The following is a 57,671-nucleotide window of genomic DNA, read 5'->3' on the forward strand; positions in this document are numbered from 1 at the left end:
CTCGACGCCGAGTACTGGTACACGAACCTGCGGCGGACCGTACGGTTCGCGGAGACCACCCGGGCGCTGCTGGCCCGCGGCCGCCGGCTGTTCCTGGAGATGAGCCCCCATCCGATGCTCACTCCGGCGATCGAGGAGACCGCCGCCGCGGACGGCGTGGACGTGGCCGCGCTGGGCACGCTGCGCCGTGACGAGGGCGGCCGGTTCACCACGGCGCTGGCCGAGGCGTGGCTGCGCGGCGTGCCGGTGGACTGGCAGAAGGTCCTGCCGGCCGCGCGGCGGCGCGCCGAACTGCCCACCTACCCCTTCCAGCACGACAGGTACTGGAAGCCGGCCACCCCGGCAGGACCGGCCGGGCTGAGCGCCGCCGGCCTGGACTCCGCTGACCACCCGCTGCTCGCCGCGGTGCTGGACGAGCCGGACGGCGACGGGCTGGTCTTCTCCGGCCGGCTGTCCGTCGCGGGTCAGCCGTGGCTCGCCGACCACAAGGTCGCCGACCGGATCGTGGTGCCCGGCGCCGCGCTGGTGGAGATGGCGTTGCACGCCGCCGACCGGGCCGGCTGCGACCTGCTGGAGGAGCTGATCCTGGAACGCCCGCTGGTGCTGCCCGACGACGGCGCGACCAGGGTGCGCGTGGTGGTCGGCGCCGCAGAGAACGGACACCGGCAGATCTCCGTGTACGCCGCGCCGGCCTCGGCCGACCCGGCCGCCGCGGCGACCACCGCGTGGACCCGGCACGCCGCCGGCACCCTCGCGAAGACCGCCGACGCCGAGCCGCCCGCCACACAGCAGCCCGGCTCGGCCTGGCCGCCGGCGGACGCGCGGCAGCTGGACGTCGACGAGCTGTACGAGACCCTGGACGCCGGCGGGTACGGCTACGGGCCGGCGTTCCGCGGCCTGCGCCGTGCCTGGGGCCGTGGCGACGAGATCTTCGCCGAGGTCGCGCTGCCCGATGCGGTCGCCGCCGAGGCGGACCGGTTCGGGATCCACCCGGCGCTGCTCGACGCCGCGCTGCACACCGCCGGGCTCCTCGACGACGACGCCTCCGGCGCGCCCCGGCTGCCGTTCACCTGGCGCGGCGTACGGCTGCGCACCACAGGCGCCACGGCGGCACGGGTACGGCTGCGTGGCGTCGCCGACCGGCCCGGCTCCGACCCGGGGACGACGGACCGCTTCGCCATCGAGCTGGCCGACTCCGCAGGGGCCCCGATGGCCTCGGTGGACGCCATGGTGGTGCGCGCGGTGACCGACGGGGAGCTGGCGCACGCGGCGGCGGTGAACGTCGCGCTGCCCCGGCTCACCTGGACACCGCTGCCCTCGGCGGCGTCGGCGCCCGAGCCGCTCGTCAACGGCGCGGGCTCGGCCAACGGCGCGGGTCCGGCCAACGGCGCGGGTTCGGCCAACGGCGCGGGCTCGGCCAACGGAGCGGCCCTCCTGCGGGCCGACGGCGCCGTACCCCCGGATCTTGAGGTGTTCGACGTGCCCCGCGACAGGGGCGAGGACCCGGTGGCCGCCGCTCACGCGGCCACCGGGGCCACCCTGGCCGCGCTGCGCGGGTGGCTGTCCGGCGACCGGCCGGACGGCGCCCGGCTGGCCGTGGTCACCCAGCGTGCGGCGGCGGTCCTCCCCGGAGAGGACGCCGACCCCGCGCACGCGGCGGCCGCCGGCCTGGTGCGTGCCGCGCAGGCGGAGCACCCCGACCGGTTCGTCCTGCTCGACACCGACGGGCAGGAGCCGGCGTGGGCGGCGGTACGGGCGGCCATCGACGCGGGCGAGCCGGAGCTGGCGCTGCGCGCCGGCACGGTTCACGCGCCGCGGCTGGCCCGCGACGCCGACGCGCTCGTGCCCCCGGCCGGGCCGTGGCGGCTGGCCACCACCGGCAAGGGCACGCTGTCCAACCTCGCCCTGCTGCCGGCGCCGGAGGCGAACCGCCCGCTGGCCCCCACCGAGGTACGGCTGGCGCCCCGCGTCGCCGGGATCAACTTCCACGACCTGGTCGTCGCCCTCGACATGATCACCGAGGAGGACGACGGTCTGATCGGCGAGGCCGCCGGCGTCGTGCTCGAAGTCGGCTCCGCCGTCACCGACCTGCGCCCGGGCGACCGGGTCACCGGCCTGGTCGACGGCGGCGCCGGCACCGTGGCCATCAGCGACCGGCGACTGCTCGTCCCGATCCCGGACGACTGGTCGTTCACCACGGCCGCGGTGCTGCCGATCGTCAACCTCACCGCCTACTACGGCCTGGTCGACCTGGCCGGCGTGAGCCCGGGGGACCGGGTGCTGGTCCACGCGGGCGCGGGCGGAGTCGGCCTGGCCGCGATCCAGCTCGCCCAGCACCTGGGTGCGGAGGTCTACGCGACCGCGTCGCCCGCCAAGTGGCCCGTGCTGCGCGCGCTCGGCCTGGACGAGGCCCACCTGGCCTCCTCCAGAGACCTCGGCTTCCGCGAGAAGTTCCTGGCCGTCACCGGCGGCGCGGGGATGGACGTGGTGCTCAACTCGCTGGCCAGGGAGTTCGTCGACGCCTCGCTGGAGCTGCTGCCTCGCGGCGGCCACTTCCTGGAGATGGGCAAGACCGACATCAGGCAGGCGGACGAGGTGGCCGCCGCCCATCCGGGGGTCGTCTACCGGGCGTACGACATGGTGGCCCAGTCGCGCACCCAGCACCCGGAGGGCACCCCGGAGCGGGTCCAGGAGATCCTCGCCGAGGTCGTGCGGCTGTACGAGCACGAGGTGCTGCGGCCGTCCCCCGTCACCGTCTGGGACGCCCGGCGCGCCAAGGACGCCTTCCGTCACCTCCAGCAGGCACGCCACGTCGGCAAGCTCGCGCTGACCGTGCCTCGGGAGCTCGACCCGGACGGCACCGTACTGATCACCGGCGGCACCGGCGTCATCGCCGGCCACGTCGCCCGCCACCTGGTGACCCGGTACGGCGCGCGGCACCTCCTGCTGGTCACCCGGCGCGGCATCGACGCGCCCGGAGCCGCCGAGCTCCGCGACGAGCTGGCCGGGCTGGGCGCCTCGGCACGGGTCGAGTCCTGCGACGTGGCCGACCGGGACGCCCTCGCCGCGCTGCTCGCCGGCATCCCGGCGGAGCACCCGCTCACCGGGGTGGTGCACGCGGCCGGCGTGCTCGACGACGCCACGATCGCCTCGCTCACCCCTGACCGGCTCGCCGCGGTGCTGCGTCCCAAGGCCGACAGCGCCTGGCACCTCCACGACCTGACCCGGAGGCACGACGTCGCCCTGTTCGTCATGTTCTCCTCGGCCGCCGGGCTGCTCGGCTCTCCCGGGCAGGGCAACTACGCCGCGGGGAACGCCTTCCTGGACGCCCTCGCCCAGCACCGCCGCCACCTCGGCCTGCCCGGCCACTCGCTGGCCTGGGGGCTGTGGGCGGAACGCAGCGCGATGACCGCCCACGTGGGCACGGGCGACTCGGCGCGGCTGGCCGCGAGCGGGCTGCGTGAGCTCGACACCGAGACCGGACTGCGCCGCTTCGACGCCGCCGTCTCCGGGGACGCCCCCGTGGTGCTCGCCGCGGACGTGGACGCGGACGCGCTGTCCGGCCGGCCGGTGCCGCCGGTGCTGCGTGGCCTGGTGGCCGCGCCGGCCCGGCGACGGGCCGCGGCCGACGCGCCCACGGCCGAGGAGTCGCTGGCCGACAGGCTGGCGGGGCTGCTCCCGGCCGAACAGCGCCGCATCCTCCTCGACCTGGTCCGCTCGCACGTGGCCGCGGTGCTCGGGCACGCGAGCGTGGACGCGGTCGCGGCGGATCGGGCCTTCGCCGAGCTGGGCTTCGACTCGCTGACCGCGGTCGAGCTGCGGAACCGGCTGGCCGAGGCGGCAGGGCTGCGCCTCCCGGCGACGCTGGTCTTCGACCACCCCAACCCGGAGGCGCTGGTGACGTTCCTCCTGGAGGAACTCGACCCGGAGCACGCCGACCCGGCGCGCGCCGTGCTCGACGAACTCGAACGGCTGGAGGCCACCATGGCCGAACCGCTCGCCGAGGCCCCGGCCGCGCAGGCCGACGTGGAGGCGGTGGCGGCCCGGCTGGAGGCGCTGGCCCGCCGGTGGCGGGAGGCGCACCGCCGTACCGACGGCGACGGAGCTCCGCGCGACCAGGTGCGGGATCTCGCCGCGGCGACCGACGAGGAGCTGTTCGCGATGCTGGACAGCGAGCTGGGCGGCCCGGACGGGACGTCCTGAACACGGGGGAGATGACTCATGTCGGGCGATGACCGGCTGCGTGACTACCTGCGCAGGGCCACCGCGGATCTCCAGGAGACCCGGCGGCAGCTGCGCGAGGTGACGGAGCGGGCCCGGGAGCCGATCGCGATCGTCGGCATGGCCTGCCGGTACCCGGGCGGGGTGGCCACCCCGGAGGAGCTGTGGACCCTGGTGGCGGACGGTCGGGAGGGCTTCTCCGGCTTCCCGACCGACCGGGGCTGGGACGTGGACGCGCTCTACGACCCGGACCTGTCCCGCCCGGGAACCAGCTACGTGAACCGTGGCGGGTTCCTGGAGAGCTCCGGCCAGTTCGACGCCGACTTCTTCGGGATGAGCCCGCGCGAGGCCACCGCCACGGACCCGCAGCAGCGGCTCATCCTGGAGACCTCATGGGAGGCCCTGGAGCACGCCGGCGTCGACCCGTCCGGGCTGCGGCGCAGCCGTACCGGGGTCTACGTCGGGGTGATGGCCCCGGACTACGCGATCGGCTACGGCAGGGACGTGCCCGAGGCCGAGGGCCTGCTCAGCACCGGATCGCACGGGAGTGTGGTGTCGGGGCGGGTGGCGTACGCGTTCGGCCTGGAGGGGCCGGCGGTGTCGGTGGACACGGCGTGTTCGTCGTCGTTGGTGGCGTTGCACCTGGCGGCGCAGGCGCTGCGTTCGGGCGAGTGCGATCTGGCGCTGGTCGGCGGCGTGACCGTCATGTCCACGCCGGAGACGTTCACCGAGTTCGCCCGGCAGCGGGGGCTGGCCCCGGACGGCCGGGTGAAGGCGTTCGCCGACGCCGCGGACGGCACCGCCTGGGGCGAGGGCGTCGGGGTGCTGGTGGTGGAGCGGCTTTCCGACGCCCGCCGCAACGGGCACCGGGTGCTGGCGGTGGTACGCGGCAGCGCGGTCAACCAGGACGGGGCGTCGAACGGGCTGACCGCGCCGAACGGTCCTTCCCAGGAGCGGGTGATCGCTCAGGCGTTGGCCGCTGCCGGGTTGGTGTCCGCGGACGTGGACGTGGTCGAGGCGCACGGTACGGGGACCGCGCTGGGCGATCCGATCGAGGCGCAGGCGCTGCTGGCCACGTATGGGCGGGGGCGGCGGTCGCCGTTGTGGCTGGGGTCGGTGAAGTCGAACCTGGGTCACACGCAGGCGGCGGCCGGCGTGGCCGGTGTCATCAAGATGGTCATGGCGATGCGGCACGGGCTGTTGCCCAAGACGCTGCACGTCGATGCCCCGTCGTCCAAGGTGAACTGGTCCGGTGGCGCGGTGGAGCTGCTGACCGAGGCCCGGCAGTGGCCGCGGGTCGAGGGGCGGCCGCGTCGGGCCGGCGTGTCGTCGTTCGGGTTCAGCGGCACCAACGCTCATGTGATCTTGGAGGAGCCGCCGCCTGCCGAGGAGCCGTCGGTCCAGGAGGCGTCGTCAGGCCCGGCCGTGCCGGTGCCGGTGCCTGTGGTGGTGTCGGCCAAGAGCGAGGCGGCGTTGCGGGCGCAGGCCGGTCGGCTGGCCGGGTTCGTGGCCGAGCACGGTCAGGTCGATGTGCTGGATGTGGCCGTCGCGTTGACCCGGAGGGCCGGCCTGGAGCATCGAGCGGTGGTGCCGGTCGCGGCTGCGGACCGGGAGGGTCTGCTGGCCGGGTTGCGGGCGCTGGCTGCCGGTGAGCCGGCGGCTTCGGTGGTGCAGGGGCGGGTGCGGCCGGGCCGGGTGGCGGTGGTGTTCTCCGGTCAGGGTGCTCAGCGGGCTGGGATGGGGCGTGAGCTTTATGCAGCTTTCCCGGTGTTCGCCCGGGCTTTTGATGAGGCGTGTGCGCTCCTGGAGGCTGAGTTCTCCGCCGCCGATGTCGCAGGGGACCTGCGGGAGATCATCCTCGGCGAGCGTGGCGCCGATGGGGTGCTGGATCAGACGGTGTTCGCGCAGGCCGGGCTGTTCGCCTTCGAGACGGCGCTGTACCGGCTCCTGGAATCACTGGGAGTTCAGCCCGACTTCGTGGCCGGGCATTCGCTGGGTGAGATCACCGCCGCGCATGTGGCCGGGGTGCTGGATCTGGCGGACGCGTGCCGGTTGGTGGCGGCTCGTGGCCGGTTGATGCAGGCGTTGCCGGCTGGTGGCGCGATGGCGGCGATCGGCTGTGGCGAGGACGAGATCGCCCTCGTGCTGGCGGGGCTCGACCGGGTGGCTGTGGCGGCGGTGAACGCGCCGGGCGCGGTGGTGGTCTCGGGTGCGGCCGGTCAGGTGGATCAGGTCGTGGAGTGGGCGCGGGAGCGCGGGTATCGGACGCGGCCGTTGCGGGTGTCGCACGCGTTCCACTCGCCGTTGATGGAGCCGATGCTGGCCGAGTTCGCCGCGGTGGCGTCCTCGCTTGCGTTCCACCCGCCGACCGTGGCGCTGGTGTCAGGGGTGAGCGGGCAGCTGGCCGGGCCGCAGATCACCGAGCCCGGCTACTGGGTGGAGCATGTACAGCGGCCGGTGCGGTTCGCCGACGTCGTCACCACCCTGCGCGGGAACGGGGTCGGCTGTTTCCTGGAGGTCGGTCCGGACGCCCAGCTGACCCCCATGATCGAGCAGACCCTCGCCTATGAGGACGGCGAAGAGCCCTCCGTGGTGGCCCTGCTGCGCCGCGGCCGGGACGAGACCGCCCAGCTGGTCGCCGGGCTGGGCCAGGCGTGGACGTCTGGCACCGGTGTGGACTGGACCGCCTGGCCGGCCTGGGCCACCGGGGCCGGAAGGGGCGGCGCCCGCATCGGCGATCTGGACCTGCCCACCTATGCCTTCCAGCGGCGGCATTACTGGCTGCTCCCGCCGGGCCGTCCGCAATCGGGTGGAGCCGCCGGCACCGACCGGCCTTCCTTGTTCGAAGTGGCGTGGCGGCAGTTGGGAGCGGCATCGGCACCCCTCGGTGCGGCGGACGCCGGTGACACACTCGTCATCGACGCCACCGACGGAGCCCAGGACGCCGGCGATGTGATCGAACGGGTGCGTAGCGCTCTGCGTACTGTCCTGGGCGACTTGCAAGGCTGGTTCACCGAGGGGGACCCGCGGCCGGTGGCGGTGGTGACCCGGGGCGCGGTTGCCGTGGCCGGCGGGGAGACGCCGGACCCGGCGCAGGCGGCGGTCTGGGGTCTGGTGCGGTCCGCCCAGTCGGAGGAGCCCGGCCGGATCACCCTGATAGACCTCGACCCGGAGCCGGAAGGCGCGCAGGCCGCTCTCGGTGAGGAGGAGGCGTCGGCGCGTGCTGTGCCGGCCGCCATCGACGGTGGTGAGGACGGCCTTGCGGATGAGGTGCGGGCCGCGCTGGCTTCCGGTGAGCCGGAAGTGGCGCTGCGCGGCGGCGGGTTGTGGGTGCCGCGGTTGTCGCATGTGGAATCTGTCGATCCGGATGGTGGAGCTTCCTCGTCGCCCGTGGAGGGCGAGGAGGGCGTGGCGGCTTGGCCGGTCGATGGGACCACGCTGATCACTGGCGGCACCGGTGGGCTGGGTGCTCTGGTGGCGCGGCATCTGGTGGCTGAGCATGGTGTGCGGCGGCTGGTGCTGGTCTCCCGGCGTGGTCTGGATGCCCCTGGGGCTGCCGAGCTGCGTGAGGAGCTGGCCGGGCGGGGTGCCGAGGTCGCCGTCGCCGCCTGTGACGTGGCCGATCGGGATGCGCTCGCCGCGCTGCTGGAGGACATCGCCGACCTGCGTGCCGTGGTGCATGCGGCGGGGGTGGTCGATGACGGGGTGATCACGTCGTTGTCGGCTGAGCGGGTGGAGTCGGTGCTGCGGCCGAAGGTGGACGCGGCCTGGCATCTGCACGAGCTGACCCGTGATTCCGGTCTGGCTCGGTTCGTGGTGTTCTCCTCGCTGGCCGGGGTGGTGGATGGGGCCGGGCAGGGGAACTACGCGGCGGCCAACGCCTTCGTCGATGCTCTGGCGGTGGCGCGGGCTGCGGCCGGCCTGCCGGCGGTTTCGCTGGCGTGGGGGCCGTGGTCGGAGGAGCGGGGCATGGCCGGCCGGATCGACGCGCGGGATGAGGCGCGGATGCGGGCGGCGGGGCTGGTCTCGTTGACCGCGGGGCAGGGCCTGGCCCTGCTGGACGCCAGCCTGGAAGCCGGCCAGCCGTTTTTGGTGTCGGCGCGGTTCGATCCCGCCGCGCTGGGCCGGCGTGGCGATCTGCCGGCTCTGTTGCGTGAACTTGCGGGTCCTGCCGCGCGTCCCGCCGCCCCTTCCGGGGCCTCGGCCGATGACGCGGATGGTGGGGTGCGGCCGGTGGTGGCGGAGCTGGCGCATCTGTCGGCTCCGCAGCGGCAGCGGCGGTTGCTGGACGTGGTCTGCGGCGAGGCCGCGGCCACCCTCGGCCATGACAGTGCTCAGGCCATCGATGCCGATCGGCCTTTCCAGGAGTTCGGGTTCGATTCGCTGACCGCGGTGGAGCTGCGTAACCGGCTGCACGCGGTGACGGGGCTGCGGCTCACTCCCACGCTGGTGTTCGATCACCCCACTCCGCGTGCGCTGGCCACGCACCTGGACGCGGCTCTGTCGGGTACGGTTGCCCGCCGTCCGGTCCAGGCCGCCCCGTCCAATGGTCCTGCTGGTGATCCGATCGCCGTTGTCGGGATGGCTTGTCGGTTCCCTGGCCAGGTCACCAGCCCCGAAGACCTCTGGCAACTGCTGATCGACGACCGCGACGGCATCACGGGTTTCCCCACCGACCGAGGCTGGAACCTGGGATCGCTGTTCCATCCGGATCCCGACCATGCGGGAACGTCGTACGTACGCACTGGTGGGTTCCTGTCCGGTGCCGCCGACTTCGACCCGGAGTTCTTCGCGCTCAGCCCGCGCGAAGCGGTGGCGATGGATCCCCAGCAGCGGCTCATCCTGGAAACCTCGTGGGAGGCCCTGGAGCACGCCGGCATCGACCCAGCCGGACTGCGCGGCACCCCGACCGGGGTGTTCACCGGAGTCATGGCCAACGACTACGGTTCCGGCGCGGTCGCCACACCGGAGGCCGAGGGCCTGGTGGCCACCGGAACACAGGGGAGTGTGGTTTCCGGGCGGGTGTCGTACGCGTTCGGCCTGGAAGGGCCGGCGGTGTCGGTGGACACGGCATGTTCGTCGTCGCTGGTGGCGCTGCATTTGGCCGCGCAGGCGTTGCGTTCGGGTGAGTGTGATCTGGCGCTGGCCGGTGGCGTGACGGTGATGGCCACGCCGGATGCGTTCGTGGAGTTTTCGCGGCAGCGGGGTCTGGCTGCTGATGGGCGGTGTAAGTCGTTCGCCGAGGCGGCTGACGGGGTCGGCTGGGGCGAGGGTGTCGGTGTGCTGGTGGTGGAGCGGTTGTCGGACGCTCGCCGTCGTGGGCATCGGGTGCTGGCGGTGCTGGCCGGTAGCGCGGTCAACCAGGACGGTGCCTCCAACGGGCTGACCGCGCCGAACGGCCCCTCTCAGGAGCGGGTGATCGCTCAGGCGCTGGCGGCCGCTGGGCTCACGCCGGGCGATGTGGACGTGGTCGAAGCGCACGGTACGGGAACGGCGCTGGGCGACCCGATCGAGGCCCAGGCGCTCTTGGCCGCCTATGGCCAGGACCGGCAGTCGCCGTTGTGGCTAGGGTCGGTGAAGTCCAACCTGGGCCACACCCAGGCGGCGGCCGGCGTGGCCGGTGTGATCAAGATGATCCTGGCGATGCGGCACGGCCTGTTGCCCAAGACGCTGCACGTGGATGCGCCGTCGTCGAAGGTGGACTGGTCCGGCGGGGCGGTGGAGCTGCTGATCGAACCCCAGCCTTGGACGCGCGCTGCGGACCGGCCGCGCCGGGCGGGAGTGTCGTCGTTCGGCATCTCCGGCACCAACGCCCACGTCATCCTGGAAGAACCGCCAGTTGAAGAGCCGTCGGCCGTCGGCACTGTGCGGGACGATGAGGAGCCCACGCAAGAGCGAGCGGCCATCCCCGACGCAGTCTCCGAAGACACTGTCGCGCTTCCGGTGGTGGTGTCGGCCAAGAGCGAGGCGGCGTTGCGGGCGCAGGCCGGTCGGCTGGCCGGGTTCGTGGCCGAGCATGGCGAGGCCAGTCCGGTGGAGGTGGCGGCCGCGCTGACGCGCCGGGCGGCGCTTGAGTACCGGGCGATGCTGCCGGCAGCGGACCGGGAGGAGCTGCTGGCCGAGCTACGAGCGCTGGCCGCCGGTGAGCCTGCGGCTGCGGTCGTGGGCCGGGTGCGGCCGGGCCGGGTGGCGGTGCTGTTCTCCGGTCAGGGTGCCCAGCGGCCCGGGATGGGCCGCGGCCTGTATGCGGCTTTCCCGGTGTTCGCTCACGCCTTCGACGAAGCGTGTGCGCTCCTGGAGGCCGAACTCGATACCGCAGGGAACCTGCGGGAGATCATCCTCGGCGAGCGTGGCGCCGATGGGGTGCTCGATCAGACGGTGTTCGCGCAAGCCGGGCTGTTCGCCTTCGAGACGGCGCTGTACCGGCTCCTGGAATCACTAGGGGTCCAGCCCGACTTCGTGGCCGGGCATTCGCTGGGTGAGATCACCGCCGCGCATGTGGCCGGGGTGCTGGATCTGGCGGACGCCTGCCGGCTGGTGGCCGCTCGCGGCCGGTTGATGCAGGCACTGCCGGCCGGCGGTGCGATGGCCGCGATCGGCTGCGGCGAAGACGAGATCGCCCCCGTGCTGGCGGGGCTCGACCGGGTGGCTGTGGCTGCGGTGAACGCGCCGGGCGCGGTGGTGGTCTCGGGTGCGGCCGGTCAGGTGGATCAGGTCGTGGAGTGGGCGCGGGAGCGCGGGCATCGGACGCGGCCGTTGCGGGTGTCGCACGCGTTCCACTCGCCGTTGATGGAGCCGATGCTGGCCGAGTTCGAGCAGGTCGTGTCGGGGCTGACGCTGCGGCGGCCGGAGATGGCGCTGGTGTCGAACGTCTCGGGTGAGCTGGCCGGTGACGAAGTCATCGAGCCCGGCTACTGGGTGGAGCACGTACGACGCCCGGTCCGGTTCGCCGACACCATCACCACCCTGCGCGAGCACGGAGTCAGCTGCTTCATCGAGGCCGGCCCGGACGCCCAGCTCACCCCCATGATCGAACAAACCCTCATCGACGACGAGCCCTCGGTGGTGGCGCTGCTGCGCCGCGACCGCGACGAGACCACCCAACTGGTCACCGGGCTGGGCCAGGCATGGACCTGCGGCACCGCCGTGGACTGGACCGCCTGGCCGACTGGGCCGGCCAACGCCCGCACCGGCGACCTGGACCTGCCCACCTATCCCTTCCAGCACCGCCGCTACTGGCTGCAGTCGGCTCCATCCGGCGACCCGGCCGCGCTCGGCCAGACGGCCGCCGATCACCCGATCCTGGGTGCGGTGGTGGAGCAGCCCGACGGCGGCGCCATCCTGACCGGCCGGTTGTCGGTCGCCGCCCAGTCGTGGCTGGCCGATCATGCCATCAACGGCACCGCGATCCTGCCCGGCACCGCCTTCGTCGAGCTCGCCCTGCGCGCCGGCGACCAGGTCGGCTGCCCGGCCATCGACGAGCTCACCCTGCACACTCCGCTGCCCATCCCCGACACCACCAACGACACCAGCGGCGGCGTAGTCGTACAGATCACCGTGACCGGACCGGACGAAGACGGCCGTCGCCAGATCGGCATCCACTCCAAGGACGAGCACGGGAACTGGACCCGGCACGCCACCGGCACCCTCACTCCGACCCCCTTCATGCCCGCCGACCTGCGCCACGCCTGGCCACCGCCAGAAGCTCAGCCGCTGGAGGTCGCCGGCCTGTACGACCGCCTGGTCGATCACGGCTACGGCTACGGCCCCGCCTTCCACGGTCTCACCAACGCCTGGAGACACGGCGACGACCTCTACGCCGAAGTAACCCTCCCCGAAGCAGCCGGACAAACAGCCCGATACGGCCTGCACCCCGCCCTCTTCGACGCGACGACCCACGTGGTGCTGCTGGCCGGAGAGGACGCCGGGGAGGGCGTCCCGCTGATCCCGTTCAACTGGAACGGCGTCACCCTGCACGCCATCGGCGCCACCGCGCTGCGCGTACGGCTGCACCCGGAGCCGGATGGCGGGTTCCGGCTGGACCTGGCCGACCCCACCGGACGGCCGGTGGCCACCGTGGAGACGGTGGCGTCCCGGCCGGTGGCCGAGACGGATCCGTCGGCACCGACCGCGGCGTCGGTGGCGCGCTGGCTCACCGAGGTCGTGTGGCGACCGCTGACCGGAGCCTCCACCGGCGAAGGGGGAGAGCCGGCGCTGCGTGACGGCACCGTCGTCGTGGACGCCACCGGCGACGACGACGCCGGCGACCTGCCCGACAGGGTACGGCGCCGCGTCGCAGCGGTGCTGGCGGAGCTCCAGGACCGGCTCGCCGAGGAGGATGAGCGACCGGTGCTGGTGGCCACCCGGGGCGCGGTCGCCGTGGCCGAGGGAGAGACGCCGGACCCGGCGGGCGCGGCGGTCTGGGGATTGGTACGTGCGGCCCAGCAGGAACACCCCGGCCGGATCACGCTGGTCGACCTGGAGCCGGCGCGCACGGGAGGGCCCGCCGCACTGGAGAGCCTGGCGCTACCCGGCGACGAGCCGGAAGTGGCCATCCGCGATGACCGGACATGGGTACCCCGGCTGGAGCGCGCCCGCCTCGGCGAGGAGTCCGGAACGGCCTGGCCGGTCGATGGGACCACGCTGATCACTGGCGGCACTGGTGGGTTGGGTGCTCTGGTGGCGCGGCATCTGGTGGCTGAGCACGGCGTGCGGCACCTGGTGCTGGTCTCCCGCCGTGGTCTGGACGCTCCTGGCGCGGCCGAACTCCGCGACGAGCTGGCCGGACAGGGCGCCGAAGTGACGGTCGCCGCCTGTGATGTGGCTGATCGGGATGCTCTGGCCGTTCTGCTGGAGGACGTCGCCGACCTGCGCGTTGTGGTGCATGCGGCGGGGCTGGTGGATGACGGGGTGATTGGTTCGTTGTCGGCTGAGCGGGTGGAGGGGGTGTTGCGGCCGAAGGTGGATGCGGCCTGGCATCTGGATGAGTTGACGCGTAAGCGGGATGTGGCGCGGTTTGTGGTGTTCTCTTCGCTTGCGGGCACGTTGGGCGCGGCGGGGCAGGGCAATTACGCGGCGGCGAATGCTGCGTTGGATGCGTTGGCGGTGTCTCGGGTTGGGGCTGGTTTGCCGGCGGTTTCGCTGGCGTGGGGTGTGTGGGATGCCGAGGAGGGGATGGCCGGTCGGTTGTCCGATCGGGAGCGTGAGCGGATGGTGCGGGAGGGTTTGATCCCGCTGTCGGCTGGTGTGGGTCTGTCGGTGCTGGATCGGGTGGTGGCCGAGGGCCGTCGCGGTGTAGTGGTGGCGGCCGGTTGGTCGTTGGGGACGTTGCGTGCGGGGTCGGCGGAGCGGTTGCCGGCGTTGTTGCGTGATCTGGTGGGCGTGCGGCGCAGGGCCGCGGCGGATGCTCCGACCGGCGGTGGCTCGTTCGCCGAGCGGCTGGCCGAGTTGCCTGCCGCTGAGCGCCAGGCAGCGGTCATGGAACTCGTACGCGCACAGGCCGCCGCCGTGCTGGGGTACGGTGCGGCCGAGTCGGTCCCGGTGGACCGGGCCTTCCAGGAGCTGGGCGTCGACTCGCTCATGGCAGTGGACCTGCGGAACCGGCTGGGCCGGGCGGTCGGCCTCACCCTGCCGGCGACGCTGATCTTCGACCACCCGTCGGTGAAGGCGCTGACGGAGTTCGTACTGCGCCGGCTGGTGGGCGGGCAGGCCGACCAGCGGAGGACGCGGCGTCCGGCGGCGGTCACCGACGATCCCGTCGTGATCGTGGGGATGGCCTGTCGTTATCCGGGTGGGGTGGATGACCCGGAGCGGTTGTGGCGGTTGCTGGTCGATGGTGTCGATGCGGTGGGTGGCTTCCCGGGTGATCGTGGCTGGGATGTCGCCGGTCTTTATGATCCCGAGCCGGGGAAGCCGGGGCGTAGTTATGCGCGGGAGGGTGGGTTCCTGTACGGGGCGGCGGAGTTCGATCCGGCGTTCTTCGGTATCAGTCCGCGTGAGGCGGCGGAGATGGATCCGCAGGAGCGGCAGTTTCTGGAGGTGTGCTGGGCGGGGCTGGAGCGGGCCGGGATCGATCCGACGTCGCTGCGGGAGAGCAGTGCCGGGGTGTTCGCCGGGGTGATGTATCACGACTATGCGCCGTCGGGCACGGGCGGGGCCACGATCTCGGGCCGCGTGGCGTACACGTTGGGCCTGGAAGGGCCTGCGGTGTCGGTGGACACGGCCTGCTCGTCGTCGCTGGTGGCGCTGCATTTGGCCGCGCAGGCGTTGCGTTCGGGTGAGTGTGATCTGGCGCTGGCCGGTGGCGTGACAGTGATGGCGACCCCGGATGCGTTCGTGGAGTTTTCGCGGCAGCGGGGGTTGGCTGCTGATGGTCGGTGCAAGTCGTTCGCCGAGGCAGCTGACGGTGTCGGCTGGGGCGAAGGCGTCGGTGTGCTGGTGGTGGAGCGGTTGTCCGACGCCCGCCGCAACGGGCACCAGGTGCTGGCGGTGCTGGCCGGCAGTGCGGTCAACCAGGACGGGGCGTCGAACGGGCTGACCGCGCCGAACGGTCCTTCCCAGGAGCGGGTGATCGCTCAGGCGCTGGCTTCGGCGGGGATCGGTCCCGCGCAGGTGGACGTGGTCGAAGGACACGGCACCGGCACCGCGCTGGGCGACCCGATCGAGGCGCAGGCGCTGCTGGCCGCCTATGGCCAGGACCGGCAGTCCCCGTTGTGGCTGGGGTCGGTGAAGTCGAACCTCGGCCACACCCAGGCAGCGGCCGGCGTGGCCGGCATCATCAAGATGATCCTGGCGATGCGGCACGGCGTGCTGCCCAAGACACTGCACGTGGACGCGCCGTCGTCCAAGGTGGACTGGTCGGGCGGGGCGGTGGAGCTGCTGACCGAACCCCAGCCTTGGACGCGCGCCGCGGACCGGCCGCGTCGGGCGGGAGTGTCGTCGTTCGGCATCTCCGGCACCAACGCCCACATCATTCTCGAAGAGCCCCCGGCCGAGGACGAGCCGCTCTCGAGGGACCCGTCGGGCGAGCAGGACGGCCGCCCGGCCACAGCGGCCGAGGGCGACCCTGCGGTCTCGCCGGTGACGGTCCCTGTGGTGGTGTCGGCCAAGAGCGAGGCGGCGCTGCGGGCGGCGGCCGGCCAGCTGGCCGGGTTCGTGGCCGAGCACGACGAGGTCGCTCCGGTGGAGGTGGCGGCCGGGCTCACGCGCAGGGCCGCCCTGGAGTACCGGGCGGTATTGCCGGCGACGGACCGAGAGGGCCTGCTGGCCGGGCTGCAAGCGCTGGCCGCCGGTGAGCCTGCGGCTGCGGTCGAGGGCCGGGTGCGGCCGGGCCGGGTGGCGGTGCTGTTCTCCGGTCAGGGTGCTCAGCGGCCCGGGATGGGCCGCGAGCTGTATGCGGCTTTCCCGGTGTTCGCTCGCGCCTTTGACGAGGCGTGTGCGTTGCTGGAGGCCGAGTTCTCCGCCGCCGATGCCGCAGAGGTGGTGAGCGGCCTGGCCGGTGGTGTGCGCCTACGGGAGATCATCCTCGGCCAGACCGACGGGTCTGAGGCTGCCGCGTCTGGCACTGCTGCTGGTGGCGTGCTGGATCAGACGGTGTTCGCGCAGGCCGGGCTGTTCGCCTTCGAGACGGCGCTGTACCGGCTGCTGGAATCGCTGGGAGTCCGGCCTGACTTCGTGGCCGGGCATTCGCTGGGGGAGATCACCGCCGCACACGTGGCCGGAGTACTGGATCTGGCGGACGCGTGCCGGTTGGTGGCCGCTCGCGGCCGGTTGATGCAGGCGCTTCCGGCCGGCGGTGCGATGGCCGCGATCGGCTGCGGCGAAGAGGAAATCGCCCCTGTGCTGGCCGGGCACGACCAAGTGGCTATCGCGGCGGTGAACGCGCCCGGCGCGGTCGTGGTCTCGGGCGCCGCCGACCAGGTGGAACAGGTCATCGAATGGGCACGGCAGCAAGGGCACCGGACCCGGCCGTTGCGAGTGTCGCACGCGTTCCACTCGCCGCTCATGGAGCCGATGCTGGCCGAGTTCGAACAGGCCGTGGCCGGGCTGACCTTGCGGCGTCCGAAGTTGGCGCTGGTGTCCAACGTCTCGGGCGAACTGGCCGGCGAAGAGATCACTGAGCCCGGCTACTGGGTGGAGCACGTGCGGCGGCCGGTGCGGTTCGCCGCTACCGTCGCCACCCTGCGCGGGCACGGGGTCGGCTGTTTCCTGGAGGCCGGTCCGGACGCCCAGCTCACCCCGATGGTCGAGCAGACGCTAGCCCACCACGAAGACGGTGACGCCGGCAGTGCTGACGGCGATGACCCCACGGTGGTGGGGTTGCTGCGGCGCGACCGGAACGAGACCGCTCAACTGGTCGCCGGACTGGGTCTGGCCTGGACGCGTGGCCTCAGCGTGGACTGGACCGCCTGGACCACCGGGAACGGATCGGCCGGCACCCGCATTCGCCATCTGGATCTGCCCACCTATCCCTTCCAGCACCGCCGTTACTGGCTGCACACGGCTCCGGCTGGGGACCCGGCCGCGCTTGGTCTGGGTGCCGCTGATCATCCGATCCTGGGCGCGGTGGTGGAGCAGCCCAACGGTGGCGCCATCCTGACGGGGCGGTTGTCGGTCGCCGCTCAGCCGTGGCTGGCCGATCATGCCATCAACGGCACCGCGATCCTGCCCGGCACCGCCTTCGTCGAGCTCGCCCTGCGCGCCGGCGACCAGGTCGGCTGCCCGGCCATCGACGAGCTCACTCTCCACGCCCCGCTGCCCATCCCCGACAGTGATGGCACCACTCTCCAGATCATCCTGAGCCCACCCGACGAGGACGGCCGGCACCAGATCGGCATCCACTCCAAGGACGACCACGGGAACTGGACCCGGCACGCTTCCGGCACCCTGACCCCCATCCCCAGCGTTCCCGCCGACCTGCTTCACGCCTGGCCGCCGCCGGACGCCCAGCCGCTGGACGTCACCGGCCTGTACGACCGGCTGGTCGATCACGGTTACGGCTACGGCCCCGCCTTCCACGGCCTCACCCGCGCCTGGGAACACGGCGACGACCTCTACGCCGAGGTCTCACTGCCGACCGACGTCGCAGATCCCTCGGGCTTCGGCGTGCACCCCGCGCTGCTCGACGCGGCGATGCACGTCGGCATGCTGGCCGGGCAGGACGCCGGACAGGAAGAGGCCGGTCCGCTGATCCCGTTCAACTGGAACGGCGTCGCCCTGCATGCCGCCGGTGCCACCTCTTTGCGGGTGCGGCTGCGTCGGCTGGAGGGCGAAGCGGTCACCCGGCTGGACGTGGCCGACTCGTCCGGTCGCCCGGTGGTGTCGGTGGAGGAGCTGACCGCGCGACCGCTGACTCCCGAGCAGTTGAGCGGCGCGGTCCCGGACAGGTGGCTGTACGAGGTGGCCTGGCGGCCGCTGGCGACGAACGAGCGTGAGGCCGCCGCCGGGGCGCTGGATGTCACGATGCTGGATGCCGCTTCTGCGGTGGGAGCGGGATCTGCTGCCCGAGGTGCGGGGGCTGGTGACGGCAGGCCGGTGGACGGTGACGTACCAGTACGGGTACGGCGGGCCGTCGGACACGTGCTGGGCGAGTTGCAGACCTGGCTGGCCGAGGGCGACACGCGGCCGATGGTGGTGGTGACCCGAGGCGCGGTGGCCGTGGCCGATGGCGAGGTGCCGGATCCGGCGCAGGCGGCGGTCTGGGGCCTGGTACGGGCCGCTCAGGCGGAGGAGCCCGGCCGGATCACCCTGATCGACCTCGACCCAGAGCTCGAAGGCGCGCAGGCGAGTGCTGTTCCGGTCACCATCGACGGCGGCGAGGACGGCCTTCAGGGCGGTGTGCGTACCGCGCTGGCACTTGGCGAGCCGGAGGTGGCGCTGCGCGGCGGCCGACTGTGGGCGTCCCGGATGACACACATCGCATCCCCCGGTGGAGCCTTCCCATTGCCAGGGGCTGCCGGCCAGGATGCCGACGTCGTGTGGCCGGTCGATGGGACCACGCTGATCACCGGCGGTACCGGTGGGCTGGGTGCTCTGGTGGCCCGGCATCTGGTCGCCGAGCACGGCGTGCGGCACCTGCTACTGGTCTCCCGCCGAGGCTTGGACGCGCCTGGCGCGGCCGAGCTCCGTGACGAGCTGACCGGACAGGGTGCCGAGGTGACGGTCGCCGCCTGTGACGTGGCTGATCGGGATGCTCTGGCCGTTCTGCTGGAGGACGTCGCCGACCTGCGTGCGGTGGTGCATGCGGCGGGGCTGGTGGATGACGGGGTGATCGGTTCGTTGTCGGCTGAGCGGGTGGAGGGGGTGTTGCGGCCGAAGGTGGATGCGGCCTGGCATCTGGATGAGTTGACGCGTAAGCGGGATGTGGCGCGGTTTGTGGTGTTCTCTTCGCTGGCGGGCACGTTGGGCGCGGCGGGGCAGGGCAACTACGCGGCGGCCAATGCCGCGTTGGATGCGTTGGCGGTGTCCCGGGTTGGGGCTGGTCTGCCGGCGGTTTCGCTGGCGTGGGGTGTGTGGGATGCCGAGGAGGGCATGGCCGGTCGGTTGTCCGATCGGGAGCGCGAGCGGATGGTGCGGGAGGGTTTGATCCCGCTGTCGGCTGGTGTGGGTTTGTCGGTGCTGGATCGGGTGGTGGCCGAGGGTCGTCGGGGTGTGGTGGTGGCGGCCGGTTGGTCGTTGGGGACGTTGCGTGCGGGGTCGGCGGAGCGGTTGCCGGCGTTGTTGCGTGATCTGGTGGGTGTGCGGCGCAGGGCCGCGGCGGATGCTCCGGTGGGCGGTGGTTCGTTCGCCGAGCGGCTGGCCGAGTTGCCTGCCGCTGAGCGCCAGGCAGCGGTCATGGAACTCGTACGCGCACGGGCAGCGGCCGTGCTCGGCCACGACACGCCCGCGTCCGTGCCGGTGGATCAGGCCTTCCAGGAGCTGGGCGTCGACTCGCTGGCGGCGGTGGAGCTGCGCAACGGGCTTGGTTCCGCGCTGGGGCTCCGGCTACCGACCACCTTGGTGTTCGACCATCCATCGGTCCGGGCGGTCGTCGATTACCTGATCAAGCGGATCGCGCCGAAGACCGACGGCGGGGGTCACGGCGCCGCCAACGGCCGGGACGAGACGGCGATCCGCGCAGCGCTGCAGACCGTGCCGCTGGCGACACTGCGCGCCGCCGGACTGCTGGACGCGCTGCTGGAGCTCGCCGGAGCGCACCCCGAGGGTACGAACGGAGCCGCAGCCCCGGACGAGACGGCGGACCTCGACGTGATCGACGAACTGGACGCCGAAAGCCTGATCAGGATGGCCTTGAACAACGGGGAACCGGATGACGAGATCGAGGAGGGCTGAGGAGATGGCGGAGGGTGACGGAAAGCTCGTCGAGGCACTGCGCGCTTCTCTCCGGGAGACGGCCAAGCTGCGCCAGCAGAACCGCGCGCTGACGGCCCGCGCTCGGGAGCCGATCGCGATCGTGGGGATGGCCTGTCGTTATCCGGGTGGGGTGGATGACCCGGAGCGGTTGTGGCGGTTGCTGGTCGATGGTGTGGACGCGGTGGGTGGGTTCCCGGGTGATCGTGGCTGGGATGTGGCGGGTCTTTATGATCCGGAGCCGGGGAAGCCGGGGCGTAGTTATGCGCGGGAGGGTGGGTTCCTGTACGGGGCGGCGGAGTTCGATCCGGCGTTCTTCGGGATCAGTCCGCGTGAGGCGGCGGAGATGGATCCGCAGGAGCGGCAGTTTCTGGAGGTGTGCTGGGCGGGGCTGGAGCGGGCCGGGATTGATCCGACGTCGCTGCGGGAGAGCAGTGCCGGGGTGTTCGCCGGGGTGATGTATCACGACTATGCGCCGTCGGGCACGGGCGGGGCCACGATCTCGGGCCGCGTGGCGTACACGTTGGGCCTGGAGGGTCCGGCGGTGTCGGTGGACACGGCGTGTTCGTCGTCGCTGGTGGCGCTGCATCTGGCGGCGCAGGCGTTGCGTTCGGGTGAGTGTGATCTGGCGCTGGCCGGTGGCGTGACGGTGATGGCGACCCCGGATGCGTTTGTGGAGTTTTCGCGGCAGCGGGGTCTGGCTGCTGATGGGCGATGCAAGTCGTTCGCCGAGGCAGCCGACGGTGTCGGCTGGGGCGAAGGCGTGGGCGTGCTGGTGGTGGAGCGGCTTTCGGACGCCCGCCGTAATGGGCACCAAGTGCTGGCGGTGCTGCGCGGCAGCGCGGTCAACCAGGATGGTGCCTCCAACGGGCTGACGGCGCCGAACGGTCCTTCTCAGGAGCGGGTGATCGCCCAGGCGTTGGCGGCTGCCGGGCTAACGCCGGGTGATGTGGACGTGGTCGAGGCGCATGGTACGGGGACGGCGCTGGGCGACCCGATCGAGGCGCAGGCGCTGCTGGCCGCTTACGGTCAGGACAGGCAGTCCCCGTTGTGGCTGGGGTCGGTGAAGTCGAACCTCGGCCACACCCAGGCAGCGGCTGGAGTCGCCGGCATCATCAAGATGATCCTGGCGATGCGGCACGGATTGCTGCCCAAGACGCTGCACGTGGACGCACCGTCGTCGAAGGTGGACTGGTCCGGCGGGGCGGTGGAGCTGCTGACCGAACCGCAGCCCTGGCCCCAGATCGAGGGTCGGCCGCGCCGGGCGGGTGTGTCGTCGTTCGGCATCTCCGGCACCAATGCTCATGTGATCGTGGAAGAGCCGCCCGCTGAGGAGCCGTCGCCCGCGAGCGTGCCGGACACGCTTCCGGTGCTGCTGTCGGCCAAGAGCGAGGCCGCGCTGCGGGCGCAGGCCGACCAACTGGCCGCTTTCATGGATGAGCACGACGACGCCGCTCCGGCAGAGGTGGCGGCCGGGCTGACGCGCCGGGCCGCGCTGGAGCACCGGGCGGTGCTGCCGGCGACGGACCGAGAGGGTCTGCTGGCCGAGCTGCGAGCACTGGCCGCCGGCGAGCCGGCGGCTGCGGTCGTGGGCCGGGCGCGGCCGGGCGGGGTGGCGGTGCTGTTCTCCGGGCAGGGTGCTCAGCGGCCTGGGATGGGCCGCGGCCTGTATGCGGCTTTTCCGGTGTTCGCCCAGGCTTTCGATGAGGCGTGTGCGCTCCTGGAGGCCGAACTCGATGCCGCAGGGAACCTGCGGGAGATCATCCTCGGCGAGCGTGGCGCCGATGGGGTGCTCGATCAGACGGTGTTCGCGCAAGCCGGGCTGTTCGCCTTCGAGACGGCGCTGTACCGGTTGCTGGAGTCGTTCGGGGTCCGGCCGGATTTCGTGGCCGGGCATTCGCTGGGTGAGATCACCGCCGCACACGTGGCCGGAGTACTGGATCTGGCGGACGCGTGCCGGTTGGTGGCCGCTCGTGGCCGGTTGATGCAGGCGCTTCCGGCTGGTGGCGCGATGGCGGCGATCGGCTGTGGCGAAGACGAGATCGCCCCCGTGCTGTCCGGGCACGACCAAGTGGCTATCGCGGCGGTGAACGCGCCCGGCGCGGTCGTGGTTTCCGGCGCCGCCGACCAGGTGGAACAGGTCATCGAATGGGCACGGCAGCAGGGTCACCGCACCCGGCCGTTGCGAGTGTCGCACGCGTTCCACTCGCCGCTCATGGAGCCGATGCTGGCCGAGTTCGAGCAGGTCGTGGCCGGGCTGACGCTGCGGCGTCCGGAGCTGGCGCTGGTGTCCAACGTCTCGGGCGAGCTGGCCGGCGAGGAGATCACCAAGCCCGGCTACTGGGTCGAGCACGTCAGGCGGCCGGTCCGGTTCGCCGACGGCGTCCAGGTCATGCGGCAGCGCGGGGTCACTCACTTCCTGGAGGCCGGCCCCGACGCGCAGCTCACCCCCATGATCGAACAAACCCTCATCGACGAAGAGCCCTCCGTGGTGGCCCTGCTGCGCCGCGACCGCGACGAGACCACCCAACTGATCGCCAGTCTGGGCCAGGCCTGGACGTGTGGCACCCACGTGGACTGGACCACCGGTGCCCGCAGCAGCCACCTGGAACTGCCCACCTACCCCTTCCAGCACCGCCGCTACTGGCTGCAACTGCCTTCGACCGGTGACCCGGTCGCGCTCGGCCAGGCCTCTGTCGATCATTCGATCCTGGGCGCGGTCGTGGAGCAGCCCGACGGCGGGGCCATCCTGACCGGGCGGTTGTCGGCCACCGCGCAGTCGTGGCTGGCCGATCACGCCATCAACGCCACCCCGATCCTGCCCGGCACCGCCTTCGTCGAGCTCGCCCTGCGCGCGGGCGACCAGGTGGGCTGCCCGGCCATCGACGAGCTCACCCTGCACGCCCCCCTGCCCATCCCCGACTCCGACGGCATCACTCTCCAGATCATCCTGAGCCCACCCGACGAGGACGGCCGGCACCAGATCGGCATCCACTCCAAGGACGACCACGGGAACTGGACCCGGCACGCCACCGGCACCCTCACCCCCACCCCGTCCATCCCCGCCGACCTGCGCCACGCCTGGCCGCCGCCGGACGCCCAGCAACTGGACGTCACCGGCCTGTACGACCGCCTGGTCGATCACGGCTACGGCTACGGCCCCGCCTTCCACGGCCTCACCAACGCCTGGGAACACGGCGACGACCTCTACGCCGAGGTCTCGCTACCGACGGACGTCGCAGATCCGGCGGGCTACGGCGTGCACCCGGCGCTGCTCGACGCGGCGATGCACGTCGGCATGCTGGCCGGACAGGGAGCGGGGGAGAGCGGCCCGCTGATCCCGTTCAACTGGAACGGCGTCACCCTGCACGCCGCCGGCGCCGCCACCCTACGAGTACGCCTGCGCCGCCTGGACGGCGACGCGGTCACCCGGCTGGACGTGGCCGATCAGTCCGGCCGCCCGGTGGTGTCGGTGGAGGAGCTGACCGCGCGACCGCTTGCTCCCGGCCAGTTGAGCGGCGCGGTCCCGGCCCAATGGCTGTACGAGGTGGCCTGGCAGCCGGTGGGCGAGCGCGGTGCCGACACCGTAGGGGTTACTCCCGAGGTGCTGAACGTCGCTCCTTCGACAGGAGCCGACAGCACAGAGCCGGCGCGCGTACGGCGAACTGTCGGCCAAGCGCTGGACGAGCTCCAGACCTGGCTGACGAACGGGGAAACGCGACCGCTGGTGGTAGTGACCCGCGGCGCCGTCGCCGTGACCGGCGCGGAGACGCCCGACCCGGCCCAGGCAGCGGTCTGGGGCCTGGTACGGGCCGCCCAGTCAGAGGAACCCGGCCGAATCACCCTGATCGACCTGGACCCCGACCAAACAGACGCGCAGACAGCCGACAGCGCGTCGGCCGCAGCACTACGGAGCGGGGAGCCCCAGGCGGCGTTGCGCGGCGACCGCCTCTGGGTGCCCCGCCTGGAGCGGGCCCGCCTCGGCGACGAGCCGGAGGCGCCCTGGCCGACCGACGGAACCACGCTGATCACCGGCGGCACCGGCGGCCTGGGCGCCCTGACGGCCCGGCACCTGGTCGCCGAGCACGGCGTACGGCACCTGCTGCTGGTCTCCCGCCGTGGCCTGGACGCCCCCGGAGCCGCCGAACTCCGCGACGAACTCACCGAACAGGGCGCCGAGGTCACCATCGCCGCCTGCAACGTGGCCGACCGGGACGCCCTCACCGCACTGCTGGAGGGCATCCCCGACCTGCGCGCCGTGGTGCACACCGCGGGGACGAGCGCGAACGCGGTCCTCGCCGACCTCACGCCCGAGCTGGTCGACCAGGTGGCCGGCCCCAAGGCGGACGCCGCCTGGCACCTGCACGAGCTCACCCAGAAGCACGACCTGGCCGAGTTCGTGCTGTTCTCGTCGTCGGCATCGCTCGTGGACAACCCCGGCCAGGGGAACTACGCGGCGGCGAACGCCTTCCTCAACGCGCTGGCCGAGCAGCGCCGGGCGGCGGGGCTGCCGGGGCGGACGCTGGCCTGGGGCCTGTGGGGCGGCGAGGCGGGCATGCAGAGCCTGCTGCGTGACGACGACCTGGCCAGGATCCGCCGCTGGGGCATGCTGCCGCTGCCGGTGGACGCGGGGCTGGCGTTGTTCGACGCGGCGCGGCGGTCGGACGCCGCCGTGCTGGCGCCGATCCGGCTGGACCCGGCCGCCGTGCGCGCCCGCGCGGACGGCGTCCCCGCGCTGCTTGAGGACCTGGCACCCGCCGTACGGCAGAAGGCCGCGCAGGGCGGGAACGAGCTGGAACCGCTGGCCGCACTGCCCCCGGAGGAGCGCCTGGAGCGCCTGGTCGAGCTGGTACGCAAACGGGCGGCCCAGGTGCTCGGACACGCGGACCCGGAGCCCGTCGAGCCGGACGCCGACCTGGTCGGGCTGGGCCTGGACTCGCTGGCCGCCATGGAGCTGCGCAACGCGCTCAACTCGGCCACCGGCGTCCGCCTGCCGGCCACCGCGGCCTTCGACTACCCGTCGGTCAGGGCGCTGGCCCGGCTGCTGGACGAGGAGATGGCTCCGGCCGCCGTACCGGCCACGGCCCACGGCGACGCACCCCCCGCACAGGACCTGCAGGGCGCGACGGAGACGTTGAGCGGCCTGTTCCGCGCGGCGGCCGCCGCCGGCAAGATCGAGGAGGGGATGCTGCTGCTGCACGCCGCCGCCGCGGTCCGTCCCCAGTACGGCGCGGCCGACGCCCCGGCCCGCACCCCGGTGGTGCTGTCCACCGGCCCGAGCCGGCCGCGGCTGTTCTGCCTGAACTCGCCGATGGCCTTCGGCGGGCCGCACCAGTTCGTCCCGCTGGCCGCGGAGTTCCGCGAGGTGCGCGACCTCGCCGTGCTGCCGGTGCCGGGGTTCGTACGGGAGGAGAGCCTGCCGGAGTCGCTGGACGCCCTCGTGCAGGGCCTGGCCCGGACCGTGACCAGCGGCGGGGAGCCGTACGCGCTGGTCGGGTACTCCGCGGGCGGGGTGTTCGCGCACGCGCTGGCCGGCGCGATGGCGGAGGCGGGCCAGGGCCCGGCCGCGGTGATCCTGCTCGACACGCACGTGCCGGGCGCGGGGGAGAGCCCCGCCGTGTGGTCGTCGATCGTGGGCGGCCTGCTCGACAGGGAGGCCGTGTTCGGCCCGTTCACGGCCGCCCGGCTGTCCGCGATGGGCTGGTACGCCGCGCTGCTCTCCCAGTGGCGGCCGGGTGAGCCGGCCGCGCCGACGCTGTTCATCCGCGCGAACCAGGGGGTGGCGACGCCCGGCGGGACGACCGCGGGCGTCGGCGCGGGCTGGCATCCGGCCATCACCCCCGGTACGGCGGTGCGCGAGGTGGCGGCAGACCACTTCAGCATCCTGGAGTCCGAGGCGCGGCAGACCGCCGCCGTGATCGAGGAATGGCTGGCTCAGACGGCCGGGTGACTCACGTGGACAGCGCGACGAGCGCGTCGGTCACCTCGGCCACCTGGTCGTCCACGAAGAAGTGGCCCCCGGGGAAGATCCGCAGGTCGAAGGGGCCGGTGGTGTTCCGGCCCCAGGCGCGCGCCTCCTCGACCGTGGTCTTGGGGTCGTCGTCGCCGACGAAGGCGACCAGCGGGCAGCCGACCGCGGTGTCCGGGGCGCACTGGTAGGTCTCCACGGCCCGGTAGTCGGCGCGCAGCGCCGGCAGCACCATCTCGAACAGCTCCGGGTCCTGGAGGAACACCGGGTCGGTGCCGTTGAGCTTGCGGAGCTCGGCCGCCACGCCGGCCGGGTCCCGCCGGTGCACCCACTCGTCGCGGTAGGTGGACGGGCCGCGCCGGCCGGAGGCGACCAGCGTGTGCGGCGGCGTGCCGCGCCGCTCCAGGAGCAGGGCGAGCTCGAACGCGACCAGCGCGCCCATGCTGTGCCCGAACAGCAGCGTGGGCCGGTCGTCGCCGGGGAGCGCGTCGGCGACGCCGGCGGCCAGCAGGCGCACGTCCGTCAACGGCGGCTCGTGCCGGCGCTCCTGCCGGCCCGGGTACTGCACCGTGTAGGCGTCCAGCGCCGGGTGCAGCGCGGCGGACAGCTTGAAGTAGGCGCTGGCCGCGCCTCCGGCGTGCGGCAGCACGATGACCCGCGCCGGGGCGTCCGGCGCGGGGTGAAACCGCTTGATCCAACGCTCGTCCACGTCGTTCCTTCCGCAGTGATCCGTTCGCCGGCTCCCGGTGAGCGAACCCTCCGGGAGCCCGGCGATCACCCGCGGCCGGACGCCGCGGGCACCAGAGTGATGACGCTTTCCGTGTTCCGCGCGACCGCGGCCGCGCTGTACAGCAGCGGCACCTGCGCGCCGGACGTCCAGGCGGCGGCGAGATCCGCGTAGTGCGGGCTCGACGGGTCGCCGGACTGCCCGGGGGCGCTCACGAAGGTGGAGTTGTCCCAGGCCCCGACGTCCAGCACCATCCGGTACGCGGCCCCCGACTGCGACCGGTAGAACCCCCGGTAGTAGGTCGAGGCGTCCACCGTGGTCACGGAGCCGCCCCGGGGGAACGGGCCCACGCTGTTACCCAAGGGGTTGGCGAACAGCGCCTGGTGCAGGCTTCCCCAGCGCCAGGCGGCCGGGTCGGCGCCGAGCCGGCCGCGGACGTCGGCGTAGGCCGCGCGCAGCGTCTCCTGCACGAGCCGGTCCCGCACCGCGACGGCGTCCGCCCCGAACCAGCGCTCCGGATGCTCCAGGGCGTCGATCACCTGCCGGGCGTCGGCGCGCGGCACCCGGGCGGCCACCGCCGCGGGCATGAACCGGGCGAGGAACGCCGGGCCGAGATGCCCGATGAGCCAGGGCTCGAACAGCGCCGCACCGGCGGAGTCGGCGCTCGCCGTGCCGTCGTAGTCGCGCAGGAGCCGCAGCGCGGCCGCGGTGTCCGGGTCGTCACCGGACGGGATGTCGCGCAGCACCGCGACGATGCGCCGGGCGTACTCGTCGACCTGGTCGCGCTGGAGCCGCGCCATCTCGGGCACGGTGTGCCGGGTCGAGCCGGACAGCACGTCCTCGATGCGCTCCTTGCGGGCCGACGGCTCCCACTCGTAGCCGACGCGCACCGGGTGGCCGTCCGGCATGTCGTACTCGTTCGCCGAGGCGATGAAGCCGCTCTTGGGGTTGCTCACCCTGGGCAGCTCGGCGCCGTCGTGGAAGCCGTCCCATTCGTAGCGGCCGTCGCCGGGCACCGGCAGCAGCCCGTCGTGCCGGGGCCGGCGGGGGACCAGGGCGCCGGGCACCCAGCCGATGGTGCCCGAGGTGTCGGCGTAGATGAGGTTCTCCGGCGGCGCGGCCCAGCGCCGCACCTTGGCGGCGAACTCGGGGTAGCTCCGCGCGGTCATCGCGTCGAGCCCGGTGAGGTACGGCGCCGCCCCCGGCTCCGACCAGGCGGTCCGCAGGCCGAACGCGAGGCCCCGCTCCGCGTCCACCTTGAGCACCGGCCCGTGCCGGGAGAAGGTCAGCTCCACCTGGCGGGGCGTCGAGCCGGCCACCGGCACCTCCTCCCGCACCGTGGTGAAGGGCACCCAGCGGTCGCGGTAGCGGTAGCGGCCCGGGTCGTCCGGGTGCAGGCGGTACACCTGAAGGTCTTCCTGGTCCGCCGCGAAGACGGTGAGCGAGAAGGCGGCGCGGTCGTTGTGCCCCAGGGAGATGCCGGGCAGCACCGGCTCGCCGGCGCCGATCACGTCCAGGCCGGGCGCGGACAGGTGGGCGACGTAGCGCAGCGCGGGCGCCGGCGTGGCCCGGTGCGGGTCGCCGGCGAGGATCGGCCGGCCGGTGGCGGTGCGCGACGGCGCGAGCGCCCAGGCGTTCGACCCTCCGGGCGCCGGAGCCGGCGGCTCCGACCGGAGCGCGACACCGTCGAAGGTGACCGACGAGATGCCGAGCAGGTAGGTGTCGAGCACGTCCGCGGGCACGGTGCACGGGTCGAGCCCGTCCGGCACCCGGGGCTCGTGCGCGGGCTCCAGCTTGACGAGCGCCCGCGCGGCGGTCTGTCCGTTGGCGCACATCGCGGCCGCGCGCAACGCCTCCGGGTACGCGTTGAGCGCCAGCCCGTGGCTGCGGATGCGCACCACGTCCTCGGGCCGCCAGCGGTCCGGCCGGTGGCCCAGCCGGCGGAACTCCGGCGGCAGCGCCTCGGGGTGCGCGTCGACCCAGTCGATGTAGGCGTTGATGCCGCTGACGAACGCGGTCACGGCGCGGCGCGTGTTCGGCCCGTAGGCGGCCCACTCCCGCTGCATGTCACCGCGGTACAGCAAGAGCCTGGCGGCCCGGTCCTGGTCGACGTAACGCGGCCCGAAGGCGGCCGACAGCAGGCCGAGGCCGCGCCGCCGCCACAGGTCGAGCTGGAACAGCCGGTCCCGCGCGGCGTTGTACCCCTGCGCCAGGAACACGTCGTCGGTGTTGCGCGCGTACAGGTGCGGCACGCCGTAGCGGTCCACCACCAGCCGCACCGGCTCGCGCAGCCCTGGCACCTCGCGCGTGGAGGCGTCCGCCGCGTCCCGCTCCGCCTGCGCGGAAACGGCCGGTGTGAGTGCGCACACCGCGACCACCATCGCGGTGACGGCACGGCGTAAAGTGGAATTCCGCACCGGCGGACCCCCTCCCCCGGAGACGTCAATGTGGGGAAATTCTCGTCGCCGGGCGGAGACCGGGTAAGCCCCTACCCTCCCCTAATCCGGGTGTCCGTCGCCGATACCCCTGATGCGCCCCCTCTCTCCGGTCATCGACCTTGCCGCTCCGCTGCGCCCCTGCTTAGCCTCGGGACACTTCCACGCAGCAGAGAGGTATAAGGCCGTGAAAGGAATCGTTCTCGCGGGGGGTCGCGGAACGCGGCTGCATCCGATCACCGCCGTGGTCTCCAAACAACTGCTCCCGGTGAGCGACAAGCCGATGATCTATTACCCGATATCGGTGCTCATGCTGGCCGGCATCAGGGATATCCTCCTCATTTCCTCGCCCGACCAGGTGCCGAACTACGTCCGGCTGCTGGGCGACGGCGCCCGCTTCGGGCTGAACATCTCCTACGCCCCCCAGGAATCGCCGGACGGGATAGCCCAGGCTTTTCTCATCGGCGCCTCCCACATCGGCGGCGGCCCGGCCGCGCTGATCCTCGGCGACAACATCTTCCACGGACCCTCGTTCTCCGAGGTGCTGGAAGAGAATGCGCGGGAAGTGCGGGGGTGCGTGCTGTTCGGATATCCGGTGAGCGATCCCGGCCGATACGGAGTGGGGACGACCGACGAGAGCGGGCGGCTGATCTCGATAGAGGAGAAACCGGAGAATCCGCGTTCCAACAGAGCCATCACCGGCCTCTACTTCTACGACAACGACGTCATCGACATCGCCAAGAATCTCAAGCCGTCCGAACGGGGCGAGCTGGAGATCACCGACGTGAACCTGGCCTACCTGCGGCAGGGCAGGGCCCGGCTGGTGGACCTCGGCAGGGGATTCGCCTGGCTCGACACCGGCACGCCGGAGACGCTGCTCCAGGCGGGACAGTACGTGCAGACCCTCGAACAACGCCAAGGCGTGCGCATCGCCTGCCTGGAGGAGGTGGCGCTCCGCATGAACTTCATCGACGCGGAGCAGTGCTATCGGCTCGGAGCCGAGCAGTCGCAGTCCGGCTACGGCCAGTACGTCATGAGCATCGCGAGCAGTTACACGCCATGAGGATCCTGGTCACCGGCGGCGCCGGTTTCATCGGCTCCCACTACGTCCGCACCCTGGCCGAGCGGGGCGACTGCACGCTCACGGTTCTCGACAAGCTCACCTACGCGGGCAACAGGGCCAACCTGGAGCCCGCCGAAGGCCGTTTCACGTTCGTCCGGGGAGACATCTGCGACGCCGGCCTCGTCGGGGAGCTGGTGGCCGCGCACGACCAGGTGGTGCACTTCGCCGCCGAGTCGCACGTCGACCGGTCCATCAGCGGTGCGGGGGAGTTCGTCCGCACCAACGTGACGGGGACGTACACGCTGCTCGCGGCGGCGGCCGAGCACGGGCTCGGCACGTTCGTGCACGTCTCGACCGACGAGGTGTACGGCTCCATCCCCGAGGGCTCGTGGGGGGAGGAGCAGCCGCTGGCGCCCAGCTCGCCGTACTCGGCGTCGAAGGCGTCGTCGGACCTGCTCGCCCTCGCCTACCACCGGACGTACGGGCTGGACGTGCGGGTGACCCGCTGCTCCAACAACTACGGGCCGTACCAGTTCCCCGAGAAGGTCATCCCGCTGTTCGTCACCAACCTGCTCGACGGCGGCAAGGTCCCGCTGTACGGGGACGGCCTGAACGCGCGCGACTGGCTCCACGTGGCCGACCACGTCGCGGGCATCGAGCTCGTCCGGCAGGGCGGCCGGCCCGGAGAGGTCTACAACATCGGCGGCGGCACCGAGCTGACCAATCGCGAGCTGACCCGCCTGCTCCTGGAGGCCTGCGGCGCCGGATGGGAGCGCGTGGAGTTCGTCGAGGACCGCCTCGGCCACGACCGCCGCTACTCCGTCGACGACGGCAAGATCCGCGCCGAGCTGGGGTACCGGCCGGCCGTGGACTTCGAGAAGGGCCTGGCCGAGACGGTCGAGTGGTACCGGGACAACCGCCCCTGGTGGGAGGCCCATAAGGGTGCCGTAGGGGTTGCCGCCGCTGATCAGGGCAACCGAACATAACGTCGAAGGAGGGATCCGATGCGGATTCGCGAACTCGGCATCGGCGGGGCGTTCCTCGTCGAGCCCAAGGTCTTCCCCGACTCCAGAGGATTGTTCTTAGAGGTCTTCAAACAGCCTGCCTTCACCGAGGCCGTCGGCCACCCGCTGAGCGTGGCCCAGGTCAACTGCTCCGTCTCCACCATCGGCACGATCCGCGGACTGCACGCGATCCACCTGCCGGGACAGGCCCGCTACGTGAGCTGCCCGAGCGGCGCCGTCCGCGACATCGTGGTCGACATCAGGCAGGGCTCGCCCACGTACGGCCGGCACGTCGTGGCGGAGCTGAGCGAGGACAACCGGCACGCGCTCTACCTCGCGGAAGGGCTCGCGCACGGGTTCGCCCCGCTGACCGAGCAGGCCACCGTCTTCTACCTGTGCTCCAACACCTGGTCGCCGGAGACCTCCTTCGAGGTGAACCCGCTGGACCCCGACCTCGACCTGCCCTGGCCGCGCGACCGTGAGCCCGTCCTGTCGGACAAGGACCGCGCCGCGCCCTCACTGAAGGAGGCCGAACGGCTCGGCATCCTGCCTTCCTACGCCGACTGCCTGGCCCGTTACGCCGAACTCGCCACACCGGACGGAGCGCCCCGTTGATCCCGCTGTTCAAGGTCGCCATGTCGGAGTCGGCTCCGGCCGCGGTCGCCGAGGTCGTCGGCAGTGGCCAGATCGGCCAGGGCGCCAAGGTCGCCGCGTTCGAGCGGGCGCTGGGGGAGCGGATCGGCAACCCGCGCGTCGCCACGGTCAACAGCGGCACCTCGGGGCTGCACCTGGCGCTCCACATGGTCGCCGCGTCAGGGGACGACGAGGGCGAGGTGCTCTCCACGCCCCTGACCATGGAGGCCACCAACTGGACCATCCTCGCCAACCGGCTGCGCATCAAGTGGGTGGACGTCGATCCCGCCACGCTCAACGTCGACCTCGACGACCTGGCCCGCAAGATCTCCCCCCGCACCCGCGCCATCGTCGTCGTGCACTTCGCCGGCTATCCGGTCGATCTCGGGCGGCTGGCGAAGATCCTCGACGAGGCCGAGGCGACCTTCGGGTTCCGCCCCGTGGTGATCGAGGACTGCGCCCATGCCTGGGGCGCGACCTACCAGGGCGGCCGCATGGGCACCCACGGCAACGTCGCGGTGTACAGCTTCCAGGCGATCAAGCATCTGACCACCGCTGACGGCGGCGCCCTGGTGCTGCCGGACGACGAGCTGCACGAGCGGGCCACGCTGCTGCGCTGGTTCGGCATCAGCCGCGGCGCCGACCGGCTGCGCAACCCGCCGGACGTCGCCGAGTGGGGCTACAAGTTCCACATGACCGACATCAACGCCGCGATGGGGCTGGCCAACCTGGACTGGTCGGAGGAGGTCGTGGCCCGGCACCGGGCCAACGCCGCCCACTACGACCGGGAGCTCGCCGGCGTGCCGGGGCTGGAGCTGACCGAACGCGCTGCGGACCGCGAGTCGTCCTTCTGGATCTACCCCGTCAAGGTCGAGGACCGCGCCGGCTTCATGAAGCGCATGGACGAGGCCCAGATCATGGTCAGCAACGTCCACGAACGCAACGACACCCACACCTGCGTCCGCCGGTACGCCACGCTGCTGCCCGGACTCGACAGGGTGGCCGAGCGCGTCGTCTGCCTGCCCGTGGGCTGGTGGGTGACCGAGGAGCAGCGCGCCCACATCGTGGAGACCGTACGGCGCGGCTGGTGAAATAAGCCGTAACCCCCCAGGGCTTGCCATCCAGGCGATGTGCAGGCCCTTTCTCTTTGGCCGGACACAGACGCCGGTGCGGCGGGCGCTGGAGTGGAACCCGCGCCCGCCGCACCGGCCTTTCAAGAACCCCGGCTACCCGTTGCCGCCCAGCTCCCGGTCGAGAATCTCGAACAGCTCCTCGGCGGAGGCCGCGGCGAGCAGCTCGTCCTCCTCCGCCTTCGCCGAGGAAGGATCGTCCGCCACGGCGGGAGCGGGCTCGGGGGCCTCCGGCTCGGCCGGGGCCAGCCGCTCGGCCAGGTACCGGGCGACCGCGGTGGCGTTCGGCTGGTCGAAGGCGAGCGTGGCGGGCAACGGAAGTCCCGTACGCCGGCGCAGCCGGTTCCGCAGCTCGACGGCGGCCAGCGAGCTGAAGCCGAGCTGCACGAAGCCGCGCTCGGCGTCGATCACGTCCGCGCTGTCGTGCCCGAGCGCCATCGCCGCCTCGGCCTGGACCAGCTCAAGCAGCATCCGGTCCCGCTCCCGCGCGGGCAACCCGGCCAGCCGCTCCCGCAGCTCCGTCGTGCCGTTCGACTCGCCGGCCCGTTCGGCCACGGCGGCCGTACGGCGCGCGCCCACGAGGTCGCGCAGGAGCGCGGGCAGGTCGTCGCCACGGGCCCGCAGCGTGCGGACGTCCGGCTGGATCGGCGCCAGCACCGGCGCGGGCACGCGCAGCGCCGCGTCGAACAGCGCCAGCCCCGTGTCCGCGGAGATCGCCGGTATGCCCAGGTTGCGGACCCGGGCCAGGTCGCTCTCCTGCAGCGGCCCGCCGAGCCCGGTGTCCACCGCCCACATTCCCCAGGTCAGTGAGGTGGCGGGCAGCCCGGCGGCGGCGCGCTCCGCGGCGAGCGCGTCGAGGAAGGCGTTGGCCGCCGCGTAGTCGCCCTGCCCGGCGGCCAGCACCATCCCTCCGGCGGAGGAGAACAGCACGAAGCGGGCGAGGTCGTGCTTCTGGGTGAGCTCGTGCAGATGCCAGGCGGCGTCCGCCTTGGGCCGCAACACCCGGTCCAGCCCTTCCTCCGTCAGCGTGCCGAGCACCCCACCGGCCACCACACCAGCGGTGTGCACCACGGCGCGCAGGTCAGGGATGCCCTCCAGCAGTGCGGTGAGGGCGTCCCGGTCGGCCACGTCGCAGGCGGCGACGGTCACTTCGGCGCCCTGTCCGGCCAGCTCGTCGCGGAGCTCGGCGGCTCCGGGGGCGTCCAGGCCACGGCGCGAGACCAGCAGCAGATGCCGTACGCCGTGCTCGCCGACCAGGTGCCTGGCCATGAGGGCGCCCAGGCCGCCTGTGCCGCCGGTGATGAGCGTGGTCCCGTCGATCGGCCAGGTCGCGTCGTACGGGTCCACGGCGCGGGACACCCGGTCGGCGAGACCGGCGCGGGTCAGCCGGGGGACCCACGGCCGGCCGTCACGGATCGCCAGCTCGGGCTCGCCGGCGGCCAGGGCGACGCGTACGCCGTCCGCCTGCTCGCCGGCCCGGTCCAGGTCGACCAGGATGATCCGGCCGGGGTTCTCCTCCTGGGCGGCCCGCACCAGGCCCCAGACCGCGGCCCGCGCCGGATCCGGCGCCTCGGTGTCGCGCACCGCCACGGCACCCCGAGTGACCACCACCACCGGCCGGGCGTCCCCCTCGGCCGACCAGTCCTGCAGGCCGGTGAGGACCGGACGCAGGGTACGCCGCACCCGATCCGGCACACCGCCGCCCGACGGCTCGCCGGTGGCGTCGATGACGAGCGCGTCGGAGGCGTTCACCGGGCCGAGAGGAGCCGACGGCGCGGCCGGCCGCCACGTCACCGCGAGCAGCGAGTCCGAGGACGGACGGGCCTGCGCCAGCTGGTCGGCCTGGACCGGCCGGGACACCACCGTCTCCACGGTGGCCACCGGCCGTCCGGTGGGGTCGGCCAGGTCCAGCCTGGTGACCTCGTCGCCGTCCAGCCGGCGTAGCCGTACCCGCAGCGTGTCGGCGCCGGCGGCGTGCAGGGTGACGCCGTGCCAGTTGAACGGGATCAGCGTCGCCTTCGGCCCGGCCACCAGGTCCACGTGCATCGCGGCGTCGAGGAGCGCGGGGTGCAGGCCGTACCGGGTGGTCTGTCCGGCGTCTTCGGGGAGCGTCACTTCGGCGTAGAGGTCGTCGCCGTGTCTCCAGGCGTTGGTGAGGCCGTGGAAGGCGGGGCCGTAGCCGTAGCCGTGGTCGATCAGGCGGTCGTACAGTCCGGTGACGTCCAGTTGCTGGGCGTCCGGCGGCGGCCAGGCGTGGCGCAGGTCGGCGGGGATGGACGGGGTCGGGGTCAGGGTGCCGGTGGCGTGCCGGGTCCAGTTCCCGTGCTCGTCCTTGGAGTGGATGCCGATCTGACGGCGGCCGTCCTCGCCGGGTGCGGTCACGGTGACCTGTACGACGACGCCGCCGCTGGTGTCGGGGATGGGCAGGGGGGTGTAGAGGGTGAGTTCGTCGATGGCCGGGCAGCCGACCTGGTCGCCCGCGCGCAGGGCGAGCTCGACGAAACCGGTGCCGGGCAGGATCGCGGTGCCATTGATGAGGTGGTCGGCCAGCCACGGCTGGGTGGTGACCGACAACCGGCCGGTCAGAATGGCGCCGCCGTCGGGCTGTTCCACCACCGCACCCAGGATCGGGTGGTCGGCGGCCGTCTGGCCGAAGGCGGCCAGGTCGCCGGTCGGGGCGGGCTGGAGCCAGTAATGCCGCCGCTGGAAGGGATAGGTGGGCAGGTTGAGATGGCCGGTGCGGGTACCGGAGGCCCAGTCCACGCTGGTCCCGCAGGTCCAGGCCTGGCCCAGTCCGGTGACCAGTTGGGTGGTCTCGTCGCGGTCGCGGCGCAGCAGCGCCACTACCGAGGGCTCGTCGTCGATGAGGGTTTGTTCGATCATGGGGGTGAGCTGGGCGTCCGGGCCGGCCTCGATGAAGCAGCTGACTCCGTGCTCGCGCAGGGTGGTGATGGTGTCGGCGAACCGGACCGGGCGTCGTACGTGCTCGACCCAGTAGCCGGACTCGGTGACTTCCTCGTCGGCCAGGTCACCCGAGACGTTGGACACCAGCGCCAGGTTCGGTCGCCGCAAGGTCAGTCCCGCGACGACCTGTTCGAACTCGGCCAGCATCGGCTCCATGAGCGGTGAGTGGAACGCGTGCGACACCCGCAACGGCCGGGTCCGGTGCCCGCGCTCCCGCGCCCACTCGATCACCTGCTCCACCTGGTCGGCCGCGCCGGAGACCACGACCGCGCCGGGCGCGTTCACCGCCGCGACCGAGATCTCGCTACGCCCGGCCAGAGCCTGGGCGATTTCTTCTTCGCCGCAGCCGATCGCGGCCATCGCGCCGCCGGTCGGCAGCGCTTGCATCAACCGGCCGCGAGCGGCCACCAGCCGGCACGCGTCCGCCAGATCCAGCACCCCGGCCACATGCGCGGCGGTGATCTCACCCAGCGAATGCCCGGCCACGAAGTCGGGCTGGATCCCTAGTGATTCCAGGAGCCGGTACAGCGCCGTCTCGAAGGCGAACAGCCCGGCCTGCGCGAACACCGTCTGGTCCAGCACCCCATCGGCGCCACGCTCGCCGAGGATGATCTCCCGCAGGTTCCCTGCGGTATCGAGTTCGTCCTCCAGGAGCGCGCACGCTTCGTCGAAGGCGCGAGCGAACGCCGGGAAAGCCGCGTACAGGCCGCGGCCCATCCCAGGCCGCTGGGCACCCTGACCGGAGAACAGCACCGCCACCCGGCCCGGCCGCACCCGGCCCACGACCGTAGCCGCCGGCTCACCGGCGGCCAGCGCTCGTAGCTCGGCCAGCAGCTCCTCCCGGTCCGCTGCCGGCAGCACCGCCCGGTGCTCAAGCGCCGCCCGGCGCGTCAGCCCGGCCGCCACCTCCACCGGAGTAACCTCGTCGTGTTCAGCCACGAACCCGGCCAGCTGGTCGGCCTGCGCCCGCAGCGCTGCCTCGCTCTTGGCCGACAGCAGCACCGGGAGGAACGGGAGCGTGTCCGGCGCGCTCGCGGCCGGTGGTTCCTCAGCGGGCGGCTCTTCGACAATCACATGAGCATTCGTGCCGGAGATGCCGAACGACGACACTCCCGCCCGGCGCGGCCGGTCCGCGGCGCGCGTCCAGGGCCGGGGTTCAGTGAGCAGCTCCACCGCCCCGCCCGACCAGTCCACCTTGGACGACGGCGCATCGACGTGCAGCGTCTTGGGCAGCACGCCGTGCCGCATCGCCAGGATCATCTTGATCACACCGGCGACCCCGGCCGCTGCCTGAGTGTGGCCCAGGTTCGACTTCACCGACCCCAGCCACAACGGCGACTGCCGGTCCTGGCCGTAGGCGGCCAGCAGCGCCTGGGCCTCGATCGGGTCGCCCAGCGCGGTGCCGGTGCCGTGTCCTTCGACCACGTCCACCTGCGCGGGACCGATCCCCGCCGAAGCCAGCGCCTGAGCGATCACCCGCTCCTGAGAAGGACCGTTCGGCGCCGTAAGCCCATTCGACGCCCCGTCCTGATTGACCGCGCTACCGGCCAGCACCGCCAGCACCTGGTGCCCGTTACGGCGGGCGTCCGAAAGCCGCTCCACCACCAGCACACCGACGCCTTCGCCCCAGCCGACACCGTCAGCCGCCTCGGCGAACGACTTGCACCGCCCATCAGCAGCCAGCCCTCGCTGGAGACCGAAGTCGGTGAAGGTGTCCGGCGTGGACATCACGGTCACGCCACCGGCCAGCGCCAGATCGCACTCACCGGCGCGCAACGCCTGAGCCGCCAGATGCAGCGCCACCAGCGACGACGAACAGGCCGTGTCCACCGACACCGCCGGCCCTTCCAGGCCGAACGCGTACGCCACCCGCCCGGACACCACGCTGGCCAGGCTGCCGTTGCCCAGGTAGCCGGCATACTCCTCCGGCACCCGGCCCGGCCGAGTGCCCCAGTCGTGGTACATCACTCCGGCGAACACGCCGGTCGAGGTGCCGCGCAGCCCGGACGGGTCGATGCCCGCCCGCTCCAGGGCCTCCCAGGAGGTCTCCAGGAGAAGCCGCTGCTGCGGGTCCATCGCGGTGGCCTCACGCGGGCCGATATCGAACGGAGCAGGATCGAAGTACGCCGCGTCGTGCAGGAACCCACCCTGCTGGGTGTAGGTACGCCCCAGCTTGCCGGGCTCCGGGTCGTAGAGGCCGGCGATGTCCCAACCTCGGTCGGTGGGGAACCCGGTGACGCCGTCGCGGTCGTCGATCAGCAGTTGCCAGAGGTCTTCGGGGCTGGTGACCTGGCCGGGGAACCGACAAGCCATCCCGACAACCACGATCGGATCACCAGCAGAGCCGCTGGACGGGGCGGCCTGGACCGGACGGCGGGCCACGGTACCCGACAGAGCCGCGTCCAGGTGCGTGGCAAGCGCGCGGGGAGTGGGGTGGTCGAACACCAGGGTGGGAGTGAGCCGCAGCCCCGTCACCGCGTGCAGCCGGTTACGCAGCTCCACCGCGGTCAGCGAATCGAACCCGAACTCCTGGAAGGGCCGGTCGGCATCGATGGCCTGAGCACTGTCATGGCCGAGGGTGGCCGCGGCCTCGCCGCAGACCACGTCCAGCAACCGCCGCTGCCGCTGCGGAGCCGACAGATGCGCCAGCTCCGCCACCACCGGCCGTGCCTCATCATCCCCAGAGGCGTCGGCGGAGGCGGCTGCGGCGGGGCGGGCGGCGGGACCGGCCAGCTCACGCAACAGAGCCGGCAGATCGCCACGCCGGCCCAGCGCGGCGGGATCGAACCGGGCCGGCACCAAAAGCGCCCGACCGGTTTGCAGGCCGGCGTCCAGCAAGGCCAGGCCCTGCCCCGCGGTCAACGAGATGTGTCCTGCGGCGCGCATCCGCGCCTCATCCCGCGCACTGACGCGGCCGGCCATGCCGCGCTCCTCGGACCACGGCCCCCATGCCAGCGAGACCGCCGGCAGGCCGGCAGCGGTCCTGGTCACGGCCAGAGCATCGACGAAGGCGTTGGCCGCCGCGTAGTTCCCCTGCCCGGCTCCATCCACGACCCCGGCCAGCGAGGAGAACACCACGAACCGGGCCAGATCGGAATCACGGGTCAGCTCGTGCAGATGCCAGGCTGCGTCCACCTTCGGCCGCAGCACCGACTCCACCCGCTCAGCCGACAACGACGTGGTCACCCCGTCATCGACCACCCCCGCCGCATGCACCACGGCACGCAGGTCGGCGATGTCCTCCAGCAGCGCGGAGAGCGCGTCCCGATCGGCCACGTCACAGGCGGCGACGGCGACCTCGGCACCCCGCCCGGCCAGCTCCTCACGCAGCTCGGCAGCCCCAGGGGCATCCAGCCCACGCCGGGAGACCAGCACCAGATGCCGCACACCATGCTCAGCCACCAGATGCCGGGCCACCAGCGCACCCAGCCCACCGGTGCCGCCGGTGATCAGCGTGGTCCCATCGACCGGCCAAGCCGCCACGGCCTCCTCGCCGCCCACCAGACCAGCCTGGCCAGGCGCGTCTTCCGAACCGGGCGACGCGACCCGCCTCAGACGCGGCGCCCACAACTGACCGCCGCGCAGCGCCACTTCCGGCTCACCGGAAGCCAGCGCCGCCGCCACCGCGTCGTCGCTCACCTCACCGGCTGCCGTTTCCACATCCACCAGCGTGATCCGGCCCGGATTCTCCGCCTGCGCCGCCCGTACCAGGCCGAACACCGCGGCCTGAAGCGGATCCACCTGACCGCCGTCGGTGGCGACCCCACCTCGGGTCAGCACCACCAACCGGGCGTCATCGCCCGGTTGACCAGTCAGCCACTCCTGCAAGCGAGCCAACACCGAACCCACGCCACGGCGCACGCGGTCCAGCAGCTCACTGTCGGCGGTTCCGGCCCACTCGGTGGCATCGATCACCAGGTCTGAGCCGACGCCGCCCGACGACACCGTGGCGTCCACCGGCCGCCACACGATCTCGTGCAGCCACTGGTGCGCCGCTGAGCGCGAGCTCGACCACTGCGCGGGCACCGAACGGTAAGCCAGTGACGTCACCGTGGCCAGGGGCCGGCCCACGGGGTCGGCGAGGTCGAGCCGCACCGTGGCTTCGTCGTCCGGGCGCAGCCTGACCCGCGCCGCCCGCGCCCCGTCGGCATGCAGCGACACCCCGCGCCAGGCGAACGGCAGCGCCGTGTCCTGGTCGTGGCCGGGCAGCAGGTCGGTGGCGTGCAGGGCCGCGTCGAGCAGCGCCGGGTGCACGCCGAAGCCCGTTGCCTCGATCCCGTCCGGCAACGCCACCTCGACGAACACCTCTTCGCCGCGGCGCCAGGCTCGGGTGAGGCCGCGGAAAGCGGGGCCGTAGCCGTAGCCGCGGTTGGCCATCGCCGCGTAGAGGCCGCTGATGTCGAGCGGTTCCGCGCCCGGCGGCGGCCAGTCAGCGAGCTCCTGTGCCGACGCCGGGACGTGAGAGAGGAAGCCGGTGGCGTGCCGGAGCCAGACACCGTCTTCGCCGATGGAGTGGATCTCCACGGGCCGCCGTCCGTCGGCGTCGGATCGGCCGGCGAGCACCTGGATCGTCACCTGACCCCGGCTCGGAAGCTCCAGGGGGGCGTGCAGGGTGAGCTCGTCGATGGCGGGGCAGCCGACCTGGTCGCCAGCGCGCAGGGCGAGCTCGACGAAGGCGGTGCCGGGCAGGATCGGGGTGGCGTTGATGGCGTGATCGGCCAGCCACGACTGCGCGGTGGCCGACAACCGCCCGGTCAGGATGGCGCCGCCGTCGGGCTGCTGCACCACCGCGCCCAGGATCGGGTGGTCGGCGGCACCCAGACCAAGCGCGGCCGGGTCACTGGCCGGGGCGGGCTGCAGCCAGAAGCGGCGGTGCTGGAAGGGATAGGTGGGCAGTTCCAGGTGCCTGCTGCGGGCCCGGATGGTCCAGTCCACGTGGGTGCCACACGTCCAGGCCCGGCCCAGACTGGCGATCAGTTGGGTGGTCTCGTCGCGGTCGCGGCGCAGCAGCGCCACCACCGAGGGCTCTTCGCCGATGAGAGTTTGCTCGATCATGGGGGTGAGCTGCGCGTCGGGGCCGACCTCCAGGAAGTGGGTGACCCCGCGCTGCCGCATGACCTGGACGCCGTCGGCGAACCGCACCGGCCGCCGCACGTGCTCCACCCAGTAGCCAGGCTCGGTGACTTCGTCACCGGCCAGCTCACCCGAGACGTTCGACACCAGCGCCAGCTCCGGCCGCCGCAGCGTCAACCCGGCCACGACCTGCTCGAACTCGGCCAGCATCGGCTCCATGAGCGGCGAGTGGAACGCGTGCGACACCCGCAACGGCCGCGTCCGGTGCCCGCGCTCCCGCGCCCACTCCACGACCTCGGCGACCTGATCGGCCGCACCCGAGACCACCACCGCACCGGGCGCGTTCACCGCCGCCACCGAGATGTCGCCGTGCAGCACCGGGACGATCTCGTCCTCGCCACAGCCGATCGCCGCCATCGCGCCACCGGCCGGCAACGCCTGCATCAACCGGCCACGAGCCGCCACCAACCGGCACGCGTCCGCAAGATCCAGCACCCCGGCCACATGCGCCGCAGTGATCTCACCGAGCGAATGCCCGGCCACAAATTCCGGCCGGACCCCGAACGACTCCAGCAACCGGTACAACGCCGTCTCGAACGCGAACAGCCCCGCCTGCGCGAACACGGTCTGATCGAGCATCCCATCGGCACCACGCTCGCCGAGGATGATCTCCCGCAGGCGCACGTCGCCGGCCAGGCCGGTCACGGCCTTACCGAGTTCGGCCTCCAGAAGCGCACAAGCCTCGTCGAAGGCCCCGGCGAACACGGGGAAAGCCGCATAAAGCTCACGACCCATCCCAGCCCGCTGAGCACCCTGACCGGAGAACACCACCGCCACCCGGCCCGGCCGCACCCGCCCCTGCACCACCGAAGCCGCCGACTCACCGGCAGCCAGCGCCCGCAGCCCCGCCAGCAGACCCTCCCGGTCCGCCACCGGCAGCACCGCCCGGTGCTCCAGCGCGGCCCGGCGCACCAGCTCGGCCGCCACCTCCGCCGGACCGGCCGCATCATGCTCGGCCACGAAGGCGGCCAGCCGTTCTGCCTGCGCCCGCAGTGCCGCCTCGCTCTTGGCCGACAGCAGCACCGGAAGCGCGGCGGTGTCCTCACCAGCCACGCCCGCGGGCTCCTCGACGGGCGGCTCTTCCAGGATCACGTGAGCGTTCGTGCCGGAGATGCCGAACGACGACACCCCCGCCCGGCGCGGCCGACCCTCGACCCGCGGCCACTGCCGGGCCTCGGTCAGCAGCTCCACGGCCCCGCCGGACCAGTCGATCTTCGATGACGGCGCGTCCACGTGCAGCGTCTTGGGCAGCAGCTCGTGCCGCATCGCCATGACCATCTTGATCACGCTGGCGATGCCCCCGGCCGCCTGGGTGTGGCCCAGGTTGGACTTGGCCGAGCCCAGCCACAGCGGCGTCTCCCGGTCCTGCCCGTACGTGGCCAGCAGCGCGTGCGCCTCGATCGGGTCGCCCAGCCCGGTGCCGGTGCCGTGCGCGTCTACCGCGTCCACGTCCGCCGGCTCCAGCCGGGCGGCCGCGAGCGCGTCCCTGACGAGCCGGCGCTGCGCGGGCCCGCTCGGCGCGGTCAGCCCGTTGGACCTGCCGTCCTGGTTGATCGCGGTGCCGCGTACCACGGCCAGCACCCGGTGTCCGTTGCGGCGGGCGTCCGACAGCCGCTCCACCACGAGCACCCCGACGCCCTCGGAGAACCCGGTGCCGTCCGCGGCGTCGGCGAACGCCTTCACCCGGCCGTCCGGGGCCAGCCCCCGCTGCCGGCTGAACGCGGTGAACATGCCCGGGCTGCCCATCACCGCCACCCCGCCGACCAGGGCCAGGGAGGACTCGCCCGAACGCAGGGAGGCGCAGGCCAGGTGCAGCGAGACGATCGCGCCGGAGCACGCGGTGTCCACCGTGATCGCCGGCCCGGACAGGCCCAGCAGGTAGGCGAGCCGGCCGGTGACCACGCTCGGCGCGTTGCCGGTCATCAGGTAGCCGTCCAGGCCCTCCGGCGCCTGGTGGACGCGTACGCCGTACTCGTGCACCTCGGCGCCGAAGAACGAGCCGACGGGCTGGTCGCGCAGCGACGTCGGGTCGATGCCCGCGTGCTCCAGGGCGGCCCAACAGGTCTCCAACACCACCCGCTGCTGCGGGTCCATGGCCAGGGCCTCGCGCGGGTTGATGCCGAAGAAGTCCGCGTCGAACCCGGTCGCGTCGGGCAGGAAGCCGCCGCGGTCCACGTAGCTCTTCCCGGGAGCGTCCGGGTTCGGGTCGAAGAGGTTCTCCAGGTCCCAGCCGCGGTCGGTGGGGAAGCCGCCGAGCACCTCGCGTTCCTCGGCGAAGATCCGCCACAGTGCCTCGGCGGAGTCGGCGCCGCCGGGGAAGCGGCACCCGATGCCGACGATGACGATCGGGTCGTCGTCGGCGGCGTCGGGAGCGGTGTCCGCGCGCCCCGACCCCGGCTCCGGCACGGGCAGACCGAGTACGGCGGCGCGCACGTACTCGGCGACCAGCTCGGGCGTGGGGAAGTCGAAGGCCAGGGTCATCGGCAGCGTGACGCCGGCGGAGGCCTCCAGCCGGTCGTGCAGGTCCACCGCGGCCAGCGAGTCGAGGCCGAGCTCGCGGAACGGCCGGCTGGAGGTCACCTCGGCCAGCTCGCCGCCCTCCACGCCGAGCAGCGCCTCCCGGGTGTCCCGGAGCACCAGTTCCAGGAGCACCCGGCGCTGCTCCGCGACGGGCAGCTCGTCGAGTCCGTCGAGCCCGGCCTCGTTGGGGCCGCCGTGCTCGCCTGGAAATGCCATCATGCGCTCCGGGGGTCGGGGTTCAGCGGCGGGTCGTAGACCCGTTGGCGTTGCAGCTGGGAGACGGAGACGACCTCGCCCCCGCGGATCACCACTTCGGTGGGCGCGGGGCGGCCGAGGAACAGCGACAGGCTGGCGGTGAGGCCGTACGCGCCCGCGTGCGGAATGGTCACCAGATCGCCGGGTGCCGGGTCGGGCAGCTCGACCTCACGGGCGAGCAGGTCGCCGGGCGTGCACAAGGGCCCGGCCAGCGCGGCCTTGCGGCCGGGCGCGGCGGCCTGCGGCGTGTCGCCGTCCGGTGGCGTGGGCTTGACCTGGACCGGGAGCAGCCGGCCGAGCCCGGCCATGCCGCCGAACGCGTTGATCCCCGCGTCCAGGATGGCGAAGGTGCGGCCCCGGCTCTCCTTGATGTTGATCACGGTGCTGTGCAGCTCGCCGCAGTCGGACACCAGGTAGCGGCCGGACTCGCAGGCGATGCTCGGCCGGCCCTCCCGCCACTGCGGCAGGTGCCGGTCCAGCGCCTCTTCCAGGCCCTTGCGCAGGTTCGGGTAGCCGGGCCGGGTGCCCGGCACGCCGTACGGCGCGGAGAACCCACCGCCGAGATCCACCAGCTCCAGCGGTTCGCCCAGGATGCGCTGCACCTCCGCGGCGACCGTCACGGTGTGCTGGAACTCGCCGATCAGGCTGTCCTCGTCCGCGGCGTTGCTGAGCGGGAAGAAGTGGGCGCCGATGATCCGGACGCCGGGAACCGCGCGCATCGCGTCGACCTGCGCCGGCAGATCCTCCATGTCGTTGCCGAACTGGGAGGGCGTGCCGGTCATCCGGATGCTGGTGGCGGCGGCCGCGGTGGCGCTGTTCACGCGGAGCAGGCACTTGGCGACGACGCCCTGCGCGGTGGCCGCGGCGCCGACGTGTTCGAGGTCGGTGAGCGACTCCACGGAGAACAGCCGCACCCCGGCGGCGATCGCCTCGGCCAGCTCGCCCGCGGTCTTGCCGGGGCCGGTGTACATGCACTCCGCGCCGGTGAAGCCCGCGGCCAGCGCGGCGGCCAGCTCCCCGGTGGAGCTGATCTCCGCACGGCAGCCGCCGCCGGGGGCCGTACGCAGCGCGCGGGCCACGTCCGGGTGCGGGTTGGCCTTGAGCGCGTAGTAGATCGCGGTGCCTTCCGGCATGAAGTCGGCCAGGTCCCGGTACGCGGCCGTGACCCGGTCCAGGTCGTACACGTAGAGCGGGGAACCGAACCGGCGGACCAGCTCCTCGCGGGGGATTCCCGGCGGCTTGCGGTGAGGCTCCGCCTGCCGCGTCGCGTCCGGGAGCGACCCCTGGGGAGCGGACGCGGCCGGGCGCGCGTCCTGCGCGTGCAGGTCGCGCAGCCGGTCGCGGGCGTACTTGCCGTGCGCGGACTGCGGGATCTCCTCGACCACCCGGCAGACCGCGGGCACCTTGGCCGGCTCCAGCCGGGCGGCCAGCTCGCGGAGGACGGCGTGGGGCTCCAGCTCCGCCCCGTCGGCGGCCTCGACGAAGATCGCGAGGTCGTGCTCGCCGTCCGGGGGCAGCGCGGCGGCCGCCCTGACCCCGGCGATGTCGAGCGCCGCCGCCTCGATCTCCACGGTGCTCATCCGGATGCCCTTGCGTTTGAACATGTCGTCCCTGCGGCCGTCGAAGTAGAGGTATCCGTCCTCGTCGAGGTGGCCGTAGTCGCCGGTGTGCAGCCGCAGCTCCCCCGTCCGCGGGTCGCGGCGGAACGTCTTGGCGGTCACCTCGGGGTTGCGCCAGTACCCCGGCATCACGTGCGGGCCGGTCACCACGATCTCCCCGGTCGTCCCGGTGGGCACCGGGTTCCCGTCGGGGTCGAGGATGTGTACGGCGGTGCCGGCCAGGGGCCGTCCCACGGAGTCCGGGCGCTCCCGATCCTCCTCGGGAGGCATGACGGAGATGCGCTTGCACTCGGTCTGGCCGAACTGGCGGACCACCCGCGCGCCGGGGAAGTGGGTCCGCAGCGCCTCGATGGTGGTGGCGGGCAGCGCCGCGCCCGTGTTGGTGAACAACCGCACCCCGGTGGTGGGCTCGCTCTTCCGCTGCGCCGAGGCGATGATCATGTTGGCCAGCGAGGGCACGATCGGCACCACGGTCGCCCGGGTCTTCCTGAGCTGGTCGACCAGCCGCAGGTCGGCGCCGGCGTCGGCGAAGACCACCTCGGCGCCCACGGCGCAGGTCATCAGCAGCTTGTACAGCCCGTAGTCCCAGGACATCGGGAAACGGCAGAAGACCACGTCGTCCGGGCGGTAGCCGAGCGCCTCGACGAGCGCCACGGTGGCGAAGCAGACCTGGGCGTGGGGGAGGATGACCGCTTTCGGCTCCGCCGTACTGCCCGAGGTGTACACCAGCGCGGCCAGGTCCGCGGGGTCGAGCTCACTCGGCACGGCCACGCGCGCTCGCCGGCTCGCGAGCTCGGTCACCTCGGCCCAGACCGTTTCCAAGTCGTGGACCGGTGCGCCGGTGAGAGCGCGTACGGCGTCGGGTTTTCCGCCGGCGGATTCGACGATCACCAGCGCGGGTTCGGCGTTCTCGAGCACCGAACGCAGGTGGAAGCTCTTCATCGCCGGGTTGAGCGGCACGAAGACGGCGCCGCGGCGCGAGACGCCGAAGAACAGCGCCGCCAGCCGGCGGTCGGTGGGGGCCTGCACCACCACGCGCATGCCCTGGCCGACGCCCTGCCGGTCCAGCCAGTAATCCACCGCGTGGCCGAACGTATCCAGTTCGTGATAGTTCCAGATCCCGGTGGAGTCCCGTACCGCTGGCGACTCGGGAAACTCCGCTGCGCTTTGGTCGAGAAAATCGTGGATGAATGTCCCGTTGTATCTCGGCCGGTTATTCCGCATAATCGACGATCTCCCTCAGGCGGCGGAGTTCAGGCTAAGCCGGGGCCGCGCCCCAGATGTACCCCTAGCCGCCCCTAACGTCGGGGCCGGTCGGCCTATGGTGGCGTTCAATAAGTCGCTCTCTTTCCAGCGGGTTTACGCGGGGATTTCGCGGCATTCGAGCCGTCTTTCATGAGCAGGGCTCACCAGGCCGGCGCGCGGCGCGGCCGGCGGTCGAACGAGTGGCTACGACCCGGCGCTCTCGGTCAGCGGGTCCACGTTCCACTGCGCGGGCAGATCACCGCCGCAGAAGACGCAGACGAAGTCGCCCTCGCGCACGATGTTGTGCTCCTGGCACCCGGGACAGCGCCGGAACACCACCTCATGGGTGAAGCCGGACGGACGCCCGACCCCTGCGCGATCGAGGGCCTGGGCGACCGACGGCCACGAGCTGACGTCCGGGCAGTACCCGGTCGAATGGTTGCTGACGTCGCCCACGACCCATCGGCCCGCCTCGCGGGCGAAGCCGATCTCGCCGGCGCTCAGGACCGGTCGTCCGCCCGCGCAGGCCACGTGCTCGCTTCGCCGCGGGGCCAGCAGCAGCACGCCGTCCGCGCCGACCACGAAGGTGAACGGCTCGGCCAGCTCGGCGGCGGAACGCCCGGTGACCCAGCTGTCGAAATCGGCCGCCGAGCCGATTCCGGCGGCCGCCGCTGCCGGGCCGGACCGCGGCCTTCAGCTCGGCCGGTCCCACGTACCGATAGCTCCGCCTCACACTGTCATCCGTCCGGCCGCGGGAGGTCGCGGGAGGTCCCCCGCCTGGATCCAGGGAGCCGTACGGCGGGCCGGGCGCGGCGGGGCGGCGGCGGTGGCACGCAGCCGGAGCGCGCAGATCAGCGCGCAGATCTCCTCGGCCGTGGGCGCTCCGGCGACCACTTTGATCTCGTTCACATCGGTGGGTTTCCGTGCTTGCGGTAGGGCGGGGGCACGTGCTTGGCACGCAGCAGTTCGAGCGCCCGGCCCAGCCGCGCCCGGGTGTCGCGGGGGTGGATGATGTCGTCCACCAGGCCGCGTTCGGCCGCGTAGTAGGGGTGCATGAGCGCGCGGCGGTACTCCTCCACCCGGGTGACCCGCTGCTGCTCAGGGTCGGGCGAGGAGGCGATCTCCCGGCGGAAGATGACGTTCGCCGCGCCTTCCGCGCCCATCACCGCGATCTCGTTCGTGGGCCACGCGAAGGACATGTCCGCGCCGATCGAGCGGGAGTCCATCACGATGTAGGCGCCCCCGTACGCCTTGCGGACGATGACCTGGATGCGGGGGACGCTGGCCGCGCAGTACGCGTACAGCAGCTTGGCCCCGTGCCTGATGACGCCGCCGTGCTCCTGGTCGGCGCCGGGCAGGAAGCCCGGGACGTCGACGAGGCTGACGAGCGGGATGTTGAAGGCGTCGCACATCTGGATGAAGCGGGAGCCCTTCTCCGAGGCCGCGATGTCCAGCACGCCGGCCAGATGGGACGGCTGGTTGGCCACGATCCCGATGACGTGACCGCCGAGCCTGCCGAGCCCGCAGATGAGGTTGAGCGCCCAGCCCTGGTGGAACTCGAAGAACTGGCCGTCGTCGACGATCTCCTCGATGACGGCCGCCATGTCGTAGCTCTGCGCGGGGTCGCTCGGGACGAGGTCCACGAGCGGGTCGTTGGGGCGGTTCACCGGGTCGGCGCTGGGGGCGACCGGGGGCAGCTCCTGGTTGTTGGGCGGCAGCATGGAGAGCAGGAAGCGTACGTCCTCCAGGCACATCAGCTCGTCGTCGTAGACGAAGCCGGCCACGCCCGAGCGGGTGCCGTGGACCCCGGCGCCGCCCAGCGCCTCGCGGCTGATGTCCTCGCCGGTCACGGCCCGCACCACGTCGGGTCCGGTGATGAACATCTGCGCCGTGCCCTGCACCATGAAGACGAAGTCGGTGAGCGCGGGCGAGTAGGCCGCGCCTCCCGCGCAGGGCCCGAGCATGACGCTGATCTGCGGGACGACGCCGGACATGCGGACGTGCCTGCGGAAGATGCCGCCGTAGCCGGCGAGCGCCGTGACCCCTTCCTGGATGCGTGCTCCCGCCCCGTCGTTGAGGCCGATCAGCGGCACTTTGGCGGAGGCGGCCAGATCCATGACCTTGTGGATCTTGTCCGCGTGGGCCGCGCCGAGCGCGCCGCCGAAGATGCGGAAGTCGTGGGCGTACACCATGACGTCCTGCCCGTGCACCTTCCCCCACCCGGCGACGACACCGTCGGTGTACGGCCGCCGGGCCTCCAGCCCGAAGCCGGTGGCGGTGTGCCTGCGGAACGGTTCGACCTCGACGAACGATCCCGGGTCGAGAAGGGCGTCCAGGCGCTCCCGTACGGTCAGCTTGCCCGCGGCGTGCTGCTTCTCGGTGGCCACAGGATCCGGCCCCTGGATGATGCGGTCCCGCACCAGTTCGAGTTCGGCGATCCTGTCGCGCATGGTTTCCTGCGGCAGCTGGCTCACAGGAGTCGGCGCGGTCTTGCTCATACAACCCCCACCGTGAAAAGCCAGTGAAATGAATATCGGCAACGCCTGCCAGGCGGACATTACGGGGAGTGCTGAAACAGGCCAACCCCTAACCATTAGGGGTGTCCCGGCGGTGACGGTCTTCCGTATCGTCCCTCATGTCGGCTAGAGGAACTGTGCCGCCACAGGAGGGTACGCGAACAATGACCGCCACTGATCGGAGTTCATGGGCGGCGTTTCAGCCCAGCCTCAGCACATTCGACCCGACTTATCGTTCTTTCTCATGATAGAGGACCTCATGCCGCCCGGCGTGATCACCGCCGAGGTCTTCGCCGACCCACCGGACGCCGCGCTGTTCCCGGAGGAAGCGGCTCTGGTCGCGCGCGCCGTGGAGGCACGGCGGACCGAGTTCACCACGGGACGCCACTGCGCCCGTACGGCCCTCGCCGGCCTCGGACTGCCGCCGACGCCGATCCTGACCGGACCGCGCGGCGAGCCGCTGTGGCCCGACGGCGTGGTGGGCACCATCACGCACTGCCGCGGCTACCGCGCGGCCGCGGTGGCGCGCACTCCGGACGTCCTCAGCATCGGCATGGACGCCGAGCCACGCGAGCCGCTGCCCCCCGGAGTCCTGGACGCCATCGCCCTGCCCCAGGAGCGGACCTGGGCGGAGAGCGCCCAGGAACGGGGCCGCCTGCTGTTCACCATGAAGGAGTCGGTGTTCAAGGCGTGGTACCCGCTCACCCACCGCAACCTGGGCTTCGACGAGGCCGAGATCATCGTCAACGACACCGGCACGTTCACCGCGAAGCTGCTGGTTCCCGGCCCCGTCGGCGAGTTCACCGGCCGATGGGCCGTCTCGGACGGCTTCGTGGCCAGCGCGATCGTGTGGGGCACGAACCCGCCGTCAGGCATGTGACCTCGTTCCTCATCACTCCTCATCGAGGCCCTGGGATTCGGCGAAGAAGCCGGAATTGCGCACTTCGGTCATGAACTCCTCGGCGGTGCCGCGCCCGATCATGACATAGCCGCCCTCGTCGTACGCAGCCCAGGCGATGTGGAGCCCGGGGCGGACCTCACCGACGCCTTCCCACCAACTGCTGTTGGACGCCGGTGATCCCCCGTCCCAGTCGTAGCCGTACGTGGCGTGTTCGCGCCGGACGAGTGGAAGTGGGGGAGAGTCTTCGCCCGGGTCCATCGGGATGAGCGTGCGCCGGTCGGTCACCTGCGCGGCCAGATAGGGGATGCCGTTGATGGAGATCAGCAGCGGCGCCAGGTCGTCATATCGGACGTAGAGTCGCTCGTCGTGCGGCGGCACCCGGTCGCAGCCTGCGGCGTGGTCGGCCAGGTCCTCCTCGTCCCAGTCGTCCTGGGGGAGCAGGTGCTCGTCGGCCAACAGGGCCCACGCGTCCTGCAGTTCACCGAACGGTTCGACCAGCTCGACCACACGCTCTTCCAACTCGGCGAGGCAGGTGATCTCAACCGCCGCCTCCGCCGGAAAGGTCAGCAGGTCAGGCACCCGGGCGAGCGCCGCCGGCAGTGGATCTTCGGTGTCCGAACCGAGGTCCAGCCGCTCTGTCGGGCCCTTGCCGCGGCGGGTCAGCAGCTCCAAGCGTCCCAGCCGCCGGTGCAGCGTGCGTGCCAGGCGTCTGTCGTACATGCGCCAGGCGCGGATGTCGAGCAGCACCTCGCCGAGCGGGGTGAGCGGACGGCTGGGGTACAGGCAGTCCTCGGGGAGTCGTTCCCGCCGAGGGCCGGGACGGTTCACAGGTGTCCTTCCATGAGTACGGCCAGGTCCTCCGAAAGCGACATCCGACGAAGTCGGAACGGTCACAAGACGACCATGACTACTGCCATGGGCCCGTGGCCACGCAACGATGCCCTCTGACCTCCAATATCTGGCGGAAGTCCTGCTGACGACGCGGGAGGCCATGGACCAGCATGGTCTGACGGGCGCCGACTTCGTCGGCGATGTCGAGCAGGCCTCGCTTGTCGGCATGGGCGGACAGGCGCATCATCTCGATCCGGGCTCTGAGGGGGATCTCCTTCTTCTTGCCGCGGTCGTCGATGGTCAGGTGGGAGGCCCGGTCCTCGACAAGCCTGAGGAGTCTGGCTCCGCCGGATTCCTCATCCTGGTATCCGGACAGGAACAGAGCGCTCCGCGACTCGGGGAGGATCCTGGCCGCCCATTCGATGGCAGGGCCGCCCGTGAGCATCCCCGACGTTGTGATCACCACACCGGAGGTGAACATGTCCAGGTGCTCCGGCCGCTCGGCGCGGCTGACGTTGCCCCCGAAGATACGCAAGGGCGAATGCCGGTCTCCTGTAATGCTCTCGAAGGACGATGCCAGGTCGGCTGCCATGCCGTCGAGAAGCACCGGGACGTGCGGCATACGCGTTCGCATGATCATGGCGAGTTCCTGGGCGCGGCCCAGGGCGAAGGCGGGGATGAGTACACGTCCTCCGGCCGCATAGACGTCGTCGACGGCACGGACCAGGTCCTTGACGCGGGTTTCCCGGGGATCGTGCTCCTCGGCGCAGCACGTGGACTCCATGAGGAGGAGATCTGCTTCGCGCGCGGAGTCCGGAATGGAGTAACCGTCCACGGTTTCCTGGCGAAATCCTGAAATGTCGCCGGTGATGACTACGCGTTGATCACCGGCTCGGACGACGACCCCGGCCGCGCCCAGGATGTGCCCCGCAGGGAACAGTTCGATGGTGATGTCGCCGATCGTGCGCGTGACGCCGAAGGGCACTTCTTCACACCGCCGCGCGGTCAGCTCGACGGCGTCACGCTGGTACAGCGGCTCGCTGTCGGTGCCCCATCGGCGATGGAGCCGCTCCCGTTCCCCCATGAGTTTCGCCGAGTCCGCCCACATGCGCGGCATCAGCGCGGTGGTCTCGGGCGTGGCGAGGATGCGCAGGCTCGGAAAACGCGTGGTCAGCGCTGGCACGTACCCGCAGTGATCGGTGTGAGCGTGTGTGATCACCACGGCCTGGAGGGGCTCTGACAGGGCCTCGTCGATGTGACGTGGCGGGAGCGCCGGATCGCCCGGGATCAGCCCCGCGTCCACAAGCAGGCGAGTCTCACCCGCTTCGATCAGGACGCACGAGCCGCCGATCTCGGTAGCACCTCCGAGGGGACGCACGCGCAGGGTCCGCTCTCGAGAGACGGTCACCTGGGGACTCGCCTGAGGTTGCGGTGGCGAGATGATCGCCTGAAGGGCGCCGACGAGAGAGTCCGACGCGATCCCAGCGGTCTCGGCAGCCACTATGAGGGGTGACGGGTCCTGCCCATCGAGGCGCTCATTGCGCGGATCGCGTGCCTCCGCGCTCTCACGGGTGAGGTCAGGAGACCGCTGGAGGATGGCGAGCAGGTTGGAGGCTAGGACATGCGGATCGTGCAGGCGGCGTTGGAGTGCCGCGACCTGCGTTTCCAGTTCCTCCGCACGTTTTTCCGCGTCGGCGAGTGCGTTGCGGGCGCTCTGCAGTGCCTTGACAGCGTGCTCGTGACGGCCCTTCTCCATCTCCAGCTTGCCTCTCAGCCCGCTGATCCTGGTTTGCAGGCGAGTACGCAGAGTCTCGCGAGCCGTATCCGACCTGTTGAGCAGTTCGAGCAGTCGAAGGCCGGCCCGGACGACGTCATCGTCCGTGGACAGGATCAGGGAGGAGGACGTGTGGAGCTCAGGCTGGTCGTGCCGGATCTCCAGTTCCTCGCGGACCTTGCTTCTGAGCGCCGGCACCTTGATCAGCGCGTCGATGATGACGGGACGTCGTTCGACGGCGAACTGCTCCGCGTCGTGCTCTGCCCCGGCCATGGTCGGCCGGGACAGGAGTACGCGTGCCGCCGCCTGGAGAATCGGCAGCAGTGGATCGGACGTCACCGGGGAGGTCTCATCCGTTGAGTGGCCCTTGCGAGGACGGGCTCCAGCTTCAGCATGCCGTCCTCCTGGGGGACGAGCGCACCGAGGATTCGCAACACCTCGACCAGGTCCGCGGTGGAGATGTAGCCCTCCTCCTGCAGGCACGCCTCGGCCAGCGGATGCCCGTCATCTCCCGAGGCCAGGAAGCCGGCGAGCGTCTCAGGCGTGTCGGCGATGTCGGACACCTCCACGAGCATGCGCCAGGCGGTGCTGATCGCCATGCTCGACAGGACCCCGGTCGATTGCACGAACTGTTCCGGTTCCCGTTCCAGATAGTCCTGGCAGGACTCCAGGGCGTGTTCGCGATCGGTGTCACCGTCAGCAAGAGTGTTGACCACCTTGCTGATCAGCAGCGGCCATCCACCGGTCGTGCGGAGCAGCGCGGCGCGGCTCGGGTCTTCCTGGAAGCCGAGCCCGACTTCGTACATCCATTGCCGGACGGCGGGGCGGTTGAACCGCTGCAGCTCGATGAGTTCGGCCGTGCCTGTCAGCGCGGTGGCCTCGGTGTCCCCGATCGCCGTTCCGCGGCTCGTGGAAAGCCACATGGAGGCATGTTCCGGCGGTGCGATCAGTGTGATCGAAAGGGTGCCTCGGGTAGATGCGGAGAGCTCGGCTGCCGCCGCTCGGTACATCGCGGTCGCCTTCTTGTGCGACTGCCCGGCGAGGTCAACGATCACCACGTCGTGATCCGAGCCTTGTCTGGCGCGTTGCAGCGCTCCCTCGAACGTGACACCGCCGGGTTCCACTCGCCACGTCTGGGCCTGTTCGTGACGTGACGCCGCCTCTTCGAGAGCGGTCGCGACCCTGTCGATCTGCAGCGCCGGCGAACCGGCGATGAGATGCAGGACATTGCGCGGGCTGAGCAGTCGAGCTACCTGACTGCCCGTCAGAGGGGAGCATTCGCCGTTGTTCTTGTAGGTGTCGCGGTACGACTGCGCGTCGAAGGAGTCGGGACGTTCGAAGGTTTCGGCCTGCTCAAGTACGGCCTCGACCTCGTCGGCCCCGCCGAGCAGGTTGAGAATGTGCGGGGTTCGCAGCCGGTAGCCCTCTCCGTCGGCGGCCAGCACGCCCAGGTTGACGCATTCCTCGAGAAGGCCCCGGAAAGCGTCGTTGGTGGAGTCGCGGAACCCTTGCGGCCACCACTCCTGGCACTCGGACCGCAACTCGCCGGCCGTCAAGGTGACGTCGGTTCCCTCGTTGAGCGCGCGGAACGCAACGGTATAGGCGATGACCTTGTATCGCTTGTCCAGATTCAGGGTCCACTCGAAGCGGTCACGGAAACCCCGGGCGAGTTTGCTGTCCCTCCACACCTTGTCCACGTCTTCGCGGGTGATCTCGTACGGCATCGTCATGTTGGTCGTGGGGATCCGGCGCAGTCGCGTCAAGAGGGCGTCCGCGAACAACTGGATCAGAGCTGGAGCGTTGTTCGCCTCGGCGATGACCCGTGCCGCCAGTCGTGGCGCGAAGTGGAAACCCAGCGCCTGGAGCGGCTTGGTGAGCAGGCTGTACGCGTCCTGCGGTTCGAGCGGTCCGACCGCGATCGGAGTGCCGAGGTGGGTGATCGGCTGATTGGAATGGCTCTTGAACCGAGCTGTCTGGTGCAGGCCCGCGAAGACGACCTTGACTCGGTAGTCCGTCTCGGACATGAGGTTGCGCAGGGTGATGACGTTGCTGAAGGCGGCATCCCTGGCGTCGGTGTTGAGGAACTCATCGGCTTCGTCCAGCAGGATCAGCAACTGCCGCGCGGGATCGGCGCCGATCCACTCCTTCACCTCGTCGCAGATCTCCTTCGGGTCGGACAGGTTGCCCGCAGTGCTGGGAAGCACCTCGGCCTCGACGAGCTTGCCCGCGAGCATCGGCCACAAGGCTGTCACGCGGGTGATCCTGCCGATGTTCTGGATGATCTCGGAGATGACCTTGCGGTTTTCGTCGGTCTTGTGAACGTTGCGTTCGGCCTTGCGTAGCAGGGCCGACTTGCCGAGCTGGCGTCCGCCGTAGACGAACGAGGAACCGGTCCTGCTGGTCACCTCATGCAATTGGTCCAGACGACCGTAGAACATCTCCTCGGGAACGTCGCCGGTCGGTGCGTAGGGGTTGGTGGAGGTGAACGGGGCCAGGAGGCTCACGGTCGAGGACCAATTGGCCTCGGGGAGGCAGGCGAGGTAGCTGATCGCGGTGTCGTCGAGCACCGCCGCGACCGGCGCCGGTCGGCGGCGACTCGCCGCGGCGAGCTGTCGCCGCTGCTCGACCGTGAGGACGCCGAAGTAGAAAACCAACACGGTCTGGTCCCCAGGCTGGTCCTTGAGCCACTCGATCACCTGCTGAGGCCCTGGTGATTTCCACACCAGCAACAGGCGGAGCCGGTCGCCCGAAGGGCTCATCCTGGACCCGAAGGAGGGCAGCAGCGGGTCGCCGATCGTACGGACCCGGTTCAACGTGATCCAGATCCGGTTCTGCTCCTCACGGGACCCCTCCTGATCGCCTTCGAGGCCGATCATCTGCAGCACTCCCGTGACGGTGCTCTTGAAGTTGCCTGCGGACTTCGGCCCCTGGGCCATGTGCTGCCAGACACGCAGTCCGTTCTCGGAGACTCCGCGGCGGCCTCTGGGGATGGCGGCGATGGACAGCCCGCTGTGCAGCAGGAGGCTGCTCAGCGCTGCGGGCTCAGCGATCTCGTTGCCGCTGTGGAGTGCGTCCTTGAGCCTTCGCAGCCACTCCTCTCCTTCACGGCCCTTCTGCTTGCCCGGCAGCCTGGCGGACATGGCCTCGAACGCCTGGGGGAAGTGCGGAAAGTAACGTTTCAGGTGATCGACTGTGTCGGAGACCTCTGGAAGCTGGTTACCGACCTTGGCCTGGGCGGTGAACTCGCGGGCGGTGGTCAGGTCTCCGCTCTCGATGTAAGCCCGGATCCGCTCCTGGACCGTGGCGATGTCGGTGTTCTCGGCGCTGAGGGTGTTCAGGGCCGAGAGCTCGGCGTCGATCTGTTCCTGGCGAATCCCGGCGGCCTCCTGGACGAGCAGGTCGAGGGCGTCCGAGATGGCATCGAAATCGTCCCGGTCGTCGTTGCCGAGCGCCTGCAACATCGAGACGAACCGGGTGGCCACCGTCTCGGGGAGTACGCCGTCCCGCCGCCACTCGGCGATCTGGTCCTGGATGTCCTCGATCCGGTCGTCACGGTCGCGCCGGGCCGAGTCGACGAGTTTCTCCCTGCGTCCGCGAAGTTCGGCCGCCAGCGATTGGTCCACGTGCCCTAGCACGGCCAGCAGGGCGCGGGTGCCCGTATGGTCGCCGCGAGCGGCTCGGGCCTCGAAGGCAGCACGCCAGTCCCGCCGGTCGGCCTCGCAGGCGGCCAGGAGGTCGGCCGGCGCCGGCTCGTCCAACGGGCAAACGGTGTCCCCGTCGAACCGGATCGCGGGTGAGAGGAGCAGGTCTGCGTTGAGCACTTGTGCGGCAGACGGCTCCGGCTGCGCCAGCGGGCCGCCGTCCAGCAGTCGCAGGGTGTCGCGGACGAGAATCGAAGCGCCGGTCGCCGAGGCGGCAATGAGCGGGTCGGCCGAGTCCATCAGGCTTGCGAGCTCATTCTGGGCCTGCGAGCGGTTGCGGTTGACGATCGTGCGCAGTTCGTTGAGTGGTTTGACCACCCAGGAGACGCCGGCATCATCCGTCCGGAGTGACTCCACCTCACGTGTGGCCGTCACCCAGTCACCCACGTGGTCCAACGCCCTGTCGATCTTCTCGACGAGTTTGGCTCGTGCGCTGGAGTGGATGTGGTTACCTCCCTTTCTGGAGGTCCTGGCCTTGGTGGTCTCGTCGATCATCCGGTCGACCGCGCCTCCGGCTCTGAGGGCGTCGAGCTCCTGAATCACCTCCTCCACGCGGGAAACGTCGTCCTGAGCGGCGATGGACAGCAGCCTGCCCAAGCTCTCGTCGTCTTGCAGGAGGAACTTCCACACTTCGGTGGCCAGGGCGAACTTGATCTTCTGGGACCGCCCGTCCTCCAGGAATCTGGCAGCCGCGGCTGCGGCCCGGTCCCGATCGGCTTCCGCCTGCGACGCATCGTGCATCCGGCCGGACAGTCCCGGCACCAGATAGGCGCCGGCCTTGGCCATCCGGCTGAATGCCTCGCTGTACGCGGTCAGCCCGGGGTAGGGGGAAAGGACCGCTGCGAACTCGTCCAGCAGGTGGGCGGCCTCCGGAGTCGGGTGGATCAGACCTGTGCGAAGCGCGGCCGCCCATGCCAGCAATTGACCGGGCGTGTCGTCGCTGAGAGCTCTCATCGACACCTGGCGAGCGCATTCGCTGAAAGCGGCTGACAGCCGGCCGGCGAACTCGCTCATCTCAGCCGCTATCGCGGCACACCGCCGGGCGCTCGCCTCGGCCGACGGCTTGCCCATGGCGTCGTGCAGCCAGGCCGCCAGTCCGAACCGGCCAGAAGCGAGCGCCAACGCCTCGGCCTCGGCGACCTCGCCGGCCGGGCCCGGGTCACTCGCAGCCTGAGCGGTAGCGGGCCGCGGAGCCGGTTCAGCCGATGGCTGGTCAGGGTCGGTCCGTACGGCTGAGGCCGGAGGCTGCTCCTGCTTCCGCGAAGCGGGGGAACGTTCCTTGGGCGGTCGTACGGGCTTTGACGGGCTCAGCTGCGTGCGATGGTCGGCGATGAAGGCGTCCAGGGCCGCCAGTTCGTCGTCGGCGGCCGGCTCCGCCTCCCCTGAGGGCGATGCCAACGGGCCCTGCGGCTCGTCCGCGGTTCCACCCGGATCTTCGTCTTCCGTGTTCTCCTCCTCGGACGGAGGCACGGCTTCCGCGTGGGCTGTCACAGGAATGGAGGGGACGACCAGCATGCCTCTGGCGGCGGCCGTGGCCAGCGGCACCCAGTGGCGAGGCGCCTCCTCACGGAAGCGTTCCTGCAGGGTGGACACCTGCATGATGGCCTCGTCGTCGTGGGCGAGACGGATGAGCTCGGCCAGGATCTTCAGCGCGGGCGACGCGACCGTGGCCGCTTCGCGAAC

The 57,671-nt window shown here is 71.8% G+C and carries 18 protein-coding genes (2 of these 18 only partly in view); 8 read left to right on the top strand and 10 right to left on the bottom strand.

The genetic code is table 11. From position 1 onward, the window contains the following. The 3 genes in view from ABD292_RS10210 to ABD292_RS10220 are tightly spaced (at most 18 nt apart) and all read left to right on the top strand, a layout consistent with a single transcriptional unit that may run on beyond the window. Window positions 1–4,203, top strand: partial view of an SDR family NAD(P)-dependent oxidoreductase gene (locus ABD292_RS10210; RefSeq protein WP_344206835.1) — the 3' portion only. 7,518 nt of this gene lie to the left of the window's left edge; the window shows 4,203 of its 11,721 coding nt (coding positions 7,519–11,721); its start codon lies beyond the left edge, outside the window; it ends in the stop codon at window positions 4,201–4,203. An 18-nt stretch (window positions 4,204–4,221) separates the two neighbouring features. Further along, on the top strand, window positions 4,222–19,551 hold the full coding sequence (locus ABD292_RS10215) for an SDR family NAD(P)-dependent oxidoreductase (RefSeq protein ID WP_344206836.1): 15,330 nt from the start codon (window positions 4,222–4,224) through the stop codon (window positions 19,549–19,551). Between the two features lie 4 nt (window positions 19,552–19,555). Continuing rightward, window positions 19,556–25,519: an SDR family NAD(P)-dependent oxidoreductase gene (locus tag ABD292_RS10220; protein ID WP_344206837.1), complete on the top strand. Its 5,964-nt coding sequence runs from the start codon at window positions 19,556–19,558 to the stop codon at window positions 25,517–25,519. Window position 25,520: 1 nt separating this feature from the next. Here the strand turns inward: ABD292_RS10220 and ABD292_RS10225 are convergent, their stop codons facing one another. Both ABD292_RS10225 and ABD292_RS10230 read right to left on the bottom strand, forming a co-directional pair. Then, the gene (locus ABD292_RS10225; protein WP_344206838.1) at window positions 25,521–26,246 is read right to left on the bottom strand and encodes a thioesterase II family protein; all 726 of its coding nucleotides are present in this window, start codon (window positions 26,244–26,246) and stop codon (window positions 25,521–25,523) included. A 65-nt stretch (window positions 26,247–26,311) separates the two neighbouring features. Next, a complete protein-coding gene (locus ABD292_RS10230) occupies window positions 26,312–28,681 on the bottom strand; it encodes a penicillin acylase family protein (protein ID WP_344206840.1) in 2,370 nt (789 codons plus the stop codon). Between the two features lie 205 nt (window positions 28,682–28,886). On the opposite strand from ABD292_RS10230, the gene rfbA reads away from it, so the two are divergent. From rfbA to ABD292_RS10250, 4 genes are read left to right on the top strand one after another with little or no spacing between them, the layout of a single operon-like run. Continuing rightward, entirely contained in the window at window positions 28,887–29,762 is an 876-nt protein-coding gene (gene rfbA, locus ABD292_RS10235; protein ID WP_344207151.1) for a glucose-1-phosphate thymidylyltransferase RfbA, read from the top strand. Continuing rightward, a complete protein-coding gene (rfbB, locus tag ABD292_RS10240) occupies window positions 29,759–30,748 on the top strand; it encodes a dTDP-glucose 4,6-dehydratase (protein WP_344206841.1) in 990 nt (329 codons plus the stop codon). The genes rfbA and rfbB overlap by 4 nt, the downstream gene beginning before the upstream one ends. A gap of 18 nt (window positions 30,749–30,766) precedes the next feature. Continuing rightward, the gene (rfbC, locus tag ABD292_RS10245) at window positions 30,767–31,381 is read left to right on the top strand and encodes a dTDP-4-dehydrorhamnose 3,5-epimerase (RefSeq protein ID WP_344206842.1); all 615 of its coding nucleotides are present in this window, start codon (window positions 30,767–30,769) and stop codon (window positions 31,379–31,381) included. Continuing rightward, window positions 31,378–32,490: a DegT/DnrJ/EryC1/StrS family aminotransferase gene (locus ABD292_RS10250; protein WP_344206843.1), complete on the top strand. Its 1,113-nt coding sequence runs from the start codon at window positions 31,378–31,380 to the stop codon at window positions 32,488–32,490. The genes rfbC and ABD292_RS10250 overlap by 4 nt, the downstream gene beginning before the upstream one ends. A gap of 135 nt (window positions 32,491–32,625) precedes the next feature. On the opposite strand, the gene ABD292_RS10255 is transcribed toward ABD292_RS10250, so the two are convergent. The 5 genes from ABD292_RS10255 to ABD292_RS10275 form a co-directional block, all read right to left on the bottom strand. Continuing rightward, window positions 32,626–43,365, bottom strand: coding sequence for an SDR family NAD(P)-dependent oxidoreductase (locus ABD292_RS10255; RefSeq protein ID WP_344206844.1), 10,740 nt, complete (start codon window positions 43,363–43,365; stop codon window positions 32,626–32,628). After that, on the bottom strand, window positions 43,362–46,244 hold the full coding sequence (locus ABD292_RS10260) for an AMP-binding protein (RefSeq protein WP_344206846.1): 2,883 nt from the start codon (window positions 46,242–46,244) through the stop codon (window positions 43,362–43,364). Before ABD292_RS10260 ends, ABD292_RS10255 begins: the two co-directional genes overlap by 4 nt. A 225-nt stretch (window positions 46,245–46,469) precedes the next feature. Continuing rightward, window positions 46,470–46,847, bottom strand: coding sequence for a hypothetical protein (locus tag ABD292_RS10265; protein WP_344206847.1), 378 nt, complete (start codon window positions 46,845–46,847; stop codon window positions 46,470–46,472). Window positions 46,848–46,994: 147 nt separating this feature from the next. Beyond that, entirely contained in the window at window positions 46,995–47,174 is a 180-nt protein-coding gene (locus ABD292_RS10270) for an acyl-CoA carboxylase epsilon subunit (RefSeq protein WP_344206848.1), read from the bottom strand. Then, window positions 47,171–48,763, bottom strand: coding sequence for an acyl-CoA carboxylase subunit beta (locus ABD292_RS10275; protein WP_344206849.1), 1,593 nt, complete (start codon window positions 48,761–48,763; stop codon window positions 47,171–47,173). Before ABD292_RS10275 ends, ABD292_RS10270 begins: the two co-directional genes overlap by 4 nt. Before the next feature lie 262 nt (window positions 48,764–49,025). Between ABD292_RS10275 and ABD292_RS10280 the strand changes: the two genes are divergently transcribed. Next, a complete protein-coding gene (locus ABD292_RS10280) occupies window positions 49,026–49,661 on the top strand; it encodes a 4'-phosphopantetheinyl transferase family protein (RefSeq protein WP_344206850.1) in 636 nt (211 codons plus the stop codon). Window positions 49,662–49,673: 12 nt separating this feature from the next. On the opposite strand, the gene ABD292_RS10285 is transcribed toward ABD292_RS10280, so the two are convergent. The 3 genes from ABD292_RS10285 to ABD292_RS10295 form a co-directional block, all read right to left on the bottom strand. Next, window positions 49,674–50,429, bottom strand: a complete 756-nt coding sequence (locus ABD292_RS10285) for a hypothetical protein (protein WP_344206851.1) — start codon at window positions 50,427–50,429, stop codon at window positions 49,674–49,676. Window positions 50,430–50,589: 160 nt separating this feature from the next. Next, window positions 50,590–52,626, bottom strand: coding sequence for an MBL fold metallo-hydrolase (locus ABD292_RS10290; RefSeq protein ID WP_344206852.1), 2,037 nt, complete (start codon window positions 52,624–52,626; stop codon window positions 50,590–50,592). Further along, window positions 52,623–57,671 carry the 3' portion of a hypothetical protein gene (locus ABD292_RS10295; protein ID WP_344206853.1) on the bottom strand. 1,119 nt of this gene lie beyond the right edge of the window, so only the last 5,049 of its 6,168 coding nucleotides appear in the window; its start codon lies off the right edge, out of view; the stop codon is at window positions 52,623–52,625. Before ABD292_RS10295 ends, ABD292_RS10290 begins: the two co-directional genes overlap by 4 nt.

This window comes from Nonomuraea bangladeshensis, assembly GCF_039529455.1.
Classification (GTDB): domain Bacteria; phylum Actinomycetota; class Actinomycetes; order Streptosporangiales; family Streptosporangiaceae; genus Nonomuraea; species Nonomuraea bangladeshensis.

Coding starts and splice junctions, on each gene's coding strand:
- ABD292_RS10215 (WP_344206836.1), top strand. CDS start 4,222: ATGTCGGGCGATGACCGGCTGCGTGACTACCTGCGCAGGGCCACCGCG.
- ABD292_RS10220 (WP_344206837.1), top strand. CDS start 19,556: ATGGCGGAGGGTGACGGAAAGCTCGTCGAGGCACTGCGCGCTTCTCTC.
- rfbB (WP_344206841.1), top strand. CDS start 29,759: ATGAGGATCCTGGTCACCGGCGGCGCCGGTTTCATCGGCTCCCACTAC.
- rfbC (WP_344206842.1), top strand. CDS start 30,767: ATGCGGATTCGCGAACTCGGCATCGGCGGGGCGTTCCTCGTCGAGCCC.
- ABD292_RS10255 (WP_344206844.1), bottom strand. CDS start 43,365: ATGATGGCATTTCCAGGCGAGCACGGCGGCCCCAACGAGGCCGGGCTC.
- ABD292_RS10260 (WP_344206846.1), bottom strand. CDS start 46,244: ATGCGGAATAACCGGCCGAGATACAACGGGACATTCATCCACGATTTT.
- ABD292_RS10275 (WP_344206849.1), bottom strand. CDS start 48,763: ATGAGCAAGACCGCGCCGACTCCTGTGAGCCAGCTGCCGCAGGAAACC.
- ABD292_RS10280 (WP_344206850.1), top strand. CDS start 49,026: ATGATAGAGGACCTCATGCCGCCCGGCGTGATCACCGCCGAGGTCTTC.